We start from the raw sequence: 55,507 nt of genomic DNA, 5'->3' as shown, positions 1-55,507 counted from the left end.
TGGAGATCCCGGCCCGCACCTCGTTGCGCTGGTAGGCCGGGAGGTACTTGAGTTCGACCGGGGAACGCTCCTCGACCTCGCTCAGCTCGATCCAGCCGAGCTTCTGGCTGATGCCGCGGTAGATCGCGACCCGGTCGCCCTCGGCCCCGACGTAGTACTGCGTCTGGACCCAGCGCCAGCCGCCGTACAGGCCGCCGCCGATCAGGCCGAGGACCAGCACGAGGTACAGGGACCGTCTGAACCACTTCCAGCCCCCGCGGGGCTTGCCGAGGTCGCCCTGGGCGTACGCGTCGAAGGACCCGTCGTGCGGCGTGCTCCCGTGGCTCCCGCTGCCGGGCGGGCCGAACCCCCCGGCGGAGCCCTCGGGCGACTGCTGCTGGGGCACCGGGCCGTGGCCGCCGCGGCCGAGCTCGGCCGCGCGGGCGGCCGGGGTCTGGAGGGTGCCGGGGTCGCCGAGCTGGTGCTGGTTCTCGGCGACGGCGCCCACGATGACCGGGGTGTCGTTGAGCTGCCCGGCGAGGGTGTCACCGCCCTCGACGTCGAGGACGTCGGCGACGATGCAGGTGATGTTGTCCGGCCCGCCGCCGCGCAGGGCGAGCTGGATCAGCTCCTGCACCGTCTCCTGCGGCCCCTGGTAGCCGGCGAGGGTCTCCTCCATCGTCTGGTGGCTGACGACACCGGACAGGCCGTCGGAGCACAGCAGGTAGCGGTCCCCGGCCCGCACCTCGCGGATGGACAGGTCGGGCTCGACGCGGTCGCCGCTGCCCAGCGCGCGCATCAGCAGGGAGCGCTGCGGGTGGGTGGTGGCCTCCTCCTCGGTGATCCGGCCCTCGTCCACCAGCCGCTGCACCCAGGTGTGGTCCTGGGTGATCTGGCTGAGCCGGCCGTCGCGCAGCAGGTACGCGCGGGAGTCGCCGACGTGCACCAGGCCGAGCCGCCGGCCGGTCCACAGCAGGGCGGTGAGGGTGGTGCCCATGCCCTCGAGCTGGGAGTCCTCCTCGACCATGACGCGCAGCTGCTCGTTGGCGCGCTGCACGGCGCTGCCCAGCGAGGTGAGCAGGTCGGAGCCGGGGACGTCGTCGTCGAGCTGGACGAGGATGGAGATCACCTCGGAGCTGGCGACCTCGCCGGCGGCCTGGCCGCCCATGCCGTCGGCGACGGCCAGCAGCCGGGGACCGGCGTAACCGGAGTCCTCGTTGCCCTCGCGGATCATGCCTTTGTGCGATCCGGCGGCGAAACGCAGTGCCAGGCTCATGCGCACCTCGCCCGTCGGCTCCGGGTACATCCGCACGGTGCCCACCCTCCGGTCGTCATGGTCGCGTTCACTACTTCCGCAGCTCGATGACCGTCTTGCCGATGCGGATCGGCGCGCCGGGCGGGATCGGCGTCGGTGTGGTCAGCCGGGTCCGGTCGAGGTACGTGCCGTTGGTGGAGCCGAGGTCCTCGACGATCCACTGGCCGTCGCGGTCCGGGTAGATCCGGGCGTGGCGGCTGGAGGCGTAGTCGTCGTCCAGCACGATCGTCGAGTCGTGGGCCCGGCCGAGGGTGATGGTCTGCCCCTGCAGGGCCACGGTGGTGCCGGTGAGGGAGCCCTCGGACACCACGAGTTTGGTCGGGGCGCCCCGGCGCCGGCCGCCCCCGCGGGCCGCCTGCGGCGGTGCCTGGCGGGGCTGCGGCGGGCGCTGGGCCTCGTTGCGCCGGGCCGCGCGCTGGGTCACCCGGGTGCCGAAGAGGTCGCTCCTGATGACCTGCACGGTCACGATGACGAACAGCCACAGTACGGCGAGAAAACCCAGCCGCATGACCGTCAGGGTCAGCTCTGACATTGCCCCCGCTTCACCCTTCGGCTTGCCGGTAAATGATCGTGGTGCTGCCCACGACGATGCGCGAGCCGTCGCGGAGCGTAGCGCGCGTGGTGTGCTGTCCGTCCACCACGATGCCGTTGGTGGAGCCCAGATCCTGGACCGTGGCCGGGTTTCCGGACCGGATCTCGCAGTGCCGCCGGGAGACGCCGGGGTCGTCGATCCGCACGTCGGTCTCGGTGGAGCGGCCCAGCACCATGGTGGGACGGGAGATCTGGTGGCGGGTGCCGTTGATCTCGATCCACTGGCGGGCGCGGCCGGCCGGCGGCGGGGCGGCGCCGGCCGGGGCGCCGGGCGTCCCCGGGGGCGGCGCGGGCGGCACGGGGGGCACACCGCCGGGACGCTGGGGCGGATATCCGTAGCCGCCGGGGGCAGCACCGGGAGAGCCGCCGTACGGGGGCTGCTGGGTCAGCGGCTGGGGCTGGGGCTGGGAGGTGCTGGCGGCCAGGGTGCGGCTGCGGACCCGGTACAGGCCGGTGTCGAGGTCGCCCGCCTGCTCCAGATGGACCTTGACCGACCCCATGAAGGTGTAGCGCTGCTGCTTGGCGTACTCGCGCACCATGCCGGCCAGCTCGTCGCCGAGCTGGCCGGAGTAGGGGCTGAGCCGCTCGAAGTCCGGGGTGCTGAGCTCGACGATGAAGTCGTTCGGCACGACGGTGCGCTCGCGGTTCCAGATGGTCGCGTTGTTGTCGCACTCCCGCTGGAGGGCGCCCGCGATCTCCACGGGCTGCACCTCGGACTTGAACACCTTGGCGAAGGTGCCGTTGACGAGACCCTCGAGACGCTGCTCGAAGCGCTTCATTACTCCCACGGTGCACCTCCTTCCCCGATGCCCTCGGCTCTAGCGTGCTGGGCGCACACGGCGTGTCGCCTCCGATACTGCTTACTGATCGTATCCACGCGCGAGGAAAACGGCTGGTTCCCCACCTGGGTCCGACGCGTGTGGTGTCACCCCTCACACGGATCGTAGAGGTGCCTGGGGACCAGTGTCCCAAACCGAGGGTGGTCGATACGGGTGTGAGACCACCCCGGGCAGCGTGCTAATCTTCAGATGTCGCCAGGCGCTCCCGGCGGCCCGGACGGAAGCGGTCCGGGGAGTGTGGGAGAATCGAAGCGGCAACACCCATGCGCGGGTGGCGGAATAGGCAGACGCGCTGGATTCAGGTTCCAGTGCCCGAAAGGGCGTGGGGGTTCAACTCCCCCCTCGCGCACAGAGAGAACGCCGGGCGGGTCTCTCGCGGTGATGAAGATCACTGCGGGAGACCCGCCCGGTTCTGTGTGGTCCGCCGGTTCAGCCGGCCCGCGCGGGCGCGGGGTTCACGGGTTTCACCTGTGGGGAGCGGCGCGGATGTGACGCGGCCGCCGCGCGGGGCCTGACGTGCGCAGCGGTAGGCGGGTACCTTCCTGTGGTGATCCGTCGGCGCTGCCGGGCGCGGGACAGTACGCAGGGGGGTGGGTGCCGTGGCCGAGCGGCTGCTGAGGGTGCCGGGCTTCGCGGACCGGTGGAGCGAGGTGTCGCCCAAGGCTGCGGGCCGGGCCCTGCGGGACGCGGTGCCCAGGCGGGCGCACGCGGACTTCGCCGAGGCGTCGGGCCGCCCGGACGCGGTGGCCGCCGTCGAGGAGTCCAACCGGGGCCGGATCGGCGAACTGGTCCCGATCCGGGTCGGGCGGATGGCCGCCACCCCCTTCGCCTTCCTGCGCGGCTCGGCCGGGCTGATGGCGCACGACCTGGCGCACGGCACGCCCGCCACCGGGATCGGCGCGCAGCTCTGCGGGGACGCGCACGCCGCGAACTTCGGCCTCTACGGCGACGCCCGCGGCGGGCTGATCATCGACCTCAACGACTTCGACGAGACCGCGCACGGCCCCTGGGAGTGGGACCTCAAGCGGCTGGCGGCCTCCCTGGTGCTGGCCGGCCGCGAGACCGGGGCGGCCGAGGACGTCTGCCGGGCGGCGGCGTACGACGCGGCCGGGGCGTACCGGCGCACCGTGCGGCTGCTGGCGAGGATGTCCGCGGCGGACGCCTGGAACGCCGTGGCCGACGAGGAGCTCGTCTCGCACGCCGACGCCCACGACCTGCTGGGCACCCTGCGGCGGGTCTCCGACAAGGCGCGGCGCAACACCAGCGCCCGCTTCGCGGCCAGGTCCACCCGGGAGACCGGGGACGGCGGCCGGGCCTTCGTGGACGCCCCGCCGGTGCTGCGCCGGGCGACCGACGCGGAGGCGGCGGCCGTGGCCGCCTCGCTGGCGGAGTACCTGGACACCCTGCCCGAGGACCGCCGTCCGCTGCTGGCCCGGTACGCGATCCACGACGTGGCGTTCCGCGTCGTCGGCACCGGCAGCGTGGGCACCCGCTCGTACGTGGTGCTGCTCCTGGACCACCGGGGCAAGCCCCTGGTCCTCCAGGTGAAGGAGGCCCGGCCTTCGGTGCTGCGCCCGCACGCGGCGGCGGCCGGGTTCGCCGAGCCGGAGCCGGTGCACGAGGGGCGCCGGGTGGTGCTGGGGCAGCTGCGGATGCAGGTGGTCTCCGACACCCTGCTGGGCTGGACGACCGTCGAGGGCCGCCCCTACCAGGTGCGGCAGTTCCGCAACCGCAAGGGCAGCGTGGACCCGGCGGCGCTGGCCCCCGACGAGCTCGACGACTACGGGCGGATGACCGGCGCCCTGCTGGCCCGCGCGCACGCGCACAGCGCCGATCCGCGCGTCCTGGCGGGCTACTGCGGCAAGTCGGAGGAGCTGGAGGAGGCGGTGGCCGCCTTCGCCGTGGCGTACGCGGACCGCACCGAGAAGGACCACGCGGAGCTGGTGGCCGCGGTGCGCGCCGGACGGCTGGCGGCCGAGCACGGCGTGTGAGGCACGGGGGCCGGGTGCGGGGCCGGGGGGTGACGGCACCGGGCTCCGGCGCCGTAGGGTGGCCGGGTGAAGCACGCCTCCCGGATGCCTCCCAGCGGGCGTCCGCGGGGTGCTGCCCGCCGTACCGGAGCCCCGGCCGGGGCGCGGTGGACCGGCGCGTACGCGTAACCAGAGGCCGCGAGGAAGCCCGTGAAACCGGAAGCCCAGCAGACCCAGGCCACCCAGGAGGAGGGCGTCGAACGTCTTGAGCGCGCCGTCCGCTCGGCCGAGACCGCGCTGATCGAGTTCGAGATCGCCGTGGAGACCTTCCGGGTGGAGGTGGAGAACTTCTCCCGGCTGCACGAGCAGCGGCTCGGCCCGCTGTACGGCCGGATCGAGGAACTGGACGTCCTGATCGCGGAGGCGACGGCCGCGCGCACCGGCGACCCCGAGCACGCGCGCCGGGCGCGGGAGGCGCGGGCCGCCCTGCTGCCGATGCCCGCCGTGGAGGAGCTTTACCAGGGCTGGATGGACTCCGACGGGCTGCCCCCGGAGGCCACCGCGATGCTCACCGGGCAGCGGGTGCGGCCGCCGGAGCGGGTGCGGCCCAGCGAGCGGGTCCGGCGCCTGTACCGCGATCTGGTCCGCACCGCGCACCCCGACCTGACGCGGGACGAGGCCGAGCGCGAGCGGCGCGAGGAGTTCATGGTCCGGGTCAACCGGGCGTACGCCGACGGGGACGAGGCGCAGCTCGGGGAGCTGGCCGCGGAGTGGGCGGCGGGCCCGCCCGACCCGGCGGAGCGTGCGGTGCTGCGCGGCGAGGAGCTGTACGCGCGGCTGGAGTGGCTGGCGCGCCGCAAGGAGCTGCTGGCCCGCCACGCCGCGGAGCTGGAGGAGAGCGCGATAGGCGCCATGCTCAGACTGGCCCACGACGACCCGGACGGGCTGCTGGCGGAGATCGCCGAGGGGCTGCGTGCGAGGATCGCCGAGAAGGAGGCCCGGCTCGCGGAGCTGACCGGACAGCCGGACGGGACGGGCGGGCCGGACGGGAGCGCCGCCGGGGAGCCGCCGGAGCGGACGGCAAGCGACGGGCGCGGGTGAACGAGTGCGAGTGAACGCGAATGAAGGGGCGTGACCCGATGCCGTACGGCCGGATTCCGGAGGTGGACGCCGCGGCGGTGCCGTCCGACGCGCTGCTGCTCGACGTCCGGGAGGACGACGAGTGGGTGGCCGGGCACGCGGAGGGCGCCGTACACGTTCCGATGAGCGCCTTCGTGGCGCGGTTCGGCGAGGTGGCGGAGCGGGCCGCGGACCGGAAGGTGTACGTGGTCTGCCGGGTCGGCGGCCGGTCCGCGCAGGTCACCCAGTACCTGCTGGGGCAGGGGATCGACGCGGTGAACGTCGACGGCGGCATGCTGGCCTGGGCGGCGGCCGGACGGCCGCTGGTGGCCGACGGGCGGGAGCCGGCCCAGGTGGTGTGACGCCTCCGGCGCGGCGTGCGTGCGGTACGTCCGGCGTGCGCGGTGCGCCTCGGGCTCCCGCCCTGCCGCGGCCGGCCCCGGGCTTCCCCGGGTGGCCCGGTCGCTCGCCGGAACGGGCGGGCCGTTCGCGGGGTCGGCTCACCGGGGTGCCGGGCGTCCGCCGGGGCCGTGGTCCCCACCGGCGCCCAGGGCGGCCCGGCCGCTCCTCAGGAGTCGAAGTCCACCTCGACGGCCCCGGTCACCGGGTGCGACTGGCAGGCCAGCACATAACCGGCCGAGACCTCCTCCGGCTCCAGGGCGAAGTGGCGGTCCATCCGCACCTCGCCGGAGACCAGCCTCGCCCGGCAGGTGCCGCACACCCCGCCCCGGCAGGCGTAGGGGGCGTCGGGGCGGTGGCGCAGCACGGTCTCCAGGAGCGTCTCGCCGGCCCCGGCGGTCCAGCTGCCCCGCCGGCCGCCGAGCACCGCGGTGAGCTCCGTGCCGCCGGGCGCGTCGTGAGCGGGAGCGGCCTGCCGGGCGTCCGTGCCGTCCGTCGGCTCGTCCACATGGAAGATCTCCTGGTGGACCGCGGTGGCGGGTACGCCGAGCGCGGCCAGGGCGCGCTCGGCGGCGCGCACCAGTCCGAGCGGCCCGCACAGGAACCAGCCGGACACGTCCGCCACCGGCAGCAGGGCGGGCAGCAGCGCGGCCAGCCGGCCGGCGTCGGGCCGCCCGGCGGGCGGGCCCGTCCGCCGCTCCTCGCGGGAGAGGAGGTGCACGAGCTGGAAGCGGTCCGGATGGCGGTCCTTCAGCTCGGCGGCCTCGTCCAGGAACATCGCCGACGCCGCCGTGCGGTCGCAGCGCACCAGGTGGAACCGGGCGTCCGGCCGCTCGGCGAGCAGGGTGGCGGCCATGGACAGCACCGGGGTGATCCCGCTGCCGCCGGTGACCGCCGCGAAGCGTCCGGGGCGCGGGCGCAGGGTGAAGCGTCCGGTGGGCGGCGACACCTCCACGGTGTCCCCGGCGGCCAGCTCCTTGACCGCGTAGGCGGAGAACGCGCCGCCCGCCACCAGCCGGACGCCGATCCGCAGCACCGGCGCGGCGGGCGGCGGTACGGCCGGGGCGCAGACCGAGTACGTACGGCGCACCTCCGCGCCGCCCGTACCGCCCGCGCCGTCGGCGGTGCGCCGCAGGGTGACGTGCTGGCCGGGAGTGTGGCGGAAGACCTCGTACAGCCCGGGCGGCACCTCGAAGGTCACGGCCACCGCGTCCTCCGCCACCGGTTCGACCGCGCGGACCCGGAGCGGATGGAACCTCACGTCAGCTCCTTGAAGTGGTCGAACGGCTCCCGGCAGGCGGTGCAGCGGCGCAGCGCCTTGCAGGCGGTGGAGGAGAAGCGGCTGAGCAGGACGGTGTCGGTGGAGCCGCAGTGCGGGCAGCGGACGGCCAGGTCCACCGCGACCGGGCCCCCGGAGCCCCCGGAGCCGTCGGCGCCCCGGCCCGGCCGGGGCGGGGCGATCCCGGCGGCGGCCAGCTTGCGGCGGCCCTCGGCGGTGATCGCGTCCGTCGTCCAGGGCGGCGCCAGGACGGTGCGGACGGTCACCTCGGCCACCCCGTGCGCGCGCAGTGCCCGCTCCACGTCGGCCGCCATGGTCTCCATCGCCGGGCAGCCGGTGTAGGTGGGGGTCAGCTCGACCTCCACCCGGCCCTCCCCCGTCACCCGCAGCCCGCGCAGCACCCCCAGCTCGGCCAGGGACAGCACCGGCAGCTCCGGATCCGGGACGGCGCCCGCGACCTCGTACAGCCCGGCTTCCCGCTCCCGGGCGCCGGCCGGGGTGTGCCCGGTCACCAGGAGGCTCCCAGGTGGCTGCGGTGCAGATGCTGCATCTCGGCGAGCATCCGCCCGAACGGTTCGGTGTGCACGCCCTGCCGTCCGGCGCCGGCGGCCCAGGCCAGGCCCTGCGGCCCTTCGGGCGGGGCGAGCCCGGCGCGCTCCAGCACGGCGGTGACGCGCCGCGTCCACTCCGCGCGCAGCTCCTCCCGGTCGACCGGGCCCGCCAGGTCCGCGGTCAGACCGGGCACCGGCTGGAACAGCTCGCCGGTGTACCGCCACAGGGCGTCCAGCGCGCGGCGCATCCGCGCGCGGCTGAGCTCGGTGCCGTCGCCCAGGCGCAGCGTCCAGTGCTCGGCGTGGTCGCGGTGGTAGGCCGTCTCCTTGACCGCCTTGGCGGCCAGCGCGCCCAGCCCGTCCGGGGCGCCGGAGTCCGCGGCCAGCCGCTCGTACAGCAGCTCCTGCCAGACGGAGAAGTACAGCTGGCGGGCGATGGTGTGCGCGAAGTCGCCGTTGGGCTGCTCCACCAGCTGGACGTTGGTGAACTCCCGCTCCTCGCGCAGGTACGCCAGCTCGTCCTCGGTGCGCTCCCCGCCGCCCGCGATCGTCAGCAGCACGCGGGCCTGGCCGAGCAGGTCCAGCGCGATGTTGGCGAGGGCGACCTCCTCCTCCAGCGCGGGCGCGTGCCCGGTCCACTCGGCGAGCCGGTGGGAGAGGACCAGGGCGTCGTCGCCGAGGGCCAGCGCGGCGGTTCGGGGGTCCGTCCGGGGCGCGCTCACAGGTGCTCCACCCCCTCCGGGACCGTGTAGAAGGTGGGATGGCGGTACGGCTTGTCGGCGGCGGGGGCGAAGAACGGGTCCTTCTCGTCGGGCGAGGAGGCGGTGACCGCCGCCGAGGGCACCACCCAGATCGAGACGCCCTCCGAGCGCCGGGTGTACAGGTCGCGCGCGTTGCGCAGGGCCAGCTCGGCGTCGGGGGCGTGCAGGCTGCCGGCATGGGTGTGGGACAGGCCGCGCCGGTCGCGTACGAAGACCTCCCACAGGGGCCACTCGGCGCCGTCCGTACCGCCGCCCGTACCGCCGGTGCTCATGCCGTCCCGCCTTCCGCCGCACGGTCGCTGTCGCGGTCGCCCGCGTGCCTGCGGGCGTACGCCGCCGCGGCCTCGCGCACCCAGGCGCCCTCCTCGTGGGCCCGGCGCCGCCGCCCCAGCCGCTGCTCGTTGCAGGGACCCTCGCCGCGCAGCACCCGGTGGAACTCGTCCCAGTCGATCGGGCCGAAGTCGTGGTGCCCGCGCTCCTCGTTCCAGCGCAGCTCCGGGTCGGGCAGGGTCAGGCCGAGGGAGGCGGCCTGGGGGACGCAGATGTCCACGAAGCGCTGGCGCAGCTCGTCGTTGGAGTGCCGCTTGACCTTCCAGGCCATCGAGCGGGCGGAGTGCGTGGACTCGCCGTCGGGCGGCCCGAACATCATCAGCGACGGCCACCACCAGCGGTCCACGGCGTCCTGGGCCATCGCGTGCTGGGCCGGTGTGCCGCGGCTGAGCGCGAGCAGCAGCTCGTACCCCTGGCGCTGGTGGAAGGACTCCTCCTTGCAGATCCGGACCATGGCGCGGGCGTACGGCCCGTAGGAGCAGCGGCACAGCGGCACCTGGTTGGTGATCGCGGCGCCGTCCACCAACCAGCCGATGGCACCGACGTCGGCCCAGGTGAGAGTGGGGTAGTTGAAGATCGAGGAGTACTTCTGGCGGCCGGAGTGCAGTTTGTCGAGCAGCTCCTCGCGGCTGACGCCGAGGGTCTCGGCGGCGCCGTAGAGATACAGCCCGTGCCCGGCCTCGTCCTGCACCTTGGCCAGCAGGATCGCCTTGCGGCGCAGGGAGGGCGCCCGGGTGATCCAGCCGGCCTCCGGCTGCATGCCGATGATCTCGGAGTGGGCGTGCTGGGCGATCTGGCGGATCAGCGTGGCGCGGTAGGCGTCGGGCATCCAGTCGCGCGGCTCGATCCGCTCGTCGGCGGCGACGGCCGCCTCGAAGGCCCGCTCGTACGCCGCGGCGTCCCTGCCGTCTCTGCCGTTCCCGCCGCCCCGCTCCGCTTCCGGCAGCAGCGTCGTCATGTCCGGCTCCCTCGTTCCGTGTGCCTGCGGTGCCCTGGACGTGAACCTACCGACCGGTCGTTCGGTTCAATGGTGGTCGAGCGGTCCCCAAGGTGTCAAGGCTGTGGCTAGTCTCGTAGGGCCGCCCACGGGGGCGCGGCCGGCCGGTGCTGGGGCGCGGGGACCGCGAACGGACAGACCACACGCGGGGCGCCGGACACGCGGACATTCGGATCGGGGAGGGCATGGAGCCAGCAGCACAGCCGCGCCGGGGGGACCGGGAGCCCCCGGAGGGCCGGGAGGACGCGTCCCGGCAGGGGGTGATGGCGCTGCCGCCGCCGGCCAGGATCGCCGTCGCGATCGCGCTGGGGGCCGTCGGCGTGTTCGTCGCCGTCCATCTGGTGATGGTCTTCCTGCACGTCGCGCCGTCGAACACGCTCAGCAGACAGCACGGCGAGGTGGTGGAGGAGTACGTCTACCCGGAGTTCGAGCAGAACTGGAAGCTGTTCGCGCCCAACCCCCTCCAGCAGAACGTCGCCGTCCACGCGCGGGCCGAGGTGCGCAAGCCGGACGGCGCCACCGAGACGACCGGCTGGGTGGACCTGACGGCCATGGACGTCGAGGAGATCCGCGGCAACCCCGTCCCCAGCCACACCGCCCAGAACGAACTCCGCCGGGCCTGGGACTTCTTCACCGGCTCGCACGACGACCAGCACCAGCCCAACGGGGTGCGCGGCGAGCTCTCCGAGGAGTACCTGAAGCGGATCGTGATGCTGCGGTTCGGACCGGAGCTCAACGGCGGCGAGGTCACCCGCGTCCAGGTGCGGTCGGCGACGACCCCGGTCGCGCCACCGCCCTGGAGCGACGAGAACACCAGCACCGAGACCACCTACCGGGAACTGCCCTGGTGGCCGGTCGACCGCACGGACGTCCCGGGGGGCGAGTGATGCAGCAGGCCGAAACCGACCGGGACCGGACCGGCCGGTCCTCCCCCGAGCCGTCCACCGAGTCGTCCCCCGATCGGTCCGCGGAGTCGTCCGCCGAGCCGCTCCGGACCGTGCTGCGGCGGTCCGCCGAGGCGGCCGACCGGGCGATGGTCGGCGGCATCGTGAAGATCACCGCCCGGCCGCTGGGCCCGTACCAGACCGCGGTCGTCCGCATCGGGTTCGCCTTCACCTGGCTGGCCTACCTGCTGTTCGAGTGGTCCAACCGGCACGAGCTGTACGGTCCGGACGGCCCGTGGAGCTGGGAGCTGGGCCGCCGGCTGCTCGAGACCAACAACGCCTTCACGGCGCTGATGTGGTCCGACAGCACCGTCTGGTTCGAGATCGTCTACGCCGTCGCGGTGCTCTCCAGCGCCGCCCTGCTGGTCGGCTGGCGCACCCGGACCATGTCGGTCCTGTTCATGCTCGGGGTGCTGTCGCTGCAGAACCGCAGCGTCTTCATGGGCGACGGCGGCGACAACGTCATCCATCTGATGGCGATCTACCTGGTGTTCACCCGCTGCGGCCAGGTCTGGTCCCTCGACGCCCGCCGCCGCGCCCGGCGGCCGGAGGCGGGGCCGGACGGCCCGGGCGGCGACCCGGTCGGTGTGGCGCTGTGGTCGGTGCTGGGCGCCGTCCTGCTGGGGATCACCGTGCGCGGCGAGCTCGACTGGTTCGGCGGGACCGGCCCGGTGCCCTTCCTCGGCTGGGCGACCGTGCTGTGGGCGCTGTGGCTGGCGCACGCGCTGTGGTGGGCCGTGCGGCCCCGGCCCGCCGCGTCCGACGCGGCCGGTGCGGACCCGTCCGAAGCGGCGGACACCGGGTCGGCGGACACCGCCGGCCCGGCACCGGAGGAGGAGGACCGCCCGAGCGGCCGGGACCGCCGTACGGACGCCCGCCGCTTCCTGGACGTCCTCACCAACGTGGTCCACAACGCCGCCCTGCTGGTGATCATGGTCGAGGTCTGCTTCGTCTACGCGACCGCGGGCTGGTACAAGATCCAGGGATCGCGCTGGCAGGACGGCACCGCCCTCCACTACCCCCTGAACCTGGACTACTTCACCCCCTGGCCCGCCCTCTCCGAGGCGCTGGGCTCCAACGGGGTGCTGGTCATGCTGATCACCTACGGCACGGTGATCGTCCAGGTCGCCTTCCCCTTCACCCTCTTCAACCGCCGGGTGAAGAACGTGCTGCTCGCCGTGATGATGCTGGAGCACGCCTCCATCGCCGTCGTCCTGGGGCTGCCGTTCTTCTCGCTCGCCATGATCGCCGCCGACGCCGTCTTCCTGCCGACGGCCTTCCTGGTGTGGCTGGGCGCCCGGACGGCGCGGAACACCCGGCGGCTGCGGCGCCTCCCGCGCCGGGGGGAACGGGACGGGGCGGCCGGGGAGCCCGCCGGGCCGGACGGCGGCACCGGATCCGGCGCGGACACCCCGCGTACCCTCGTGGGGTGAGCGAGGGCGAGACACGGGACCCGGCGCCGGAACCGGAACCGGAAGCGTTGCAGTACGACGAGGGCCACGGTCCGGGGGTGGGGGTCGGCCCCCACCCCCGGCCGTGGCCGGACGACGAGCGGTACGACCCGGAGCTGCTGGCGGGCGGCGACCGGCGCAACGTCGTCGACCGCTACCGCTACTGGCGGCGCGAGGCGATCGTCGCCGACCTCGACACCCGGCGGCACGACTTCCACGTCGCGGTCGAGAACTGGACCCACGACTTCAACATCGGCAGCGTCGTCCGCACCGCCAACGCCTTCCTCGCCGCGAAGGTCCACATCGTCGGCAGGCGCCGCTGGAACCGGCGCGGTGCGATGGTCACCGACCGCTACCAGCACATCGTCCACCACCCGGACGTGGCCGCCCTCGCCGACTGGGCCCGCGCCGAGGGGCTGCCGATCGTCGGCATCGACAACCTCCCCGGTGCCGTCCCGCTGGAGACCACCGGGCTGCCGCGCCGCTGTGTGCTGCTCTTCGGGCAGGAGGGGCCGGGACTGACCGGGGACGCCTGGAAGTACGCCGAGAAGGTCTGCTCCATCGCCCAGTTCGGCTCCACCCGCTCCATCAACGCGGGCGCGGCGGCGGCCATCGCCATGCACACCTGGATACGGACGCACGCCGCGCCCGGCTGACCCGGGACGGCTCAGCGGGCGGGCGGGTTGGCCGGGGAGGACTCCGGGGCGCTCCAGCACGGCCCGTCGCCGTACGGGACCTCGACCACGCCGGTGACGGTGAAGTCCACCATCCGCAGCGCGCCGGGCACGGCCGCCGCGCGGCCGGCGGACCAGTCCACCCGGGCCTCGCCGGTGAGCTGGAGGAAACCGCCGGTGGACCAGTCGGGGAAGAGCAGTCCGGCCGCCGGACGCTGCGCCAGGTTGCCCAGCGTCATGTACATCGAGTTGCCGGCGTACTCCGGCCAGCACAGCCGGTCCGGGCCCGGCACCCGGACGAAGCCCGGCTCGCCGCCCCGGTGCGAGGCGTCGGCCGAGCCGTCCGCCGCCGCCGTGGCGACGAAGAAGGTGTCGGCCTCCGTCACCAGCCGCCGCTGCCGCTCGTCGAGCGCGTCGCCGCGGACGGGGGGCGGGCCGCCGCCCGGCACCGGGGCGCGCTCCCCGGTGACGGTGCGGCGCTGGATGTACTTCGGGCAGTTCGAGTAGACCTGCTCGGTGGTGACCAGCAGGCCCGCGCCGTCCGGGCGCGCGGTGCCGTTGAACCGCATCCGGCGGCGGGTGGCCGGTTCGACGGCGATGGCGCCGACCCGTACCGGCCCGGTGGCCAGCGGCTCCGCCAGCGGATCGCCGGGGCGCGGCCGGGTCCGGAGGGCGACGGCCTGCTCGCCGGCGGCCCGTACGAATCCGGGCGGGCCGGTCAGCGCGGTCGCCCACACCCGGCCCCCGGTGTCCGCCGCGCCCAGGACGACCATGCGGCGCTCGGCCAGGAAGGCCGCCGCGACGGGCGGAACCGTGGCGCGGACGCTCCGGCCCGCGTGGTCGGCCGCCTCGGTGGCGCCCGCCCGCCGCTGTACGGCGCGTTCGCCCGGATGGTAGACGGCCGCCCCCGTGCCGGGTGCCGTGCTGCCGGGTGCCGTGCCGGTCGTCATGGTGTCTCCCTGCTGTCTGCTGTCCGTCGGGCCGGTGTCCGCTGGTCTCAGAAGAAGCCGCAGGTGGGTGCGGTGCCGTGGGGCGCGGGCGCGGTGCCGGCGCCGTCGGGCGAGTAGATCTCCAGCCGGATGCCGTCCGGGTCGGTGAAGAAGATCCCGCCGGACGCGGCGCCCTCGCCGTGCGGCACGACCCCGTCGTGGGCGAAGTCGGCGCCCAGTTCCCGCAGGGCGGTCTCGGCGGCCCGTACCTCCTCGGCCGTCTCCACTTGGAACGACAGGTGGTGCAGGCCCGGCCGGGCCGTCTCGAAGCGGCCCGCGCTCTGCTGCCAGAGGGTGACCACGAGCTGCCCGTCACGGGCGAGGAAGGCCCAGCGGCGGTCGCCGTCGCGGCCCTCGTGGGCCAGCTCGAAGCCGAAGATCCGCTGGTAGAAGGCGCGGGACCGGTCCAGGTCGGTGACGTTCAGACCGATGTGGCCGGTGCGCAGCGAGGCCGGTGCGGTGGTGGTCGACATACGGGTCCCCTCTTCCCGGGTGGGTCCGGCCGATCCGGACTAACCCTTGAATTGGACAGTAAGGGTTAGAGAGAGAAGGAGTCAACCGTTACAAGTGGCCATAAGGGTTAGAAGGCTAGGATGGGGGCATGCCCAGTGCCGACCCCCGTCCCCTGATCGGCGAACCGCTCTCGCTGGACCTGCTGAACACCCGCTGGCGGGAGGGCGCCGCCGAGCGGGACCTGCTCACCGGCACCGGCGGACTGGCCGTCTGGCTGGAGTCGGCGGGACTGGCCGCCCGCTGCACGGCCGACGAGGAGACGCTCGCCGCCGTACGCCAGGCCCGCGAGGCGCTGGCGGCGGCCGTCACCGACCCCGCCGAGCCCTCCGGGGAGGCGCGGGCCGCGCTCAACGACGTCCTGGCACACGGAAGGGTCCGCCGGGTGCTCTCACCCGGCGGACCCCGTGACGAGGTGGAGACCGACCGGCCCGCCCGGCTGGCCGCCTGGCTGGCCGCCGACGACTACCTGCGGCTGCTGCGGACGGACCCGACCCGGATCCGCGCCTGCGCGCACCCGGACTGCGTCCTGCACTTCTTCGACACCTCGCAGAACCGCCGCCGCCGCTGGTGCTCGATGGCGGCCTGCGGCAACCGGGCCAAGGCCACCCGGCACTACGCCCGCACCCGGAAGTGAGCGGGCCGCCGCTCCGGACCCCGGCCCCGGCTCCCGGGCTCCGGCCTCAGACCGCCGGCCGGCGCACCTCCACCGTCCGGAAGCGGCCCGCCACGAAGGCGGCGTCGCACAGCGCCGCGTTGGCCGCCGGATTGCCGCCGGAGCCGTGCAGGTCGGAGAACGCCGCGGTCTGGTTGACGTACACCCCGCCGGTGAGGTTCAGCGAGAGCTGGGCGCACTCCTCCAGACAGGCATCCGTCACCAGGCGCTCCACCTGCGGCGAGGTGGTGTACGCGCCGACCGTCATCGCGCCCCGCTCCCGCACGGTGCGGCGCAGCAGCTCCACCGCCCGCGCGGTGGAGTCCACGGCCACCGCGAAGGACACCGGGCCGAAGCACTCCTCCAGCAGCACCGGTTCCGACTCCGGCCGGTCGCCGTCCAGCTTCACGATCAGCGGGGTGCGGACGGTGGCCTCGGGGAACTCCGGGTGCGTGACCGCGCGGGAGACCAGCGCGAGCTCCCCGGGCCCGTCCGGCCCGGCGGCGCCCGCCAGCCGCTCCAGCACCCCCGGGTTGACGATCGCGCCCAGCAGCGCCACCGCCCGCCGGTCGTCGCCGAGCAGCTTGTCCACCGCGCCCGCCAGGTCGGAGACCACCTCGTCGTAGGAGCGGTGACCGGTGTCGGTGTCGATGCCGCCCCTGGGGACCAGCAGGTTCTGCGGGGTGGTGCACATCTGGCCGCTGTAGAGGGACAGCGAGAAGGCCAGGTTGTCCAGCATGCCGCGGTAGTCGTCGGTGGAGTCGACCAGCACCGTGTTGACCCCGGCCTTCTCGGTGAAGACCACCGCCTGCCGGGCGTTGGCCTCCAGCCAGTCGCCGAAGGCCGTGGAGCCGGTGTAGTCGATGATCCGGACCTCCGGGCGGACGGCCAGCTCCTTCACGACGCCCTCGCCGTCCCGCTCGGCGGCCAGCGCCACCAGGTTCGGGTCGAAGCCCGCCTCGGCGAGGACCTCCCGGGCGGCGCGCACCGTCAGCGCCAGCGGCAGCACGGCGCGCGGATGCGGCTTGACCAGCACCGGGTTGCCGGTGGCCAGCGAGGCGAACAGCCCCGGGTAGCCGTTCCAGGTCGGGAAGGTGTTGCAGCCGACCAGCAGCGCGACGCCGCGCGGCACCGCCGTGAACTCCTTGCGCAGCCGCAGCGGGTCCCGCTTCCCCTGCGGCTTGGTCCATCCGGCCGCCGCCGGCAGCCGGGTCTGCTCGGCGTACGCGTACGCCACCGCCTCCAGACCGCGGTCCTGGGCGTGCGGGCCGCCGGCCTGGAGCGCCATCAGGTACGCCTGCCCGCTGGTGTGCATCACCGCGTGGGCGAACTCGTGGGTGCGCGCGTTGATCCGGGCGAGGATCTCCAGGCAGACCGCCGCCCGCGCCCCGGGACCGGCGTCCCGCCAGGCGGGCAGCGCGGCGCGCATGGCCGGCAGCAGCACGTCCGGGTCGGCGTGCGGGTACTCGGTGCCCAGCTCGATGCCGTACGGCGAGACCTCGCCGGGCACCCAGCCGTCGGTGCCGGGCTGGTCCAGCTCGAAGCGGCGGCCGAGCAGCGCCTCGAAGGCGGCCTTCCCGGCGGCGGCGTCCGGCGTGCCGTGCTCCGGGCCGTACGCCTTCGGGTGCTCGGGGTACGGGGACCAGTACTCCCGGGTGCGGATCGCCTCCAGTGCCCGGTCCAGCACCGGGCGGTGCCTCTCCACGAGCTCTGCTGCGGTCAACGGAACCAACTCCTCGTCGGGCGGACGGACCAGTGCGGCGGTACGGCGGTATGGGGAGATACTGCAACCGAACGATCGGTCGGGGCAAGGGGAGCGGCGCGGCTGCGGCTACCATCGGGGCCATGCCAGCCGAGGCCGTTCCCGCCGAGCCGGCCGCCGCCAAGCGGTCCCCCCGCCCGTCCGGGCGCGACACCTACACGCCCGAGTCGCTCCTCGCGGTCGCCGTGGAGGTCTTCATCGAGCGCGGCTACGACGGCACCTCGATGGAGCACCTCTCCCGGGCCGCGGGCATATCGAAGTCCTCCATCTACCACCACGTGCGCGGCAAGGAGGAACTGCTGCGCCGGGCCACCGCCCGCGCCCTCGACGGCCTCTTCGCCGTCCTGGACGAGCCGGCGGCCCGCCGCGGCCGGGCGGTCGAGCGGCTGGAGCACGTCATCCGCCGCACCGCCGAGGTGCTGCTGGCCGAGCTGCCCTACGTCACGCTGCTGCTGCGGGTGCGGGGCAACACCCGCACCGAGCGCTGGGCGCTGGAGCGCCGCCGCGAGTTCGACCGCCGGGTCGCGGCCCTGCTGCGGGAGGCCGTCGCCGAGGGCGACCTGCGGGCCGACCTCGACGCCCGGCTGGCCACCCGGCTGATCTTCGGGATGATCAACTCCGTCGTGGAGTGGTACCGGCCCCAGCCGGACGCCCCCTCGGACTCCCCGGACGGCGAGCGGATCACCGAGACCGTCGTCCGGCTCGCCTTCGAGGGCCTGCGGAAGTAGGGCCCGGGGTCCGCTCAGGGCTCCGGTTCGAGGTCGGTCTCCTCGAAGACCAGCAGCGTGCGGGTGCCCAGCACCTCCGGGATCGACTGGATGCGGGTGAGCACCAGCTCCCGCAGCGCCCGGTTGTCGGGGGTGTGGACCAGCAGCAGGACGTCGAAGTCGCCGCTGACCAGCGCGATGTGCGCGGCGCCCGGGAGCGCCCGGAGCTTGGCGCGCACCGTGCGCCAGGAGTTCTGCACGATCTTCAGCTCGACGTACGCCGAGGCCCCCTGCCCGGCCCGCTCGTGGTCCACCCGGGCCGCGAAGCCGCGTATCACCCCGTCCTCGACGAGCCGGTTGATCCGGGCGTACGCGTTCGCCCGCGACACGTGCACCCGCTCGGCCACCGACCGCACCGAGGCGCGGCCGTCCAGCTGGAGCATCCGCAGGATGGCGCGGTCGATCGGGTCCAGCGGGCGGGCCGGCGGCCGGTGGTCCCCGTCGGTGTCCGGTACGGCGTCCGGAGCCGGCGGAGCCGCCCCGGGCGGCGGCTCCGCCGGCTCCGGTGCGGGTCTGGAGGCCATCTGTCCTTCCGGCATGCCGCACCGTCTCCCCTCGTTGGACGCCCTGCCGCCATCCCACGCGCCCCGGGGCCGTTTGTCCACAGGGCGGTACCGGCCATAGCCAGAATGCGACAGCGACCGAACAATCGGTAGGGGGAGTCCCTCACCCTCGCGGCTCCCGGCACGCCACGCCCCCTACCGGAGGTGCCCCGTATGACCGTCCTGGAGCAGTCAGGCGCCCGCCGTCCCGCACCGACCCCCGCGACCCGCCGACCGCGCGCCGACCCCGGGCCGCTGCTGCCGGAGAGCGAGCCGTACCGGCTGCTGGGCACCGGCGCCGAGCTGGACCCCGGGCTGCTGCGGCGGCTCTACCGGCACCTCGTGGCGGGCCGCCGCTACAACCGGCAGGCCACCGCGCTCACCCGGCAGGGGCGGCTCGCCGTCTACCCCTCCTCCACCGGGCAGGAGGCCTGCCAGGTGGCCGCGGCGCTGGTGCTGGAGAAGCGCGACTGGCTCTTCCCCAGCTACCGCGACACCCTCGCCGCCGTCGCCCGCGGGGTGGACCCGGTACAGGCGCTGGGGCTGCTGCGCGGCGACCGGCACACCGGCTACGACCCGCGCACCCACCGGGTCGCACCGCTGTGCACCCCGCTGGCCACCCACCTCCCGCACGCCGTCGGGCTGGCCCGGGCCGCCCGCCTCAAGGGCGAGGACGTGGTGGCGCTGGCCCTGACCGGCGACGGCGGCACCAGCGAGGGCGACTTCCACGAGGCGGCGAACTTCGCCGCCGTCTGGCGCGCCCCGGTCGTCTTCCTCGTCCAGAACAACGGCTACGCGATCTCCGTGCCGCTGGCGAAGCAGACCGCCGCGCCCTCGCTGGCCCACAAGGCCGTCGGCTACGGGATGCCCGGCCGGCTGGTGGACGGCAACGACGCCGCCGCCGTCCACCGGGTGCTCGCCGAGGCCGTGGCCCGCGCCCGGCGCGGCGACGGCCCCACCGTGGTGGAGGCCGTCACCTACCGGCTGGACGCCCACACCAACGCCGACGACGCCACCCGCTACCGGGACGAGGCGGAGGTGGCGGCATGGCGCGAGCACGACCCCGTGGGGCTGCTGGAGCGCGAGCTGGACGCCCGCGGCTGGCTCGACGACGAGCTGCGGTCCGGGGCCGAGCGCGAGGCCGAGGCACTGGCCGCCCGGCTGCGCGAGGAGCTCCACCGGGACCCGGCGCTCGATCCGGCGGACCTCTTCGCCCATGTCTACGCCGAGCCGACCGCGCAGCTGCGGGAGCAGGCCGCCCGGCTGCGCGCGGAGCTGGCGGCCGAGCGGGAGGCCGAGGAGGCCGGGAGCGCCGCCGGGAGCTCCGCCGAGCCGGCGGCCGAGGAGGAGAAGGGGGGCGAGGGACGGTGACGACCACCGCGACCGAGACCGGGGGCGGGCCCGGCGGCACCGGGGCGGCGGCCGTCCGCACGACCGCCACCATGGCCCAGGCCCTGAACCGCGCGCTGCGCGACGCCATGGCCGAGGACCCCGCCGTCCACGTACTCGGCGAGGACGTCGGCACGCTCGGTGGCGTCTTCCGGATCACCGACGGGCTGGCGGCCGAGTTCGGCGACGACCGCTGCGCCGACACCCCGCTGGCCGAGGCCGGGATCCTGGGCACGGCCGTCGGGATGGCGATGTACGGGCTGCGGCCGGTGGTGGAGATGCAGTTCGACGCCTTCGCCTACCCGGCGTTCGAGCAACTCATCAGCCATGTCGCCAAGATGCGCAACCGCACCCGGGGCGCGCTGCCGCTGCCGATCACGATCCGGGTGCCCTACGGCGGCGGGATCGGCGGAGTGGAGCACCACAGCGACTCCTCCGAGGCCTACTACCTGGCCACCCCCGGCCTGCACGTGGTGACCCCGGCGACCGTCGCCGACGCCTACGGGCTGCTGCGGGCCGCCGTCGCCTCCGACGACCCGGTGGTCTTCCTGGAGCCCAAGCGGCTGTACTGGTCGAAGGCCGACTGGTCGCCCGCGGCGCCCGAGCCGGTGCCGCCCGTCGGCCGCGCCGTCGTCCGCCGCAGGGGCACGTCCGCGACGCTGGTCACCTACGGGCCCTCGCTGCCGGTCTGCCTGGCGGCGGCCGAGGCCGCCCGCGCGGAGGGCTGGGACCTGGAGGTCGTGGACCTGCGCTCGCTGGTCCCCCTGGACGACGAGACGGTCTGCGCCTCGGTGCGGCGCACCGGGCGGGCCGTCGTCGTCCACGAGTCCGGGGAGTTCGGCGGGCCGGGCGGTGAGCTGGCCGCCCGGATCACCGAGCGCTGCTTCCACCATCTGGAGGCGCCGGTGCTGCGGGTGGCCGGCTTCGACATCCCCTATCCGCCGCCCATGCTGGAGCGCCACCACCTGCCCGGGGTGGACCGGGTGCTGGACGCGGTCGCCCGGCTGCAGTGGGAGTCGGAGTGGACGGACGCCGGGGACACCGGGGCCTTCGAGGGGGGTGGCCGGTGATGCCGGAGGTCCGCGAGTTCGCCCTGCCCGATCTGGGCGAGGGGCTGACGGAGGCCGAGATCGTCCGCTGGCTGGTGGCGGTGGGGGAGGTCGTCGCCGTGGACCAGCCGGTGGTGGAGGTGGAGACGGCCAAGGCGGTGGTCGAGGTGCCCTGCCCGTACGGCGGGGTGGTCACCGCCCGGTTCGGCGCGGAGGGGGACGAGGTCCCCGTCGGGGCGCCGCTGGTCACGGTGGCCGTCGGGGCGTCGGCGGCATCCGCCGTGAACGGGGTGAACGGGTCGGACGGGGCCGGGGAGCCCGAGCGGTCGGGGAACGTGCTGGTGGGTTACGGCACGGCCGCCCCCGCGGCACGCCGCCGCCGGCTCCGGCCGGCCCCGGTCCCCTCCGGCGGCGGGACCGTCCCCGTGCCCGCCACCGGCCCCGCCCCGGTGTCCACCGCGCCCGAACCGGGGACGGTGCCCGTGATCTCGCCGCTGGTGCGGCGGCTCGCCCGGGAGCACGGGATCGACCTGCGCCGCGTCCCCGGCTCCGGGCCGCGGGGCCTGATCCTGCGGGCAGACGTCGAGCGGGCGGTGCGGGCGGTACGGGAGAGCCGGACCGCCGCCCCGGCCCCCGCGCCGGACAGCGCCGCCGGACGGCCCGCGCCGGAGGGCGAGCGGATCCCGCTGCGCGGACTGCGCGGCGCGGTCGCCGACAGGCTGACCGTCTCCCGGCGCGAGATCCCCGACGCGACCTGCTGGGTGGACGCCGACGCCACCGAACTGCTCGCCGCCCGCCGGGCCATGAACGAGCACGGCGGAGGCCCGGAGATCTCCCTGCTCGCGCTCCTCGCCCGGATCTGCACCGCCGCCCTGGCCCGCTTCCCCGAGCTGAACGCCACCGTGGACACCGCCGCCCGGGAGATCGTCCGGCTGCCCGCCGTCCACCTGGGCTTCGCCGCCCAGACCGAACGCGGGCTGGTGGTGCCCGTGGTGCGCGACGCCCACGCCCGGGACACGGCCGCGCTGAGCGCGGAGATCGCCCGCCTCACCGCGGCCGCCCGGGCGGGGACGCTGAAACCGGCCGAGCTGACCGGCGGCACCTTCACCCTCAACAACTACGGCGTGTTCGGGGTGGACGGCTCGACCCCGATCGTCAACCACCCCGAGGCCGCGATGCTCGGCGTCGGCCGTATCGCACCCAAGCCGTGGGTGCACGGCGGCGAGCTGGCCGTACGCCGGGTCGTCCAGCTCTCGTTCACCTTCGACCACCGGGTGTGCGACGGCGGCACGGCGGGCGGCTTCCTGCGGTACGTGGCCGACTGCGTCGAGCACCCGGCCGTGCTGCTGCGCGGGCTGTGAAGGCGATACTCGTGGCATGAGCCACGCCTACGACGCCGTCGTCATCGCGGGCGGCGCGGCCCGCCGGCTCGGCGGGACGGACAAGCCGGCCCTCACCGTGGGGGGCCGGTCCCTGCTCGACCGGGTGCTGCACGCCTGCGCGGACGCGGCGCGGACCGTGGTCGTCGGCCCCCGGCGGCCCACGTACCGCCCGGTGGACTGGGTGCGCGAGCAGCCGCCCGGCGGCGGGCCGCTGGCCGCGCTCGACGCCGGGCTGCGCCGGGTCGAGCGGGACACGGTGCTGCTGCTCTCCGCCGATCTGCCGTTCCTGACGGCCGCCACCGTACGGGCCCTGCTCGACGGCCTCGACGGCGCCCTCACCGGGCCCGGTGACGGAGTGATCGTGTCCGACGGCCGCGACCAGCCCCTGCTGGGCGCCTACCGGACCGAGTCGCTCCGCCGTGAACTGGCCCTGCTCGCCGCCGAGCACGGCCGCCCGGCCAACCTCCCGCTGCGGCTGCTCACCGACGAGCTGGCGCTGCGCCGCGTCGCGCCCGCCGACCCCGAGGCGGCCCGGGACTGCGACACCTGGGGGGACCTCGCGTCGGCCCGCTCCCGGATCAGGGAGCATGGGCGTGTGCTGAACGAATGGATGACCGCGGCCAAGGCCGAACTCGGGATCGATCTCGACGTCGACAACGCCCTCCTGCTCGATCTGGCGCGTGACGCCGCGCACGGCGTGGCCCGGCCGGCCGCCCCGCTGACGACCTTCCTGGTCGGTTACGCGGCGGCCCGCGCGGGCGGCAGCGCCGAGGACGTCGCCGAGACCGCCCGACGGGCCGCCGGACTCGCCCGGCGCTGGGCGGCGGAGGCGGAGACCGGGGCGGAGAAGGGGACCGCGGAGCGGGGGCCGGACGCCGGATGAGCGGCGACGAACTGGCCGACGCCCTCGCCCTGGCCGACGGCCGCCGCCACCCCGCCGCCGTACCCGGTCCCGACCCCGGCCCGGAACCCGGGAGGGCTCCGGAGGACCCGGGTCACCCGGTGAAGGGGACCGGTGCCGGACACCGCCGGGGCCACACCGACTGGCCCCGGGCCCGGGCCGCCGCCGCGGCGGCCGGTGCGGCCCGCCGGCCGCCCGAGCCCGTCACCGTGCCCCTGGCCGACGCGCTCGGCCACCGGCTCGCCGCCCCCCTGACCGCGCTCACCGACCTGCCGGCGTTCGACACCTCCGCCATGGACGGCTGGGCCGTCTCCGGTCCCGGGCCGTGGGAGCTCGCCGCGGACGGCGGCCCCGGGGTGCTGGCCGGCACCGACGACCCGGCCCCGCTGCCGGACGGCCGCGCCGTCCCCATCGCCACCGGCGCCCGGGTGCCGCCGGGCACCACCGCCGTACTGCGCTCCGAGTACGGCGAGGTCGTCGGGCGACGGCTGTGCCTGGACCGGGACTCCTCCCGGTCGCCGTCGCACGGCACCGACATCCGCCCGCGCGGCCAGGAGTGCCGCACGGGCGACGAACTGCTGCCCGCCGGAGTCCCGGTCACCCCGGCCGTGCTGGGGCTGGCCGCCGCCGCGGGCCGGGACGGGCTGCCGGTCGTCCGCCGTCCCCGCGCCGAGGTGCTGGTGCTGGGCGACGAACTGCTGACCTCCGGCCCGCCCCGGGGCGGCCGGGTCCGCGACGCGCTCGGCCCCATGGTCGGCCCCTGGCTGACGGCCCTGGGCGCCGAGGTCACGGCCGTGCGCCGGCTCGGCGACGACGCCGCCGCGCTGGACGCCGCGCTGGCCGCCACCACCGCCGATGTGGTGGTCACCACCGGCGGTACGGCCGCCGGGCCCGTCGACCACGTCCATCCCGCGCTGCGCCGGCTGGGCGCGGAGCTGCTGGTGGACGGGGTGGCGGTACGCCCCGGCCATCCGATGCTGCTGGCCCGGCTGCCCGGCGGGGCGCACCTGGTCGGGCTGCCGGGCAACCCCCTGGCGGCCGTCTCCGGGCTGTTCACCCTCGCCGAGCCGCTGCTGCGCGCCGCCCCCGGCACCGCGCCCCCGGACCCGCCCGCGGACACCGCCCTCCCCACCGCCCCGCTCCTGGCGGAGGTGCACGGCCACCCCCGTGACACCCGGCTGGTGCCGGTCGTGCAGGATGGCCGCGGCGTACGTCCCCTGCGCTTCGCCGGCCCCGCGATGCTCCGCGGCATCGCCACGGCCACGGCGCTGGCGGCCGTACCGCCCGGCGGTGCCGCCACCGGCGCCGGCGTACCCCTTCTGAGACTCCCGTGGGCATGAGTGAGGGCATGAAGGACATCTCCCCGCCCGAGGAGCAGCAGCACCGGGTGCTGCTGCCCGAGCCCGTCGCCGGGCCGCTGCGCCAGGTGCTGCGGCGGTTGGCGGCGGCGATGCTCGTCCTGCTGGCGGTGGTCCTGCTGGTGTACCTCGAACGCGAGTCCTACACGGACAACGCGGACGGCGAGGTGTCCCTGCTGGACGCCTTCTACTACGCCACCGTCACGCTCTCCACCACCGGATACGGCGACATCACCCCGGTCACCGACGGCGCCCGCCTGGTCAACGTCCTGGTCATCACCCCGCTGCGCGTGCTGTTCCTGATCATCCTGATCGGCACCACCCTGGAGGTGCTGGCCGAGCGGACCCGCGAGCAGATCCGCCTGGCCCGTTGGAGGTACTCCTTGCGCGACCACACGGTCATCGTCGGCTTCGGCACCAAGGGGCGTTCCGCCGCCGAGACGCTGATCTCCAGCGGCACCTCCCAGGACCGCATAGTGATCGTCGATCCGAGCCGGAAGGTCATCGACGCGGCCAACGCCGACGGCTACACGGGCGTCATCGGCGACGCCACCCGCAGCGACGTGCTGCTCAAGGCGGAGGCGCAGCGCGCGGCCCAGGTCGTCATCGCCACCCAGCGGGACGACACCGCGGTCCTGGTGACGCTCACCGCCCGCCAGCTCAACCGCAATCTGCGCATCGTCGCGGCGGTGCGGGAGGAGGAGAACGCGCCGCTGCTGCGGCAGTCCGGCGCCGACTCCGTGATCACCAGCGCCAGTGCCGCCGGCCGTCTGCTGGGCATGTCCATGCTCAGCCCGAGCGCGGGCGCGGTGATGGAGGACCTGATCCACCAGGGCACCGGCCTGAACCTGACCGAGCGGCCGGTCACCAAGGCCGAGGCCGGGCGCTCCCCGCGCGAGTGCAAGGACCTGGTGGTCTCCGTGCTCCGCGGTCACCGGGTGCTGGGTTTCGACGACCCGGAGGCGGCCACCCTGGAACTCACCGACCGCCTCGTCGTCATCCGCCGCGCCTCGCCCTCCTCCACCACCGTCATCCCCCAGGAACCGCGGAGGTAGTACCGCACCGTGCACGCGATCACCGTCACCGAACCCGGCGGCCCCGACGTCCTGGCCTGGACCGAGGTCGACGATCCCGAGCCCGGCGCGGGCGAGGTGCTCGTCGAGGTGGTGGCCGCCGGCGTCAACCGGGCCGACCTCCTCCAGCGGCAGGGCCACTACGACCCGCCGCCCGGCGCCCCGCCGTACCCCGGGCTGGAGTGCTCCGGGCGGATCGCCGCCCTCGGCCCCGGCGTCGCCGGGTGGCGGGTCGGCGACGAGGTGTGCGCGCTGCTGGCCGGCGGCGGGTACGCCGAGAAGGTCGCGGTGCCGGCCGGGCAGCTGCTGCCGCCGCCCGACACCCCTGACGGACCGCTCGACCTCGTCACCGCCGCCGCGCTCCCCGAGGTCGCCTGCACGGTCTGGTCGAACGTCTTCATGCTCGCCGGGCTGCGGGCCGGGGAGACCCTGCTGGTGCACGGCGGGGCGAGCGGCATCGGCACCATGGCGATCCAGCTCGCGAAGGCGGCCGGGGCCACGGTGGCGGTCACCGCGGGGAGCCCGCACAAGCTGGCGCGCTGTGCCGAGCTGGGCGCGGACATCCTGGTCGACCACCGCGAACAGGACTTCGCCGCCGAGGTGAAGGAGGCCACCGGCGGGAAGGGCGCCGACGTCGTCCTGGACATCATCGGCGCGAAGTACCTGGAGCGGAACGTGAAGGTGCTGGCCACCGGCGGCCGGCTCGTCGTCATCGGCCTCCAGGGCGGGGTGAAGGGCGAACTGCACCTGGGGGCGCTGCTCGCCAAGCGCGGCACCGTCGCGGCCACCTCCCTGCGCGCCCGCCCGGCGGCGGAGAAGGCGGAGATCGTCGCGGCCGTGCGGGAACACGTCTGGCCGCTGCTCGCGGACGGGCGGGTGCGTCCCGTCGTGGACCGGACGCTGCCGATGAGTAATGCATCCGGGGCTCACCGGGTACTCGGAGGAAGCGGTCACGTGGGGAAGGTCGTTCTCACGGTCTGAGCCCGTCGATCCCGGTCTCCGGGATGCCGGGACCACGTGTCCGTGTGACTCTTGTCACACGATCGGATGCCTGGTACGTGAGGGGGCAAGGCGGTGCGAACAGCCGCGATCAGCCTGCTGGTCTGCGCGACGGTGCTGCTCTCCGCACCCGTCGCCGCGGCCGCCCAGCAACCGGCGGCCGTTCCCCACTTCGGTCAGAGCGCGGTGGACCCCAGATCCGTGCCCCCCTCGAAGTCGTCGGAGGCCTCCCGGTCCACCGAGCCGTCGAAGTCGTCGAAGCCGTCGAGGTCGTCGAAGCCCTCAAAGTCGTCGAAGCCCTCGAAGTCCTCGAAGCCGCCGTCTTCGTCCTCCTCCGCGTCCCGGTCCGCCGAGCCCTCCGGCGACGAGGAGTCCGGCACCCGCCGGCCCTCGTCCCCGGGAGGGACCGGCTCGCCGTCGTGGCCGCCGGAGGAGTCCGGCAGTCCCGCGCCGTCCTCGCCGCCGGCCAGTCTGACCCCCGATCCCACTCCCACCTCCGGCCCGGAGACGGAGACGGAGACGGAGACGGAGACCGGTGAGCCCTCCGGCGAACCGTCCGGCACGGAGTCGGAGCGGAAGACCGGGGGCACCGAGGGCACGTCCGAGGAGAGCCGGACCGCGGAGCGGCAGCCCGCCGACCGGACGTCCGCCGAGCAGGCGCGGCACCCCCGGCAGCCCCTGCCCGAGCAGGTCGGCCACCGGGAGGACGGCACCGGCGCCGAGCGGCTCTACGACGACTACCAGTACGAGGACGAGAACGGGGACGGGCGGAACACCGATCGCACCCGGAACGCCGCCGCGTCCGCGACCGAGCAACTGCTGCCCGTGCTGCCGCTCGGCGCCGGGATGGCCTTCATCGGTCTCGGGCTCGCGTCCCTCGCTCTGCGCCTGCGCCGCTGAGCGGCGCGGTGCCGTCCGGGCCCGGCCGCTCCGTCCGCGCGGCGATCCCCGGGATCGCCGCGCGGACGGGACAGCCGGGCATGCAGAATGGAGGTATGACACAGCCTATGAACGAACGGCCGCAGGAGGGGCAGCACGTCCTGGTCGTCGGCCCGGACGGAATGGCTCTCGGCAGCACCGGCCGCACGGGCGGTGAGGGGGAGGCCGACGAGGAGCCGCGTGAGCTCCCCGTGACGGAGATGGTCGAGCAGCCCGCGAAGGTCATGCGGATCGGCAGCATGATCAAGCAGCTCCTGGAGGAGGTCAAGTCGGCCCCGCTGGACGAGGCCAGCCGGGCCCGCCTCAAGGAGATCCACGCCAGCTCGGTCAAGGAGCTGGAGGACGGCCTGGCCCCCGAGCTGATCGAGGAGCTGGAGCGGATCTCGCTGCCGTTCACCGACGAGGCGCTGCCCTCCGAGGCCGAGCTGCGCATCGCGCAGGCCCAGCTGGTGGGCTGGCTGGAGGGGCTGTTCCACGGCATCCAGACGGCGCTGTTCGCCCAGCAGATGGCGGCCCGTGCCCAGCTGGAGCAGATGCGCAGGGCCCTCCCGGCCGGTGCGCTGCCCGACGACAAGGACAGCGAGGGACACGGCCAGCAGATCCGTTCCGGCCCCTACCTCTGACACCTCTGGTACTTCTGACCGCTTCCGGCCGCCTTCGCCCCTCTCCGGGGCGGACGGACACAGCCGTACACACCCACGGGCCGGGCCCGGTACGCGGACCGATCCGCGTACCGGGCCCGGCCCGTGACCGCTGCTGCCGCGGGGCCGGGGCCCCGGTTCAGGAGGCAGGCTTGCCCGTGGAGACGGTCAGGGTGATCCGGTCCTTCTTCGGGTCGAGCGCGCCGTAAGCCGTCGGGGTCTGCTTGAGGACGGTGTTCTTGCCGTAGAGGTTCTCGTCCTCGTACTCCACGTCGCCCAGGATCCAGCCCGCCTTGCGGATGCAGTCCTTCACCGAGTCCAGGTGCTTGAAGGTCAGGTCGGGCATGCTCTTCTTGCCCTTCTCGATGAAGCTGTCCGAGGCGTCCGTGCACTTGGCCGGGTCGATGGTCTTGGACGGGTCCTCGTCCTTGAAGCCGTCGTCACCGTCGTCATCGGGGTCGTCGCCGGTGCTGCCGGTGTCGGTGTCGTCGTCGGTCTTCTGCTGGCCGCCGGTGTCGCCGCCGGTGCCCGCGGGCTGCTCCGTGGTCCGGTCGGGCCTGGGGTCGCCGCCGGCCTGCTTCCCGCCTCCGTCGTCGCTGTTGCTGAGGGCTATCGCGACGATCACGGCGGAGACGACGATGATCGCCGCGACGGCCGAGCCGACGACCAGACTCGTGTTCTTCCGGCCGCCCCCGCCACCCGGCTGCGGCGAGATGGTGTACGGCGGCGGGGTGGCCGCGCCACCCTGGTGATGGCCGTACGGGCCCGGCGTCGGGGTCTGGTAACCCTGCTGCGGATAGCCGTAGTTCTGGGGGTGGGGCTGGGGCTGCCGGTACGGCTGCACGCTCGGCGGCGGCGGGGTGCGGCCCGCGTCCACCGGCGGGAAGACCGACTGTGCGACCGCCGCGCCGCTCTGCCCGCCCGGCACCCCTCCGACGATCGTCGGGGTGGTGTTCGTGGCCGCCAGCGCGTTCCGGACGCGCTCGCACTCCTCGCGCATCGCCTCGGCCGTCGGGAACCGCTCGTCGGGGTTCTTCCGCAGGGCCCGGGCGAGCAGCGCGTCCACCGCCGGCGGCAGCGAGCGGTTGATGGCGGACGGGACGGGCGGCTCCTCCTGGACGTGCGCGTAGGCGATGGCCAGCGGCGAGTCCGCGTCGAAGGGGAGCCGTCCGGTGAGCAGCTCGAAGAGCATGACGCCCACCGAGTACAGGTCGGAACGGGCGTCCACGCCGCGTCCCAGCGCCTGCTCGGGGGAGAGGTACTGCGGGGTGCCGACGACCATGCCGGTCTGGGTCATCGAGGTGACCCCGGACTGCATCGCGCGGGCGATGCCGAAGTCCATCACCTTGACGACGCCGCGCCGGTTCAGCATCACGTTGCCCGGCTTGATGTCCCGGTGCACCAGGCCCATCTCGTGGCTGACATCCAGGGCGGCCAGCACCTCGGAGACGATCTTCAGCGCCTTGTCGCTCGGCATCGCGCCGAACCGCGCCACGTCCTCGTCGAGTTCGCTGCGCAGCGGCTTGCCCTCGATGTACTCCATGACGATGTACGGCACCGGCGCGCCGTCCAGCACGTCCTCGCCGGAGTCGAAGACCGAGACGATGTTGGTGTGCGTCAGCTTGGCGACCGACTGGGCCTCGCGGCGGAAGCGCTCCCGGAAGGACGCCTCGCGGCCCAGCTCGGTGTGGAGGGTCTTGACCGCGACCGGGCGGTCGAGCACTGAGTCGTGGGCGAGGTGGACCGAGGCCATGCCGCCCTCGCCGAGCAGTGTGCGGAGCTGGTAGCGTCCGCCGCCTACCGTACGGCCCCGGTGCTGACCGGCCTGTGCGCCGTCGTCGCTCATCTGACTGCTTCCCCCTCGGCGCCGCGACTGCCGCTGTGGGCCTGCGCGTGTACGGTTGTTCTGTCGCTGGCCTTCGGTGCCCGTGCCGGTGCGACGGGCCGGGACACGCGAATTCACCCGCAAGTCTGCCCCAGCGGACCGACACGTCAAGCCGCTTGCCCGTTCCGTGACCGGATGCGCGCATACGTGTCACCGGCGCCGGACCGGGGCGTCCGGCATCGTAACTTGCCAGTTCGCGGCCCGAACCGGTTGGATGGCCCGTTACCGGCACACCGCTCTCCGCACCGTCACCCGCACCGCTCTCTTCGCTCCGCCGAGGGGTTCGGTACCCGGACCCTGTTAGCGTGCACGAGGAGCAGAGCGTACGGATCCGCGTTCACGCGGACCTGATCTACGGCGAGGACTGATGGCACAGACACAAGCCGCCGGAGGGCCTTCGGAGCCCGACGAGACAGCTGGTGGGGTGTCCAACACATCTGGTTCGTCGAAATCGCCCGGTTCGTCCGGCTTTTCGGGATCGTCGGACTCCCCGGAGTACTGGCCCAGCGGCGGCGTGGTGGGCGACGGACGCTACCGGCTCACCCACCGGCTCGGCCGCGGCGGCATGGCGGAGGTGTTCGCCGCCGAGGACGTGCGCCTCGGCCGGACGGTCGCCGTCAAGCTGCTCCGCTCCGACCTCGCCGAGGACCCGGTGTCCAAGGCGCGCTTCACCCGCGAGGCGCAGTCCGTCGCCGGGCTCAACCACCATGCCGTGGTGGCCGTCTACGACTCCGGCGAGGACACGGTCGGCGGCAACACCGTGCCGTACATCGTCATGGAGCTGGTCGAGGGCCGCACCATCCGCGACATCCTCCTGAACGCCGAGGCGCCGCCGCCCGACCAGGGGCTGGTCATCGTCTCCGGGGTGCTGGAGGCACTCGCCTACAGCCACCAGCACGGCATCGTCCACCGGGACATCAAGCCCGCCAACGTCATCATCACGGACACCGGTGCCGTGAAGGTGATGGACTTCGGCATCGCCCGCGCCCTGCACGGCGCGTCCACCACCATGACCCAGACCGGCATGGTCATGGGCACCCCGCAGTACCTCTCCCCCGAGCAGGCGCTCGGCAAGACGGTGGACGCCCGCTCCGACCTGTACGCGGTGGGCTGCCTCCTCTACGAACTGCTCGCGCTGCGCCCGCCGTTCACCGGCGAGACCCCGCTCTCGGTGGTCTACCAGCATGTCCAGGACGACCCGGTGCCGCCGTCACAGGTCACCGACGCGGTGCCGCCGGAGCTCGACGGCCTGGTGATGCGCGCGCTCGCCAAGGACCCGGACGACCGTTTCCAGACCGCCGAGGAGATGCGCGGCCTGGTGCAGTACGCGCTGCGCATGCTCCAGGAGCAGGGCGGTCACACCGGCGGGCTGTGGAACACCGGCGCGGTGCTCGCCACCGGCGCCACGCCCGCCATGGGCGCCCCCGCCGCGTACGGGGCGCAGGGCGACGGCGGCTACGGCGGCGGAGCCGGCGGCGACGCCACCCGGATCGGTCCCCCGCTGCTGATGGGCAACCCCGGCGGCGGCTCGTACGACACCCCCGCCTACGGCTCGGGCGGCGGCCACGGTGACGGGGGCCGGGGCGGCAGCGGGCTGAAGTACGGACTGATCGCCTTCTTCTCCGTCCTCGCCATCGCCGCCGGCATCTTCCTCGCCGCCCAGGGCGGCGAGGACGGGGGCGGCAGCCCGCAGAAGCCCAGCGAGAGCCCCACCGCGCCGACCCAGCGGGAGAGCTCCGGGGAGCCCACGCCCGAGGAGAAGACGGAGGAGCCCACCCGGGAGGAGACCAACCCCGGCGGCACGGGCGGCGGCCAGTACGACAACAGCGGCGGCGGCAACTGGACCCCCGAGCAGCCGCCCACCTCCGAGCCCCCGCAGACCGACGCCCCCACCGACGGCGCCGACCAGGGCGGCACCGAGGGCGACGGCGGCCAGAACGAGGGCGGCACGGAGAACGGCGGCACCGACCAGGGTACGGAGCAGGGCACCACGGAGGGCGCGGACCAGGGCGGCGCCGAGGGCACCACGGAGGGCGGCGGCGGCCAGGGCGGCGGCAACGCCGGCGGTGACCAGCAGGGCGCCGGGAACCCGGGGGGCGCCCAGGCGGGCACGGGCGAGGAACCCGCCGGCAGCGGCGGCTGATCCCCACCCCTTTACCACGTCCCGCGCTCCGTCGCACACCGTGACGGCGGATAGCTTTGTGTGACCTACGATGCGCGGCGTGCAGTCGTCTCCTCACCTCCCCGGTACCACCCTCACCACACTGGTGCGCCGCTTCGGTGCCGGGGAGCCGCTCTCCTGCGAACCGGTGGCCCAGGGGCTGCTGAACAGGGGCTACCGGCTGTCCACGACCCGCGGCCGGTTCTTCCTCAAGCACCACCTCGACGGGGACCCCGGGGCCCCCGCCCGCATCGAGCACCAGCACCGGGTCACCGAGCGGCTCGGCGACGTCGGTCTGCCGGTCGTCCCGCCGTTCCGGGACACCGCCGGGCGGACCGTCGCCGTCGTGGCGGGCGGCTGCTACGCCCTGCACCCCTGGGTGGACGGCCGGCACCGGGACGGCGGCGAGTTGTCCCGCGCCCAGTCCCGCCGGCTCGGGGCGCTGCTGGGCCTGGTGCACGTACGGCTGGGCCAGGTCATAACCGGGCCCGGACACGCCGCCGGACCCGGCACCGGGCACGGTGCCGAGCCCAGCGCCGACCCCGAGGCCACCTTCGCGCTCATCGGCGAACTGCTCGCCAGGATCCGCGCCCGTCCGCGGCGCGACTGCTTCGACGAACTGGCCGAGCACCGGCTGCGCGAGCGCCGCGCCCTGCTGCGCCGCCACGCCCACCGCCGCCCGCCCGCCGGGGCCGAGCCGGTGGCGGGCTGGGTGCACGGCGACTTCCACCCGCTCAACCTGCTCTACCGGAACCGGGAGCCCGCGGAGCCGGTCGCGATCGTGGACTGGGACCGGCTCGCCGTCCAGCCCCGTGCCGAGGAGGCCGTACGGGCCGCCGCCATCTTCTTCCTGCGGCCGGACGGCACCCTGGACCTGGCCAAGATCCGCGCCTACGCCGCCGCCTACCGGGCCGCCGCCGGGGCGGGCGCGGACGAGATGGCCGCGGCCGTGCACCGGGTGTGGTGGGAGCGGCTCAACGACTTCTGGATGCTGCGCTGGCGCTACCGGCTCCGGGACCGCCGCACCGATCCGCAGTTCCCGGCGGCGGCCGCGCTGGTGGTGTGGTGGACCGACCGGTACCCGTCGGTCCGTGACGCCTTCTGCCTCTGACGCCCCGGTCCGGGACCGCTCCCGGACCGTTCCGGACCGTCCCCCCGCCCGCCGGCGCACCCTTCTCCGGGTTTCACAGGCCTTCGTCCTTTTCGTGTACCGATCGGCTCACCGTTCGGCCTCACTCGGCCGTGGCTCTTCCCGTGACCTGCGTACCGGGATACCGTGCGCTTGTCCCAGCGGCTCGCGAGGCTGTGACCAGTGGTGTTCCGAAAATCCGGCAGTTACTTGGATTTCCAAGAAAAATTGCAGGTCAGCGCACCTTCGCGGATATGCGGGGGTACTGGGTAACGTGCTTGCAGCGGGCCGTCGAACGGGACACCTGTCACCACTCGGTTCCGTCCGCGCCGCACCCAACCCCGTGGGGCCGTACGGGCCGGGTGAGCCTCTCCCCACCGGACGTGGGGAGTCCCCAGGCTCCCGGCGACCCCGGGGGCCGGACAACGGAGGAGCACACGTGACCGTGGAGAGCACTGCCGCGCGCAGCAAGCCGCGTCGCAGCAGCGGAAAGCGTACGACGGCGGGCGGCACCAGGAAACGCGCGCAGTCGGCGAAGGCGCGCCCCGAGCTCGTACAGCTGCTGACCCCGGAGGGCGAGCGGGTCGAGCACCCGGACTACTCCCTGGACCTGACCCCCGACGAGCTGCGCGGCCTGTACCGCGACATGGTCCTCACCCGCCGCTTCGACGCCGAGGCGACCGCCTTGCAGCGGCAGGGCGAGCTGGGCCTGTGGGCCTCGCTGCTGGGCCAGGAGGCCGCCCAGATCGGCTCCGGCCGGGCCCTGCGGGACGACGACTACGTCTTCCCCACCTACCGCGAGCACGGCGTCGCCTGGTGCCGCGGGGTGGACCCGACCAACCTGCTGGGGATGTTCCGCGGCGTCAACCACGGCGGCTGGGACCCCAACAGCAACAACTTCCACCTCTACACCATCGTGATCGGCTCCCAGGTGCTGCACGCCACGGGCTACGCGATGGGGGTGGCCAAGGACGGCGCGGACAGCGCGGTGATCGCCTACTTCGGCGACGGCGCCTCAAGCCAGGGCGACGTGGCCGAGGCGTTCACCTTCTCCGCCGTCTACAACGCGCCGGTGGTGTTCTTCTGCCAGAACAACCAGTGGGCGATCTCCGAGCCGACCGAGCGCCAGTCGCGGGTGCCGATCTACCAGCGGGCCGCCGGGTTCGGCTTCCCCGGTGTCCGGGTGGACGGCAACGACGTGCTGGCGGTGCTGGCCGTCACCCGGGCCGCGCTGGAGCGCGCCCGGGCCGGCGAGGGTCCCACCCTGGTCGAGGCGTTCACGTACCGCATGGGCGCCCACACCACCTCCGACGACCCCACCCGCTACCGCAAGGACGCCGAGCGCGAGGCGTGGGAGGCCAAGGACCCGCTGCTGCGGCTGCGCACCTACCTGGAGACGGAGGGCCTGGCCGACGCCGGCTGGCTGGCCGGGCTCGACGAGGAGAGCGACGCGCTGGCCGTCCGGGTGCGCGAGGCGATCCGGTCCATGCCGGACCCGGACACCATGGCCATGTTCGACCATGTCTACGCGGACGGGCACGCGCTGGTGGACGAGGAGCGCGCCCGGTTCGCCGAGTACCAGGCGTCCTTCGCCGACGAGGAGGGCCGCTGAGATGGCCGCGACCACCACCACCGCGAAGACCGTGCCCATGGCCAAGGCGCTCAACGAGTCGCTGCGCACGGCCCTGGAGAACGACCCCAAGGTCCTGGTCATGGGCGAGGACGTCGGCAAGCTCGGCGGCGTCTTCCGCATCACCGACGGGCTGCAGAAGGACTTCGGCGAGGACCGGGTCATCGACACCCCGCTGGCCGAGTCCGGCATCGTCGGCACCGCGATCGGCCTGGCCCTGCGCGGCTACCGCCCGGTCGTGGAGATCCAGTTCGACGGCTTCGTCTTCCCCGCCTACGACCAGATCGTCACCCAGCTCGCCAAGATGCACGCCCGCGCGCTGGGCAAGATCAGGCTGCCGGTCGTCGTCCGCATCCCCTACGGCGGCGGCATCGGCGCGGTGGAGCACCACAGCGAGTCCCCCGAGGCGCTGTTCGCGCACGTCGCCGGGCTCAAGTGCGTCTCGCCGTCCAACGCCTCGGACGCCTACTGGATGCTCCAGCAGGCCATCTCCTGCGACGACCCGGTGATCTTCTTCGAGCCCAAGCGGCGCTACTGGGACAAGGGCGAGGTCGATCCCACCGCCATCCCCGGCCCGCTGCACCGGGCGGTCACCGTCCGCTCCGGCGACGACCTGACGCTGGTGGCGTACGGGCCGATGGTCAAGACCTGTCTGCAGGTCGCGGCCGCCGCCGCGGAGGAGGGCCGCTCGCTGGAGGTGATCGACCTGCGGTCGGTCTCCCCGATCGATTTCGACACCGTGCAGGCCTCGGTGGAGCGCACCGGCCGGCTGGTCGTGGTGCACGAGGCGCCGGTGTTCTTCGGCTCGGGCGCCGAGCTGGCCGCCCGGATCACCGAGCGGTGCTTCTACCACCTGGAGGCGCCGGTGCTGCGGGTCGGCGGCTTCCACGCGCCGTATCCGCCGGCCCGGCTGGAGGACGAGTACCTGCCCGGCCTGGACCGGGTGCTCGAGGCCGTCGACCGCGCGCTGGCGTACTGAGAACAGGGCTGAGGAGAGTCGTGACGATGACCGATACAGCTGCTGCCGAGGCGACGCGCATCCGGGAGTTCCGGATGCCGGACGTGGGCGAGGGGCTCACCGAGGCCGAGATCCTCACCTGGCACGTGCGGCCCGGGGACGAGGTGACCGACGGGCAGGTGGTGTGCGAGGTCGAGACGGCCAAGGCCGCCGTCGAGCTGCCGATCCCGTTCACCGGGGTGGTGCACGAGCTGCGCTTCGAGGAGGGCACCACCGTGGATGTGGGCACGCCCATCATCACGGTGGACACCGATCCCGCCGCCGGACCCGCCGACTCCGCCGGTCCCGCCCCGGCCGCCGCCGCCCCCGCCCCGGGCGGGGACGAGGGCGAACCGGAGGACGGGGCCGGGGAGGGCGGCGGCAAGCGCCAGCCGGTACTGGTGGGCTACGGGGTCGCCACCGGCCCGACGAAGCGCCGCCCGCGCCGGCAGCCCGCCGCGCCGGAGTCGGCCGCCGACCGGGCACCGGCCGCCGCGCAGTCCGCCGTGCAGGCGGAACTGAACGGCACCGCCACCCCGCCCGCCGCCGCCCCCGCGGTGCCGGCCGCCGACGAACCGCCGGCCGGGCGCCCGCTGGCCAAGCCGCCGGTGCGCAAGCTCGCCAAGGACCTGGGCGTCGACCTGGCCGCGGTGGTGCCCACCGGCGAGGGCGGGATCATCACCCGCGAGGACGTGCACGCCGCCGCGGCCGAGCGCACCCGGGCCGTCCCGGCACCCGAGCCCGGGCCCGCGGCCGAGCCGGTCCCGTCCCCGGCGGCCGAACCGGTGGAGCCGGGGCAGCGGGAGCGCCGGGTGCCGATCAAGGGAGTGCGCAGGGCGACCGCGCAGGCGATGGTCTCCAGCGCCTTCACCGCCCCGCACGCCACCGAGTTCGTGACCGTGGACGTCACCCGCACCATGAAGCTGGTGCAGGAGCTCAAGCAGGACCCGGACCTGGCCGGGCTGCGGGTCAACCCGCTGCTGCTGGTGGCCAAGGCGTTCCTGGTGGCCATCCGCCGCCACCCGGAGGTCAACGCCTTCTGGGACGAGGAACGGCAGGAGATCGTCTACAAGGACTACGTCAACCTGGGCATCGCCGCGGCCACCCCGCGCGGTCTGATCGTGCCGAACATCAAGGACGCGCACGCGAAGACCCTGCCCGAGCTGGCGAAGGCGCTGGGCGAGCTGGTGGCCACCGCCAAGGAGGGCCGGACACCGCCGGGGGACATGGCCGGCGGCACCGTGACCATCACCAACGTCGGCGTCTTCGGCGTCGACACCGGCACCCCGATCCTCAACCCCGGCGAGTCGGCGATCCTGGCCTTCGGACAGGTCAGGCTCCAGCCCTGGGTCCACAAGGGCAAGGTCAAGCCGCGCCAGGTCACCACTCTGGCGCTCTCCTTCGACCACCGCCTGGTCGACGGCGAGCTGGGCTCCAGGGTGCTGGCCGACACCGCGGCCGTGCTGGAGCACCCCCGGCGTCTGATCACCTGGAGCTGATCCGGCACCGGCGGACGGTGCCGGCGGCACCGTACGGGCCCGGCACGCACCCCGCGTGCCGGGCCCGTCCCGCCCCACCCGTCCCACTCGTCCGGTCCGCCCCGTCCGTCCCGCATCGCGGACGGGGGCTGGGAACGCATCCCTGTTGTATCTATGGTGTGGACATGTCTTCCGTCCCGCCGACCACCGCCCGGACCGACGCCCCGACCGGTAGCCGGACCGGCATCCAGACAGGTGCCGCCAAGCCGCCGCCCGCTGCCGAACGTGTCTACGCCCACGTCAAGCAGGGCGTCCTGGAGCGCCGCTACGAGGGCGGGGTCCTCCTCACCGAGGGCGAGCTGGCCGACGCGGTCGGGGTCTCCCGCACCCCCGTACGGGAGGCGCTGCTGCGGCTGGAGGCGGAGGGCCTGCTCCGGCTCTACCCGAAGAAGGGCGCGCTCGTCCTGCCGGTCTCCGCCCAGGAGATCGGCGACGTGGTCGAGACCCGGCTGCTGGTCGAGGAGCACGCCGTGCGCAAGGTCGTGCCCGTACCGCCCGGACTGCTGGAGCGGCTCACCGAACTGCTGGAGCAACAGCGGCGCCAGGCCGCCACCGGCGACCTGGCGGCCGTGGCCGCCACCGACCGCTGCTTCCACGCCACCATCGTGCGGGCCGCCGGGAACCAGATCCTGGAGCGCCTCTACGACCAGCTCCGCGACCGCCAGCTGCGGATGGGCGTCGCCGTGATGCACTCCCACCCCGACCGCATCGACCGGAACATCACCGAGCACGCCGAGATCCACCGCACCCTGTGCTCCGGGGACGCCGATGCCGCCGCCGAGGCCGTACGCCGCCACGTCGGCTCGGTACGGCACCTGCTGCGCGGTGAGGTCCGGTGAGCGGTACACCCCGGTCCGACGCGTCCGGCTCCCCGGGCCCGTCCGGTTCCCCGGCCGGCGAGTACCGGCTCGGCGGCCCCAGAGCCGCCTTCATGTGGAGCATCGGCGTCGCCGTCTACTTCGCCGCCATCACCTTCCGCACCAGCCTGGGCGTCGCCGGCATCGACGCGGCCGAGCGCTTCGACATCAACTCCTCCGCCCTGTCCTCCTTCTCGATACTCCAGCTGCTGGTCTACGCCGGGATGCAGATACCCGTCGGCCTGCTGGTGGACCGCTGGGGCACCCGGAAGGTCCTGCTCCTGGGCATCGTGCTGTTCACCACCGGCCAGTTCGCCTTCGCGCTGTCCGAGTCGTACGCCATGGCGCTCGCCGCCCGCGGGCTGCTCGGCTGCGGTGACGCGATGACGTTCATCAGCGTGCTGCGGCTGGGCACCAGCTGGTTCCCGGCCCGGCGCGGGCCGCTGGTCGCGCAGATCGCGGCGCTGTGCGGGATGGCGGGCAACCTGCTGACCACCCTGGTGCTGGCCCGGGTGCTGGCCGCCGTCGGCTGGACGCCGACCTTCGCGGGCAGCGCCGTGCTCGGTGTGGTGGTGCTGGTGCTGGTGCTGCTCTTCCTGAAGGAACGGCCCGAGGGCGTCCCGGTCCCCTCCCCCGTCCCGTCCGGTGACGAACCCGGATCCGGGTACGGGCGCGGCTATGTGCGCCGCCAGCTCGCCGCCGCCTGGCGGGAGCCGGGCACCCGGCTGGGCATGTGGGTGCACTTCACCGCCCAGTTCCCGGGCATGGTCTTCCTGCTGCTGTGGGGACTGCCGTACCTGGTCGAGGCCCAGGGCCGCACCCGGGCCGAGGCCAGCACCCTGCTGACCCTGGTGGTGCTCGCCAACATGGCGATCGGGCTGGTCTACGGCCAGGTCATCACCCGCTACCACGGCGCGCGGACCCCGATCGCGCTGGGCACCGTACTGGCCACCGCGGGCGCCTGGGCGATGGTGCTGGTCTGGCCCGGCCGGGCGCCGCTGGCGGTGCTGGTGGTGCTGTGCGTGGTCCTCGGGACCTGCGGCCCGGGCTCGATGATCGGCTTCGACTTCGCCCGCCCCGCCAACCCGCCCGAACGCCAGGGCACGGCCTCGGGCATCGTCAACATCGGCGGCTTCACCGCCTCCATGACCACCCTGCTGGCGGTGGGCGTGCTGCTGGACGTCACCGGCGGCGACTACCGGATCGCGTTCGCCTCCGTCTTCGCCGTCCAGGCGCTGGGCGTCACGCAGATCCTCCGGCTGCGCGGCCGGGCGCACCGCCGGGAGCGCGAGCGGGTGGTGGCCAGCCGCGTCGAGACGGTGCACGTACCGGCCTGACGCCCCGCCCCCGCCCCCGCCCCCGCCCCCGGCCCGGGGGCGGGGGCGGGGGCGGGGCCGGCGCCGGCCCTACGGCCTCACGGCGTGACGGCGAAGTGGGCGAGGATCGCGTCCGCGAGCTCCTGGTCGCCCTCGATCTTGATGCCGTCCCGCACCGCGGCGGGCCGCACCCGGCCGCAGGCCAGCCGGAAGTAGACCTCCCAGTCCATGGCCATGGTGACGGCCGGCCCCAGCGAGACGCTGGCGTCCACGGTGCCCCGGCCCTCGCCGTCGACGCGGACCGTCCGCATGAACTCCACCGGCCCGCTCACGTCGAAGACGACCGCCGAGTTCGGCGGCGCCCCGGCGTCCTTGGCGACCACCTTGGGCAGCCGCTCCAGCAGCACGTCCCGGGCGACGAGCGCGCCCGGGGAGTCCAGGTTCCCCGGCTTCCCCAGGGCCCGCCGCAGGTCCTGCTCGTGCACCCACACGTCGAACGCCCGCAGCCGCAGCGCGTTCTCCAGCGTCATCTCCACCCCGAGCGGAGACATGACCATCTTCGACGGATCGCGCTTCTCGTTCCGCAACTGGCGCGACCGGCGGATGATCGTGTACTCCAGCTCGCTGGTCATCTCCGGCGCCGTGTGGCAGCGCCGCACGTCCACCTGCACCTCGATACGGCGGCTGAGCTCGTCCTTCACGTGGAACAGGTCGCGCGGCAGGCTGTGGATCGGCCGGGGGTCGCCCAGCATCTCGCACTCCATGCCGATGATGTGCGAGACGACATCGCGGACCGACCACCCGGGGCAGGGGGTCGCGCGGTTCCACTCGCCCTCGACGAGCGGCATGACCAGCTCGGATATCGACTCGATGGAGTGGGTCCAGGCGTCGGCATAGGGCTGAAGGCTCGGGTGGTCGGTCAACGGGACCCCTCGGTACGTGCGGCAGGTGTGGGTTCGCGGACTTGGGGACTCTCAAGTTACGCTGCGCGCGGGCGGCGCGGCAGGAGTTTCGAAGGACGATCGTAGGCTGTTTTCACCCGGGTTTTCCGCCCGGGTTTGCCCCCTCGACCCCATGGACGGTGGTACGGTGCGCGCCTCTCTCATCCAGATCGCGGTGAACCAGGACGAAACGGCCGAGGAGCGCCGGGTGCGGGCCGCGGCCCTCGTCCGCGAGCAGTCCGCCGCCGACCTGGTCGTCCTGCCCGAACTGTGGACGGTCGGCGCCTTCGGCTTCGACTCCTTCGCCGCCGGGGCCGAGCCGCTGCGCGGACCCGCCGCGAAGACGGTCGCGGCGATGTCGGAGGCGGCCCGCGAGGCCCGCGTCTGGCTGCACGCCGGCTCCGTGATCGAGCGCGCCGACGAGCCCGCCGCCGATTCCTCCGGTGATCCTTCCGGCACGCCCGCCCTCTACAACACCTCCCTGGTCTTCTCCCCCGAGGGCGCCCTGGTGCGCACCTACCGCAAGATCCACCGCTTCGGCTTCGACCGGGGCGAGGCCACCCTGCTGTCCGCCGGCACCGAACCGGTCACCGCGGTCCTGCCCGACACCACCCTGGGCCTGGCCACCTGCTACGACCTGCGCTTCCCCGAACTGTTCCGGGCCCTGACCGAGGCCGGTGCCCGCACGCTGGTGATCCCGGCGGGCTGGCCCGAGCGCCGCGCCGCCCACTGGAGCCTGCTGGCCCGCGCCCGCGCCGTGGAGAACCAGGCCTACGTCCTGGCCTGCGGCACCGCGGGCACCCACGCGGGCGTGCCCCAGGCCGGCCGCAGCGCGGTCGTCGACCCCTGGGGCGAGACCCTGGCCGAGGCGTCGGACGCCGAGGAGCAGGTCGTCATGGCCGAGTTCGACCCCGCGTACGCGGACAAGGTCCGCGCCGACTTCCCGGTCCTGCGGGACCGCGTCCTGCGCTGAGCCACGCGAGCCGGTCCCGCACCCGCCCTCACCACCGCTGAGTAGCCGTACTCATGTGGTCCCGCCGGGTGCGGGCCACCCTGTGGACATGACAGCACCACAGGTACAGCGGCCCATGACCGCCGCGTTCTTCGTCCAGTCCGTGCTCTCCTTCGGCCTCTCCCTGCTGGCAGTGGGTCTCGGTGTCGCGTATCTGCCGCTGGGGCCGTGGGAGCGGGGCTTCCTGGGGCTCGGCGTCCTGTTCCTGGTCTCCTCCTCCTTCAACCTGGCCAAGGTCGTCCGGGACCGGCAGGAGTTGCAGGAGGTCACCACCCGGGTGGACAAGGCCCGCATCGACAAGCTGATCACCGAGCACGACCCGTTCGACCCGAGGAACGTCTGAGCCGTCGCCGCGCGTCATGCCGGTGGTGGATCCCGGCGCCGCCTGTCCGCCGCCGCCTGTCCGCCGCCGGGACCCACCGGAGCGGCCCGTCAGCCGAGGGCGACCTCGTTGGAGCGGGACTCGACGGCGTCGAGGGTGGCCAGGGTCGCGGCGTCGAGGGCGATCTCGCCGGCCGCCATGTTGTCCTCCAGGTGGGCGACGTCGGCGGTGCCGGGGATGGGCAGCACGTTCGGGGCGTGGTGCAGCAGCCAGGCGAGGGCGATCTGGGCGGGTGTGACGCCCAGGGACTCGGCCACGGCGCGCACCGTCGGCTCGTCGGTGACCTTGGGCACGCCCGGGAAGGCCCCGCCGATCGGGAAGAACGGCACCCAGGCGATGCCCTCGGCCGCGCACAGCTTCAGCATGTCCTCGTCATCGCGGGAGACGAGGCTGTAGGCGTTCTGCACGCAGACGATGCCGGCCGGCAGGGCGCGGCGCAGGACGTCGAGGGTGACGCAGCTCAGGCCGATCGCCCCGATCTTGCCCTCGTCGCGCAGGGCGGTCAGCACCGCGAGCTGGTCGTCGAGGTCGACGACCTGGTCGCCCTCGGGACGCAGTCCGGGACCGGAGTCCAGGCGGCGGAGGTTGACCACCGGGAGCCGGTCGACGCCGAGGCCGCGCAGGTTCTCCTCGACGCCGGCGCGCAGCTGCTCGGGCCGCTGCGCCAGACGCAGCGGCAGGGGCCCGTCCGGGTCGGGGGCGGCGCCGACCTTCGTGACCACCAGCACGTCGTCCTCGGAGCCCTCGGGGCGCAGCACCTCGCGGATCACGTCGTTGGCGAAACCGAAGCCGTAGAACTCGGCGGTGTCCACATGGTCGACGCCCAGTTCGACCGCGCGGCGCAGCAGTGCGACGGCCTCGTCGCGGCGGTCGCGCAGGCGCTCGAGCTGTAGCGCGCCGTAGCCGATCCGGAGGACGGTGCGGTCGGCAAGCGGGGCGGTCGGGGCGGCGGGGGTGGCAGGGGGGTTCAAGACGCTGTCTCCTCGGTGGGGTAACGCAGGGCGGTGTGCAGCAGTTCGGCCAGGTAGAGCGACATCACCCGGTGGGCGATCGGGACGGCGTGCTCCCGGGCTCCGGCCGGCTCGTGGTGCTCGACCTTGACCAGCCATGCCGTGACGCAGTCGTGCAGCATCGCGCGCATCCGGTCCGTCATGTCGACGACGACCTCGCGGATGGCCGGGTCGGTGGTCGCCTCGCCCCAGGTCTGCACGCCGACCCGGGCGGCGGCAGGGTCGATCGCGGCGACGAGGCGGGCCAGCAGTTCGTCGGGGTCGGGCGGGGTGTCGGCGGCCGCGTACTCGCCGAGGACCTCGGCGTGCCTGGCGAGCACCGCCCGGGTGGCGGTCCGGACCAGGTCGGCCTTGTTGCGGTAGTGCGTGTAGATCGACCCGGCCGAGAGCCCGGACTCCGCCGTGATCTCGGCGATCGAGGTCCGCTCCAGCCCGTTGCGGCTGAAGCAGCGCACGGCGGCGTCGGCGATCTGGGCGCGCCTGAGCTCCTTGCGTGCGTCAGTGAGCCGTGGCACCGCGCCTCCCGTAAAAAGAACCGCTGCTCTATTTGTCGGCAGCCTATAACAGAATGATCGTTCTCTTTGTGATGAGTGCATCCCGCACGGAAAGGCTCGGCCGACGGCAACCGCCCGCCCGCCGCCGTACGTCATGCTGGAGGCGAGCGGCGAAAGGGAGCACGTGGCACGGGTACGACGGGTCCGCGCGGCCCTGCGGCGGCGGTGGGGGACGGACGACCGGGGCCGGACGGCCTGGGGGCGCGGCCGGATCGCCGCCGCGGTCGCCGCGGCGGTCGCCGCCGTGACGGCGCTGCACTCCCTCGTCCCGAACGCCCTGCTCGGCCTCGGCAGCCTGCTGGAGACCTTCCTGCCGTGGACGGGCCTGGCCGTTCCCGTCCTGCTGGCCGTGGCGCTGCTGCGCCGCTCGGCGCTCGCACTGGTGGCGCTGCTGCTGCCCACGGCCGTCTGGCTCGGCCTCTTCCACGGCGCCCTGGCGGGCACCGCCCCGGAGCCGGCACCCGGGGCCGCCCGTCTCACCGTCGTCCAGCACAACGTCGGCGACGTGAACCCCGGCCCCCGCGCCGCCGCCCGCACCCTGGCCGGGGCCGGGCCCGACCTCGTCGCCCTCCAGGAGGTCGTCCCCGCCACCCGGTCCGCCTACGAGACGGAGCTGGCCCCGGACCTCCCCCACCACGCGGTCGTCGGCACCGTCGGCCTGTGGTCGCGGTACCCGCTGACGGACGTCCGGCAGCTCGACATCCGCCCCCCGGGCATCGGTCCCGACTGGAACCGGGGGCTGCGCGCCACCGTCCGCACCCCGCACGGCGGGATCACCGTCCACGTCGTCCACCTGCCCTCGGTCCGCGTCCGGGCGGGCGGCTTCGACACCGAGCGGCGCGACGAGAGCGCGAAGCTGCTGGGCGCGGCCCTGCGCGCGGAGGAGTCGCCGCGGGTGCTGGTGCTGGGCGACCTCAACGCCCCCCTGGACGACCGCGGCCTCGACCCCGTCCTGGACCGGCTCGACCCGCTCGACGAGGCCGCCGCGGACGGCTTCGCCTTCAGCTGGCCCGCGTCCTTCCCCGTCGCCCGCATCGACCACGTCCTGGCCCGCGGCGCGACGGTCACCCGCCTGCGCACCCTGCCCGCCACGGGCAGCGACCACCTGCCGGTCGTGGCCCGCGTGGCGGTCCCGTCCTGACGCCCGGGGCGGGGGGCCGGTCAGTGGCCTCCCTGGTTCCTGACGCACGGGCCCGTGCCGGGCTGGGGTTCGATGTAACGGCCGTGCACCCTGACGGTCAGCTCGTCCTCCGACACGTTCCCCGACACGCACGCGTCCCCGGTGTAGACGCTGTAGAACCCGTGGCCGGTGTGGACGCCGTGCTCCTCCCCGCAGCCGAGCCGGTCCAGTGCCGCCGTGATCCGTTCGTCGCCGAGATCGCCCTCCTCCCGGACCTTCTCCAGCTCCTTCCGGACGAGCTCGGCCGACGCCTCGCCCCGGGCGCGGTTCTCGGGGCTCAGCGGCGCCTGCATGCGGTAGGCGTGGTTGTCGAGGTAGTTGGGCGGCATGTCCTCGCGCACCTCCGGCCGCCCGCCGTCCGCGCCCGGCGCGGAGGTGGACGGGGACGGCGGGACCGGAGGCACCTCGGCGGCCTGCGCGCACTTCGGCGGGGGAGAGGAGGAAGCCGAGGGGGACGGCAAGGACGGCGAGGGACTCGCCGGCCCTGCCTGTCCGGCCCGCTCGTCGCCGCACGCGGCCACGGTGAGCGCGAGGAGGACGGCTGCCGCAGTCGTACGTCCGACGGGTGTGAGTACGGATGAACGCACGGGCAGGAGTCTCCCGGCCCGGACCGCGGGCGTCATGAGTGCGGGTACTCACTCCCAGCCGTCCCGCGGGGACGCCGAACGACCGGTCATCCCCCCGTGGGCGGCTGGGGCTTGTAGGGAAGGACCCAGAGGTTCCAGTACGGGGCCTCCCACTTGCAGTAGAAGTTCTGATACCCCTGGGAGAGGTAGTACAGGCCGTCCTGTTCGCACGCCCGGTAGTCCCGCCACCCGCCGACCTCGCGGTAGCCCCAGTGGTCGATCTCGTCGGCGGACGCCGAGCCCGTGGCCAGCGGGATGACGACTGCCGCGATGCCGGCAGCGGCGGCGACACGGGAACGCCACGACTTCATGCGTCTCTCCTTGTACGGACGGAGCCGGGACCTGAGATGCCGGCCGTCGGCCCTCCGGTCGGTGTAGTGGTGTACAGGAGGGAGGACGGAAGAACCATGTCGCCGGTTCATCGCGCGCGAGGAGTCGGCGAACACGCGCCGGGCCGACGTGCACCCGCCGTGAGCAGGCCGCACGGACGAGCGCATGCGGAGAGCCCCCGGCACCGGGCCGTAAGCATCGTGAGGGCGGATGCCCGTCTCTGGCCGCTGGTGGTCCGTCGGCCTCCTCGTCGGCTCGCGGCCGTCTGGGCCGGGGCCGGACCGGGCCCGTGACCGCCGCATCACCGCGGCCCTGCGCCGCGTCGACCGGCGCTTCCGCCGCTGACGCGTCCGGCACCGTTCCGGCCACCGCGCCCGCGGTCTCCACCGGGCGCGGTGGCAGGATGGACGGATGGCGAAACGCGTACGTGTCCGGGCTCCCGAGCTGGTCGGGGCGGGCGGCTGGCTCAACACCGGCGGCAGGGAACTGTCCCTGGCGGACCTCCGGGGCCGCATTGCGATCTTGGATTTCTGGACGTTCTGCTGCATCAACTGCCTGCATGTCATCGACGAGTTGAGGGAGCTGGAGGAGAAGCACCGCGACACCGTCGTGGTGATCGGCGTGCACTCGCCGAAGTTCGTCCACGAGGCCGACCACGCGGCCGTCGTCGACGCCGTCGAGCGCTACGGGGTGCACCACCCCGTGCTGGACGACCCCGAGCTGGCCACCTGGAAGCAGTACGCGGTACGCGCCTGGCCGACCCTCGTCGTCATCGACCCCGAGGGCTACGTCGTCGCCCAGCACGCGGGCGAGGGCCATGTCCACGCCATCGAGAAGCTGGTGGCGGAGCTGGCGGCCGAGCACGCCGCCAAGGGCACGCTGCGGCGCGGCGAGGGGCCGTACGTGCCGCCGGAGCCGGAGCCCACCGACCTGCGCTTCCCCGGCAAGGCGCTCGTCCTGCCGACCGGGAACGTGCTGGTCAGCGACACCACCCGGCACCAGTTGGTGGAGCTGGAGCCGGACGGCGAGACCGTCGTGCGGCGTGTCGGCGACGGGGAGCGCGGACTGGTGGACGGTCCGGCGGGCAAGGCGCGGTTCAGCGAGCCGCAGGGCCTGGCGCTGCTCCCGGACGGCCGGGTCGTCGTCGCCGACACCGTCAACCACGCGCTGCGGGCGTACGACCCGGCCGGCGGCGAGGTGAGCACGCTGGCCGGAACGGGCCGCCAGTGGTGGCAGGGCTCGCCCGTCTCCGGCCCGGCGCGCGAGGTGGACCTGTCCTCGCCGTGGGACGTGGCCTGGTGGGCGGACCGGCTGTGGATCGCGATGGCCGGGGTCCACCAGCTCTGGGCGTACGACCCGGCCGCCGGCACCGTGTCCGTCGCGGCGGGCACCACCAACGAGGGTCTGGTGGACGGCCCGGCCGGCGAGGCGTGGTTCGCGCAGCCGTCCGGGCTGGCGGCGGACGGCGAACGGCTGTGGGTGGCCGATTCCGAGACCTCGGCCCTGCGGTGGGTCGAGCGCGACGGCGGCGGCGACGAGGGAGACGGTGACGGCTTCACCGTCCGTACGGCCGTCGGCACCGGCCTGTTCGACTTCGGCCACCGCGACGGCCCGGCCGCACAGGCGCTGCTCCAGCACCCGCTGGGCGTCACCGTCCTGCCGGACGGCTCGGTGGCGGTGTGCGACACCTACAACCACGCGCTGCGCCGCTACGACCCGGCCACCGGCGAGGTCGCCACGCTCGCCACGGATCTGCGCGAGCCGTCGGGGGCGGTCCTCGCCGGTGACGACATCCTCGTCGTGGAGTCCGCCCGGCACCGGCTGACCCGGCTGCGGCTGCCGGAGGAGGCGGTACGCGTCGAGGCCGTCGCCCACCGCACCCGGCGCGAGGCCACCGAGGTGGCGCCGGGGCGGCTGCGGCTGGACGTGGTCTTCCAGGCCCCGCCCGGCCAGAAGCTCGACGTCCGGTACGGCCCGGCCACCCGGCTGCTGGTCAGCGCCACCCCGCCGGAGCTGCTGGCGGACGGCGCGGGCCAGGGCACCGAGCTGACCCGCGAACTGGTGCTCGCGGACACCCTCGGCGGCGGTGCGGCCGAGGGCGTGCTGCACGTCTCGGCGATGGCGGCCTCCTGCGACGACGACCCGGACGTCGAGTACCCGGCCTGCCATGTCCACCAGCAGGACTGGGGTGTGCCGGTCCGTGTCACCCCGGACGGGGCGGCCCGGCTGCCGCTGGTCCTGGCGGGGCTGGACGGCGAGGAGGCGCGGGAGGCGGAGTAGGCGGGGCAGGGGGCGGCGGGTTTCCCCGTTTCCCGTCGGGCAGGTGGGACGGGAAACCCCTGTTCCCCCTGCCCGGGGATGCCGAAGCTCGGATCGGCGGAGCCGGACACCGCTCCGCGCCGACCACGAGCTTCCCGGAGAGTCACCATGTCGTGGCAGAAGACCACCCGCTGGTTCCTCGCGGCCCTGACCACCGTCGTACTGGCGGCCCCGACCGCCCCGGCGGTGCAGACCGCCGCCGCCGCTCCCGCCGTCCGGTCGGTCCAGGCCGTCCAGGCCGCGCCGGCGGCACCCCCGATCACCCGGGCCCGGGTGCTGGAGCGGGCGAGGACCTGGCTGACCGCCGACAACGGCCGGCCCGTCCCCTACAGCCAGAACAGGTACTGGTCCGACGGCTACCGGCAGGACTGCTCGGGGTACGCATCGATGGCCCTGGGGCTGCCCGCGCCGGGCCCCAACACCGTCAAGCTCAGGAACGACGGCTGGACCCGCCGGATCGCCATGCACGAACTCGCCCCCGGCGACCTCGTCATCAAGGCGGACAGCAACGACCCCGACCAGCGCCATGTGGTGATCTTCGACGGCTGGGTGGACGGCTCCCGCACCGCCTACAACTCCTACGAGCAGGCCGGCGGGGCCGGCACCCGCTGGAAGCGGCACTCCTACGGGGTGAGCGGCCGGGACGGCTACCACGCGTACCGTCCCGTGAACATCACCGGCTGACGCCGGGGCACTCTCCCGTACCGCTTCACCCGGAAGAGTGCCGTACGGCACCCGAAACGGTCACCGTCCCCCGGCTTCCCGCACCGGGTGCCCGGCCGTCCCTAGCCTCCGCCGTCATGAGGGGTACCGAGGAACCCGGTTTCGGCGCCGAGCTGCGGCGGCTGCGCAACGAGGCCGGCATCTCGCTGAAGGCGCTGGCCGACCGGGTGCACTACAGCAAGGGCTACCTGAGCAAGATCGAGAACGGTGAGAAGCCCCCCACCCGGGACGTGGCGCGCAGCTGCGACGCGGTGCTGCGGACGGGCGGGGCACTGGCCGCTCTCGTCCCCGAGCAGCCCGGACAGCCCGGGGGCCGCCGACGGGGGGCGGCCTCCGGGCCCGTGCCGGACGAGGACGTGTGCCCCTATCGGGGGCTGGCCCCGTACGGCCCGGGGGACGCCCGCTGGTTCTTCGGCCGGGACCGGGCCACCGCCGTACTGACGCAGCGGCTGGCCGAACGGCTGGACGGCGGCGGCCCGCTGGCCGTCGTCGCCCCCTCCGGCGCGGGCAAGTCCTCGCTGCTGGGCGCCGGACTCGTGCCCACCCTGCGTTCCGGGGCGCTGCCCGGGTCGCGGCACTGGCCGGTGGTCGTGTGCACGCCCACCGCCCGGCCGCTGCGCACGCTGGCCGCGCACCTCGGCGCGGCACTGGGCCGGGAGGTGCCGCTCCTCCCGGCGGACGGCCCGGACGGGGAAGCCGCCACCGCCGCGGCGGTGCGGCGGGTGCGGGCGGCCCTGCGGGCCCGGGCCCCGGAGCGGGACACCGCGGGCGACCGGCTGGTCGTCGTGGTCGACCAGTTCGAGGAGGTCTTCACCCACTGCGCGGACGAGGCCGAGCGCGCCGCCTTCCTGCGGCTCCTGTGCGCGCTGGCCGGGCAGGAACCGGACGGCGCCGCCGACGTCCCCGCGGACACCGCGGCGGCCGGTGCCGCGCCCGGCGGGACCCCCTGCGCCCCGGGCGCCCCGGGCGCCCCGGGCGCCCCGGGCGCTCTTGTGGTTCTCGGCCTCCGGGCGGACTTCTACGGCCGCTGCCTGGCCCATCCGCGGCTCGTCCCGGCACTGTCGCAGGGCCTGTTCGTGCTGCGGCCCCTTTCCCCCGCCCAGTTGCGCGAGGCCGTCACCGAACCGGCCCGGGTCGCCGGTCTCACCCTGGAACCGGGCCTGCCGGAGCTCGTCCTGCGCGATCTGGGCGTGGCCACCGGCACCGGACAGGACGCCGGAGGCGGCCCGGCCGCCGGTTCCGGCGGCTGCGCCCCCGGCGTGCTGCCGCTGCTCTCGCACGCGTTGCTGGCGACCTGGCAGCAGCGCCGGGACGGGGTGCTGACCGTGGCCGGCTACGAGCTCACCGGCGGTCTGCACGGTGCGGTGCGCACCACGGCGGAACGCGCCTACGCCGGTCTCGGCCCGGCGGGCCGGCAGGCGGCCCGCCGGCTCCTGCTGCGGCTGGTGCGCATCGGTGAGGAGACCGGGGAGACTCGCCGCCGCTGCGACCGGGAGCGGCTCCTGGAGCGCTTCCCCGACCGCGCGGCCGCCTCCGCCGTGGTGGACGTCTTCGTCCGGGCCCGGCTGCTCACCGCCGACGCCGACACCATCGAGATCAGCCACGAGGCACTGCTGCGGGCCTGGCCACGGCTGCGCGGCTGGATCGCCGAGGACCGGGCCGGGCTGCTCGTCCACCAGCGGCTCACCGAGGCCGCCCGGGCGTGGGAGCGCGAGGGGCGCGACCCCGCGGCCCTCTACCGCGGCACCCGGCTGGACGCCCTGCGGGAGTGGGCGGCCGAGGAGGACCACCGGGCCGGACTCGACGCGCTGGAGACGGTGTTCCTGGCCGAGAGCGAGCGGCAGCGGGAGCGGGAGGACCGCGCCCGGCGGCGGCAGGCCCGGCGGCGGCGGCATCTGGTCACGGCCCTGACGGTGCTGCTCGTCTTCTCCCTCGCCGCCGGCGGCCTGGCCTTCCACCAGTGGCGTACGGTCACCGAGCAGCGCCGTGCCGCCCTGGCCCTGTCGCTGGCGGAACGGTCCGCCCGGTTGGCGACCGGGCAGCCCGAGGCCTCGCTGCTGCTGGCCTACGAGGCCCACCGGCTGCGTCCCGGCCCCGAGACCCGGGGCGCACTGCTCAGCACCCAGATCCAGCGCTTCGCCGGGCGCCTCGGCACCGGGTCCGTACCCGTCAACGCGGTGGCGTACGGGCGGGGCGGGCGGATCGTGGCGGCGGGCGGGAACGACGGCGCCGTACGCCTGTGGGACACCCGCACCCGGACCGTCACGGCGACGCTCCGGGGGAGCGGGAGGCCGGTCGTCTCCCTGGCTTTCCACCCCGGTGGCCGCGCCCTGGCGGTGGGCGGCCGGGACGGCGCGGTCCGGCTGTGGGAGGTGGGCGCCGCGGGGCGCGTCCGGTCCGCGGGGCCGTCCGCCGTCCTGACCGTGCCCGGACTGGACCGGGCCGTCGTCGCGTTCTCCCCCGACGGGCGGACCGTGGCGGTGGGCGGCGCCGAGGGCGACCGCGGCACGGTGCGGCTGTGGGAACCGGGCGGGCCCGGCCGCCCGGCGGTGCTGCGGACGGACGGCCCGGTCCGGGCGGTGGCGTTCTCCCCCGGCGGGGGGACCGTGGCGGCGGGCGGCGCCGGCGGTGCCGTACGGCTGTGGGACACCCGCACCCGCCGGGCGGTGCGGGACCTCCGGGTCACCGGCCTGGTCAACGCGCTGGCGTTCGGTGCCGGCGGCCGTGCCCTGGCCGCCGGCGGCGACGCCCGGGCCGTCACGCTGTGGGACACGGCGCGGGGCAGGCCGACGGCCACCCTCCGGGGCCACGGCGACGACGTGAACGGGCTGGCGTTCCACCCCTCGCGCGCGATCCTGGCCTCGGCCGGCGGCGACGGCACGGTCCGGCTGTGGGACACCGCCTCCCGGGCGCCGCTCACCGTCCTCCACGGCCACAGCGACTACGTGCTGTCGGTCGCCTTCGCCCCGGACGGCCGCACCCTGGCCACCGGCAGTTTCGACCACACGGTGGCGCTGTGGAACCTGGCCGGGTCCTCCCGGACGGACCGGAGCGGCATCCGGGTGTCGGCCGTGGCCTTCGCCCCCGGCGGGGACACGCTGGCGCTGGGCGGCGACGACGGCACGGTGGTGCTGTGGCGGTTCGCCGATCCCGGTCCCGCAGCGTCCGACCTGACCCTGACCGGGCACCGCGGCAGGGTGCGCGACGTGGTGTTCAGCCGGGACGGGCGGCTGGTGGCCACGGCGGGCGAGGACGGTACGGCGCGGCTGTGGGACGCCGCGAGCGGCCGGGAGCTGAGGAGACTCACCCGGCATCGCGGCACCGTCTTCGCCGTCGCCTTCGACCGTGACACGCGGCGGGTGGCCACGGCCGGTGACGACCGCACGGCGCGGCTGTGGGACGTCGGCAGCGGCCGGGAGCTGCGGCGGCTCACCGGCCACACGGACTTCGTCAACGGGGTGGCGTTCAGTCCCGACGGGGAGACGGTGGCCACGGCGAGCGACGACCGCACGGTCCGGCTGTGGGACACCGCGAACGGCCGGGAGAGGGGAGAACTCACCGGTCACGCCGGAGCGGTGTGGGCGGTGGCGTTCAGCCCCGACGGCCGCACCCTGGCCACGGCCGGCAACGACCGTACGGCGCGGCTGTGGGACGTGGCGGGCCGGCGGCAGACGGGCGGGCCGCTGACCGCGCACACCGGCGCGGTGCGCTCGCTCGAGTTCGGCCGGGACGGGAAGACCCTCGCCACCGGCGGCTTCGACCACACGGTCCGGCTGTGGCGGGTGCGCGACCGCCGGGAGACGGCCGTCCTCACCGGGCACCCCGACGCGGTGCAGGACGTGGCGTTCAGCCGGGACGGCCGCACCCTGGCCTCCGTGGACGCCGACGGCACGGTCCAGTTGTGGGATCCCGACGTGGGCCGGGCGGCCGCCCGGGCGTGCCGGGTGCTCGGCGACACCGACCTCGCCCGGCTGCGCCGCCTCGTCCCGGACCTCCCGCCGCACCGCGGCTGCGAGGGCGGCTGAGGCAGCGGCCGGGACGGTGCCCCGGATTCCCCGGGGCTTCCGGGGGTTTCCCGGGTTTCCCCTGGTCGGAGGGGTCGGGGAAACGCTTTTCAGGCCCTCTGTCCGGCGCGAATGATCGGAGCAGGCGCGATCGCGCCGATCCGACACACCCACGGAGGACACCATGAGTACAGAGCGCTTCCTCGACCGCCGCACCGTCCGGCGCGCACTGGTCCCGGGCCTGGCGACCCTCGCCCTCGCTACCGCGGGTGCCACGGCGGTCGAGGCGACCCCCCGTCAGGAGGCCGGCACGTTTCAGGCGCGGGTCCAGACGTTCAAGAACGACGCCACCCGGCGGTGTCTGGACGACCACGGCGGGCCGGGGAACCTGCGGACCTTCCCGTGCAACAACTCGCGCTTCCAGCAGTGGGAGGTCTTCGACGCGGGCAATCGCCGGATCCTGAAGAACGTGGCGACCCGGCGGTGTCTGGACGACCACGGTGGGCCGGGGAACCTGCGGACCTTCCCGTGCAACAACTCGCGCTTCCAGCAGTGGGAGGTGGGCCGGTACCGGGGCGGTGCCATCCAGCTCAGGAGCGCCGCGACCCGGCGGTGTCTGGATGACCACGGCGGACTGGGGAACCTGCGGACCTTCCCGTGCAACTGGCAGCACTACCAGGCCTGGCGGTGAGCGGCGGCCGGGCGGACCACCCGGCCGGACAGGCGTCCTGAGCCGTCGTCGGACACGCGGGGGCGCACACGCCGACGCGGCCCGGTCGTCCTCTCGGTGACCGGGCCGCGCCGGGATTCCGAATCCGCTCTCCGCTGTGCCTCGCCTGTGCATGTGCCTGTACCTGCTCCGGGGAGTGCTCCCCGGAGCGTCAGGTGTACCACTGGTGGCGGTGGTTCTCCTCGACGACCGGGGCCGCGGGGCTCGGCGGCTGCACGCGGCGGCGCTTGAAGATGCTCACGTACGAGGCCAGTCCGATGAAGCCGACCGCCATCAGGATCAGGCCGACCACATCGAGGTTGACACCCGAGATGTCCAGGCTCACTGCGAAGGTGAGGATCGCACCCACTGCGATCAGTACGATGGTCAGTGCCATCCCCATGGGTAACCGCCTCCGTCCGGCTGGCTTGTGATGGCTCGTTCAACGAGCCGGATACCCCCGTACGGCCTGGGCATTCGGAGCACGCGCCGGGCCGGGGCGCCGGAGGCCGCCGTCCGGCCGCCGGTCAGCCGGTGAGGAACGCCGTCAGGGCGTTCGCCAGCAGGTGCGGGTCGTCGGCGCCGCACAGCTCCCGGGCGGAGTGCATCGACAGGATCGCCACTCCGATGTCCACGGTGGTGATGCCGTGCCGGGCCGCCGTGATGGGGCCGATCGTGGTGCCGCAGGGCATGGCGTTGTTGGAGACGAAGGACTGCCAGGGCACCCCGGCCCGCTCGCAGGCCGCCGCGAAGACCGCGCGGCCGGTGCCGTCGGTGGCGTAGCGCTGGTTGACGTTGACCTTCAGGATCGGGCCGCGGTTGGGCATCGGGTGGTGCCCCGGGTCGTGGCGCTCGGCGTAGTTGGGGTGCACGGCGTGGCCGGTGTCCGAGGACATGCAGACGGTGCCGGCGTACGCCCGCGCGCGGTCCTCCAGGGTGCCGCCGCGCGCCAGGACCGAGCGCTCCAGCACGGTGCCCAGCAGCGGGCCCTCGGCACCGGTGTCGGACTGGCTGCCGTTCTCCTCGTGGTCGAAGGCGGCCAGCACGGGGACGTACGGCAGGGCGCCACCGGTCTCCCGGTCGTGTGCCGCGGCGGCCGTCAGCGCCGCCGTACCGGCGTGGACGGACAGCAGGTTGTCCATGCGCGGCCCGGCGAGCAGCTCGCGGTCGCGGCCGAGGTAGGCGGGCGGTTCGACGGGGTGGACCATCAGGTCCCAGCCGGTGACGTCCGCGGCGTCCAGTCCGGCCTCGGCGGCGAGGAAGTCGATCAGCTCGCCCTCGCGCGGCTCGCCCAGGCCCCACACGGGGGTCATGTGGCGCTGCCGGTCCAGTTTCAGGCCGTTGTTGGCCTCCCGGTCCAGGTGGATGGCGAGCTGCGGGACGCGCAGCAGCGGGCGGTCCACGTTCACCAGGTGGGCGGTGCCGTCGCGCAGGACCAGCCGGCCGGCCAGGCCCAGGTCGCGGTCGAGCCAGGTGTTGAGCAGGGTGCCGCCGTAGATCTCGACGGCCACCTGGCGCCAGCCGGCCGCGCCGGTGTCCGGGACGGGCTTGACCCGCAGGGTCGGGGAGTCGGTGTGCGCGCCGACGATCCGGAAGGGGGTGGCGGGGGAGGCGCCCTCGGGCACGTACCAGGCGATGACCGCGCCGCCGCGCAGCACGTACCGGCCGCCGCTTCCGCCGTCCCAGGCGTCGCTCTCGGCGAGCTGCCGGAAACCGGCCTTCTCCAGCCGCTCGGCGGCGGTCGCCACCGCGTGGTACGGGGTGGGCGAGGCCGTCAGGAAGGACACCAGGTCGTCGGTGTGTCCGCGGTCGAAGCGGCTGGGAGTGCTCATGGGCCACAGCATACGAACGGGGCCGTGCGGACGCGCAGGGGCTCGGCGCCCGGGCGGGGCGGGCGGGAGCGGATACGAGTGCGGGGCTTCGTTCCCCCCAGACCTGGGAACGAAGCCCCGCACCGCCGGGGGGCCCCCCCCGGGGGGGGGGGGCCCCCACGCCGCTTCCGGCATACTCGACCGGGTGAGCCTGCTTCCCGAGATCCGTACCCTGCCC

The 55,507-nt window shown here is 74.6% G+C and carries 52 protein-coding genes and 1 tRNA gene (1 of these 53 cut by a window edge); 33 read left to right on the top strand and 20 right to left on the bottom strand.

The window, feature by feature from the left end; translation table 11 throughout:
* The 3 genes in view from V1L54_RS08690 to V1L54_RS08680 are tightly spaced (at most 25 nt apart) and all read right to left on the bottom strand, a layout consistent with a single transcriptional unit that may run on beyond the window.
* On the bottom strand, positions 1-1,300 hold the 5' portion of the coding sequence (locus V1L54_RS08690; protein ID WP_330117327.1) for a Stp1/IreP family PP2C-type Ser/Thr phosphatase. Its footprint begins 386 nt before the window's first position; the window shows 1,300 of its 1,686 coding nt (coding positions 1-1,300); its start codon is at positions 1,298-1,300; its stop codon lies beyond the left edge, outside the window.
* Between the two features lie 25 nt (positions 1,301-1,325).
* The gene (locus V1L54_RS08685) at positions 1,326-1,826 is read right to left on the bottom strand and encodes an FHA domain-containing protein FhaB/FipA (RefSeq protein WP_330117326.1); all 501 of its coding nucleotides are present in this window, start codon (positions 1,824-1,826) and stop codon (positions 1,326-1,328) included.
* Between the two features lie 10 nt (positions 1,827-1,836).
* Positions 1,837-2,673 (bottom strand): FHA domain-containing protein, encoded by an 837-nt coding sequence (locus tag V1L54_RS08680; RefSeq protein WP_330117325.1) that lies wholly within the window; start codon positions 2,671-2,673, stop codon positions 1,837-1,839.
* A gap of 316 nt (positions 2,674-2,989) precedes the next feature.
* Here V1L54_RS08680 and V1L54_RS08675 point away from each other — a divergent pair.
* The 4 genes from V1L54_RS08675 to V1L54_RS08660 all read left to right on the top strand — a co-directional run bounded on the left by V1L54_RS08675 (position 2,990) and on the right by V1L54_RS08660 (position 6,175).
* Positions 2,990-3,073 (top strand) — tRNA-Leu (locus V1L54_RS08675).
* A gap of 250 nt (positions 3,074-3,323) precedes the next feature.
* On the top strand, positions 3,324-4,715 hold the full coding sequence (locus V1L54_RS08670) for a DUF2252 domain-containing protein (protein WP_330117324.1): 1,392 nt from the start codon (positions 3,324-3,326) through the stop codon (positions 4,713-4,715).
* A gap of 189 nt (positions 4,716-4,904) precedes the next feature.
* Positions 4,905-5,795: a hypothetical protein gene (locus V1L54_RS08665; protein ID WP_330117323.1), complete on the top strand. Its 891-nt coding sequence runs from the start codon at positions 4,905-4,907 to the stop codon at positions 5,793-5,795.
* Between the two features lie 38 nt (positions 5,796-5,833).
* Positions 5,834-6,175: a rhodanese-like domain-containing protein gene (locus tag V1L54_RS08660; RefSeq protein WP_330117522.1), complete on the top strand. Its 342-nt coding sequence runs from the start codon at positions 5,834-5,836 to the stop codon at positions 6,173-6,175.
* Positions 6,176-6,381: 206 nt separating this feature from the next.
* Here V1L54_RS08660 and V1L54_RS08655 read toward each other — a convergent pair whose 3' ends face one another.
* The 5 genes from V1L54_RS08655 to paaA are packed head-to-tail and all read right to left on the bottom strand — an operon-like array spanning position 6,382 to position 10,091.
* Positions 6,382-7,473: a 2Fe-2S iron-sulfur cluster-binding protein gene (locus tag V1L54_RS08655; RefSeq protein ID WP_330117322.1), complete on the bottom strand. Its 1,092-nt coding sequence runs from the start codon at positions 7,471-7,473 to the stop codon at positions 6,382-6,384.
* Positions 7,470-8,006, bottom strand: a complete 537-nt coding sequence (paaD, locus tag V1L54_RS08650; RefSeq protein ID WP_443076560.1) for a 1,2-phenylacetyl-CoA epoxidase subunit PaaD — start codon at positions 8,004-8,006, stop codon at positions 7,470-7,472. The genes V1L54_RS08655 and paaD overlap by 4 nt, the downstream gene beginning before the upstream one ends.
* Positions 8,000-8,764: a 1,2-phenylacetyl-CoA epoxidase subunit PaaC gene (paaC, locus tag V1L54_RS08645; protein WP_330117320.1), complete on the bottom strand. Its 765-nt coding sequence runs from the start codon at positions 8,762-8,764 to the stop codon at positions 8,000-8,002. Before paaC ends, paaD begins: the two co-directional genes overlap by 7 nt.
* Positions 8,761-9,075 carry a 1,2-phenylacetyl-CoA epoxidase subunit PaaB gene (gene paaB / locus V1L54_RS08640; RefSeq protein WP_330117319.1) on the bottom strand — a complete coding sequence of 105 codons (315 nt, stop codon included), beginning with the start codon at positions 9,073-9,075 and terminating at the stop codon, positions 8,761-8,763. The genes paaC and paaB overlap by 4 nt, the downstream gene beginning before the upstream one ends.
* Complete coding sequence (gene paaA / locus V1L54_RS08635; RefSeq protein WP_330117318.1) at positions 9,072-10,091, bottom strand: 1,2-phenylacetyl-CoA epoxidase subunit PaaA; 1,020 nt, start codon at positions 10,089-10,091, stop codon at positions 9,072-9,074. The genes paaB and paaA overlap by 4 nt, the downstream gene beginning before the upstream one ends.
* Before the next feature lie 224 nt (positions 10,092-10,315).
* Here paaA and V1L54_RS08630 point away from each other — a divergent pair, with 224 nt between their 5' ends.
* Genes V1L54_RS08630 through V1L54_RS08620 form a run of 3 tightly spaced genes read left to right on the top strand, consistent with a single transcriptional unit; the run spans position 10,316 to position 13,181 of the window.
* The gene (locus tag V1L54_RS08630) at positions 10,316-11,017 is read left to right on the top strand and encodes a DUF5819 family protein (protein WP_330117317.1); all 702 of its coding nucleotides are present in this window, start codon (positions 10,316-10,318) and stop codon (positions 11,015-11,017) included.
* Complete coding sequence (locus V1L54_RS08625; RefSeq protein WP_443076545.1) at positions 11,017-12,507, top strand: HTTM domain-containing protein; 1,491 nt, start codon at positions 11,017-11,019, stop codon at positions 12,505-12,507. The genes V1L54_RS08630 and V1L54_RS08625 overlap by 1 nt, the downstream gene beginning before the upstream one ends.
* Positions 12,504-13,181 carry a TrmH family RNA methyltransferase gene (locus tag V1L54_RS08620; protein ID WP_330117316.1) on the top strand — a complete coding sequence of 226 codons (678 nt, stop codon included), beginning with the start codon at positions 12,504-12,506 and terminating at the stop codon, positions 13,179-13,181. Before V1L54_RS08625 ends, V1L54_RS08620 begins: the two co-directional genes overlap by 4 nt.
* Positions 13,182-13,192: 11 nt before the next feature.
* On the opposite strand, the gene V1L54_RS08615 is transcribed toward V1L54_RS08620, so the two are convergent.
* Complete coding sequence (locus tag V1L54_RS08615; protein WP_330117315.1) at positions 13,193-14,149, bottom strand: pyridoxamine 5'-phosphate oxidase family protein; 957 nt, start codon at positions 14,147-14,149, stop codon at positions 13,193-13,195.
* A 47-nt stretch (positions 14,150-14,196) separates the two neighbouring features.
* Complete coding sequence (locus V1L54_RS08610; protein ID WP_330117314.1) at positions 14,197-14,661, bottom strand: VOC family protein; 465 nt, start codon at positions 14,659-14,661, stop codon at positions 14,197-14,199.
* A gap of 128 nt (positions 14,662-14,789) precedes the next feature.
* Between V1L54_RS08610 and V1L54_RS08605 the strand changes: the two genes are divergently transcribed.
* Entirely contained in the window at positions 14,790-15,335 is a 546-nt protein-coding gene (locus V1L54_RS08605; protein WP_330117313.1) for a CGNR zinc finger domain-containing protein, read from the top strand.
* Positions 15,336-15,381: 46 nt separating this feature from the next.
* On the opposite strand, the gene paaN is transcribed toward V1L54_RS08605, so the two are convergent.
* Positions 15,382-17,076: a phenylacetic acid degradation protein PaaN gene (paaN, locus tag V1L54_RS08600; RefSeq protein WP_443076544.1), complete on the bottom strand. Its 1,695-nt coding sequence runs from the start codon at positions 17,074-17,076 to the stop codon at positions 15,382-15,384.
* A 122-nt stretch (positions 17,077-17,198) separates the two neighbouring features.
* Between paaN and V1L54_RS08595 the strand changes: the two genes are divergently transcribed.
* On the top strand, positions 17,199-17,843 hold the full coding sequence (locus tag V1L54_RS08595) for a TetR/AcrR family transcriptional regulator (RefSeq protein ID WP_330117311.1): 645 nt from the start codon (positions 17,199-17,201) through the stop codon (positions 17,841-17,843).
* Positions 17,844-17,857: 14 nt separating this feature from the next.
* On the opposite strand, the gene V1L54_RS08590 is transcribed toward V1L54_RS08595, so the two are convergent.
* Positions 17,858-18,406, bottom strand: coding sequence for an Lrp/AsnC family transcriptional regulator (locus tag V1L54_RS08590; RefSeq protein ID WP_330117310.1), 549 nt, complete (start codon positions 18,404-18,406; stop codon positions 17,858-17,860).
* 192 nt (positions 18,407-18,598) lie between these two features.
* Between V1L54_RS08590 and pdhA (V1L54_RS08585) the strand changes: the two genes are divergently transcribed.
* From pdhA (V1L54_RS08585) to V1L54_RS08545, 9 genes are all read left to right on the top strand, one after another.
* Positions 18,599-19,795: a pyruvate dehydrogenase (acetyl-transferring) E1 component subunit alpha gene (gene pdhA, locus V1L54_RS08585; RefSeq protein WP_330117309.1), complete on the top strand. Its 1,197-nt coding sequence runs from the start codon at positions 18,599-18,601 to the stop codon at positions 19,793-19,795.
* Between the two features lie 71 nt (positions 19,796-19,866).
* Complete coding sequence (locus V1L54_RS08580; protein ID WP_330117520.1) at positions 19,867-20,883, top strand: alpha-ketoacid dehydrogenase subunit beta; 1,017 nt, start codon at positions 19,867-19,869, stop codon at positions 20,881-20,883.
* A complete protein-coding gene (locus V1L54_RS08575; RefSeq protein WP_330117308.1) occupies positions 20,883-22,223 on the top strand; it encodes a dihydrolipoamide acetyltransferase family protein in 1,341 nt (446 codons plus the stop codon). The genes V1L54_RS08580 and V1L54_RS08575 overlap by 1 nt, the downstream gene beginning before the upstream one ends.
* Positions 22,224-22,239: 16 nt before the next feature.
* Entirely contained in the window at positions 22,240-23,127 is an 888-nt protein-coding gene (locus V1L54_RS08570; protein WP_330117307.1) for an NTP transferase domain-containing protein, read from the top strand.
* Positions 23,124-24,485 carry a molybdopterin molybdotransferase MoeA gene (locus V1L54_RS08565; protein ID WP_330117306.1) on the top strand — a complete coding sequence of 454 codons (1,362 nt, stop codon included), beginning with the start codon at positions 23,124-23,126 and terminating at the stop codon, positions 24,483-24,485. The genes V1L54_RS08570 and V1L54_RS08565 overlap by 4 nt, the downstream gene beginning before the upstream one ends.
* The gene (locus V1L54_RS08560) at positions 24,482-25,558 is read left to right on the top strand and encodes a potassium channel family protein (RefSeq protein WP_330117305.1); all 1,077 of its coding nucleotides are present in this window, start codon (positions 24,482-24,484) and stop codon (positions 25,556-25,558) included. The genes V1L54_RS08565 and V1L54_RS08560 overlap by 4 nt, the downstream gene beginning before the upstream one ends.
* 9 nt (positions 25,559-25,567) lie before the next feature.
* Positions 25,568-26,557, top strand: a complete 990-nt coding sequence (locus tag V1L54_RS08555; RefSeq protein ID WP_330117304.1) for an NAD(P)H-quinone oxidoreductase — start codon at positions 25,568-25,570, stop codon at positions 26,555-26,557.
* Positions 26,558-26,650: 93 nt separating this feature from the next.
* On the top strand, positions 26,651-27,475 hold the full coding sequence (locus V1L54_RS08550; protein ID WP_330117303.1) for a hypothetical protein: 825 nt from the start codon (positions 26,651-26,653) through the stop codon (positions 27,473-27,475).
* Positions 27,476-27,570: 95 nt separating this feature from the next.
* Positions 27,571-28,137 carry a bacterial proteasome activator family protein gene (locus V1L54_RS08545; protein ID WP_330117302.1) on the top strand — a complete coding sequence of 189 codons (567 nt, stop codon included), beginning with the start codon at positions 27,571-27,573 and terminating at the stop codon, positions 28,135-28,137.
* Between the two features lie 157 nt (positions 28,138-28,294).
* On the opposite strand, the gene V1L54_RS08540 is transcribed toward V1L54_RS08545, so the two are convergent.
* Positions 28,295-30,001 carry a protein kinase domain-containing protein gene (locus tag V1L54_RS08540; RefSeq protein ID WP_330117301.1) on the bottom strand — a complete coding sequence of 569 codons (1,707 nt, stop codon included), beginning with the start codon at positions 29,999-30,001 and terminating at the stop codon, positions 28,295-28,297.
* Between the two features lie 406 nt (positions 30,002-30,407).
* Here V1L54_RS08540 and V1L54_RS08535 point away from each other — a divergent pair, with 406 nt between their 5' ends.
* The 7 genes from V1L54_RS08535 to V1L54_RS08505 all read left to right on the top strand — a co-directional run bounded on the left by V1L54_RS08535 (position 30,408) and on the right by V1L54_RS08505 (position 39,689).
* Complete coding sequence (locus V1L54_RS08535) at positions 30,408-32,183, top strand: protein kinase domain-containing protein (RefSeq protein WP_330117300.1); 1,776 nt, start codon at positions 30,408-30,410, stop codon at positions 32,181-32,183.
* Between the two features lie 79 nt (positions 32,184-32,262).
* Positions 32,263-33,312 carry a phosphotransferase gene (locus V1L54_RS08530; RefSeq protein WP_330117299.1) on the top strand — a complete coding sequence of 350 codons (1,050 nt, stop codon included), beginning with the start codon at positions 32,263-32,265 and terminating at the stop codon, positions 33,310-33,312.
* Positions 33,313-33,769: 457 nt separating this feature from the next.
* On the top strand, positions 33,770-34,942 hold the full coding sequence (pdhA, locus tag V1L54_RS08525) for a pyruvate dehydrogenase (acetyl-transferring) E1 component subunit alpha (protein WP_330117298.1): 1,173 nt from the start codon (positions 33,770-33,772) through the stop codon (positions 34,940-34,942).
* A gap of 1 nt (position 34,943) precedes the next feature.
* Positions 34,944-35,939, top strand: a complete 996-nt coding sequence (locus tag V1L54_RS08520) for an alpha-ketoacid dehydrogenase subunit beta (RefSeq protein WP_330117297.1) — start codon at positions 34,944-34,946, stop codon at positions 35,937-35,939.
* 26 nt (positions 35,940-35,965) lie between these two features.
* Positions 35,966-37,456 (top strand): dihydrolipoamide acetyltransferase family protein, encoded by a 1,491-nt coding sequence (locus V1L54_RS08515; RefSeq protein ID WP_330117296.1) that lies wholly within the window; start codon positions 35,966-35,968, stop codon positions 37,454-37,456.
* A gap of 164 nt (positions 37,457-37,620) precedes the next feature.
* Positions 37,621-38,334 carry a GntR family transcriptional regulator gene (locus V1L54_RS08510; protein WP_330117295.1) on the top strand — a complete coding sequence of 238 codons (714 nt, stop codon included), beginning with the start codon at positions 37,621-37,623 and terminating at the stop codon, positions 38,332-38,334.
* A 92-nt stretch (positions 38,335-38,426) separates the two neighbouring features.
* Entirely contained in the window at positions 38,427-39,689 is a 1,263-nt protein-coding gene (locus tag V1L54_RS08505) for an MFS transporter (protein WP_330117519.1), read from the top strand.
* Between the two features lie 77 nt (positions 39,690-39,766).
* Here V1L54_RS08505 and V1L54_RS08500 read toward each other — a convergent pair whose 3' ends face one another.
* The gene (locus V1L54_RS08500) at positions 39,767-40,591 is read right to left on the bottom strand and encodes a maleylpyruvate isomerase family mycothiol-dependent enzyme (protein WP_330117294.1); all 825 of its coding nucleotides are present in this window, start codon (positions 40,589-40,591) and stop codon (positions 39,767-39,769) included.
* Between the two features lie 166 nt (positions 40,592-40,757).
* Here V1L54_RS08500 and V1L54_RS08495 point away from each other — a divergent pair, with 166 nt between their 5' ends.
* Positions 40,758-41,582 carry a carbon-nitrogen family hydrolase gene (locus tag V1L54_RS08495; RefSeq protein ID WP_330117293.1) on the top strand — a complete coding sequence of 275 codons (825 nt, stop codon included), beginning with the start codon at positions 40,758-40,760 and terminating at the stop codon, positions 41,580-41,582.
* 88 nt (positions 41,583-41,670) lie between these two features.
* Complete coding sequence (locus tag V1L54_RS08490; protein WP_330117292.1) at positions 41,671-41,964, top strand: YiaA/YiaB family inner membrane protein; 294 nt, start codon at positions 41,671-41,673, stop codon at positions 41,962-41,964.
* An 89-nt stretch (positions 41,965-42,053) separates the two neighbouring features.
* On the opposite strand, the gene V1L54_RS08485 is transcribed toward V1L54_RS08490, so the two are convergent.
* Positions 42,054-42,974: an aldo/keto reductase gene (locus V1L54_RS08485; protein WP_330117291.1), complete on the bottom strand. Its 921-nt coding sequence runs from the start codon at positions 42,972-42,974 to the stop codon at positions 42,054-42,056.
* Entirely contained in the window at positions 42,971-43,528 is a 558-nt protein-coding gene (locus V1L54_RS08480; RefSeq protein ID WP_330117290.1) for a TetR/AcrR family transcriptional regulator, read from the bottom strand. The genes V1L54_RS08485 and V1L54_RS08480 overlap by 4 nt, the downstream gene beginning before the upstream one ends.
* A gap of 133 nt (positions 43,529-43,661) precedes the next feature.
* Here V1L54_RS08480 and V1L54_RS08475 point away from each other — a divergent pair, with 133 nt between their 5' ends.
* Entirely contained in the window at positions 43,662-44,708 is a 1,047-nt protein-coding gene (locus V1L54_RS08475) for an endonuclease/exonuclease/phosphatase family protein (protein WP_443076543.1), read from the top strand.
* Positions 44,709-44,728: 20 nt separating this feature from the next.
* On the opposite strand, the gene V1L54_RS08470 is transcribed toward V1L54_RS08475, so the two are convergent.
* Positions 44,729-45,076, bottom strand: coding sequence for a hypothetical protein (locus V1L54_RS08470; protein WP_330117288.1), 348 nt, complete (start codon positions 45,074-45,076; stop codon positions 44,729-44,731).
* A 344-nt stretch (positions 45,077-45,420) separates the two neighbouring features.
* A complete protein-coding gene (locus V1L54_RS08465) occupies positions 45,421-45,684 on the bottom strand; it encodes a hypothetical protein (protein ID WP_330117287.1) in 264 nt (87 codons plus the stop codon).
* A gap of 229 nt (positions 45,685-45,913) precedes the next feature.
* Between V1L54_RS08465 and V1L54_RS08460 the strand changes: the two genes are divergently transcribed.
* The 5 genes from V1L54_RS08460 to V1L54_RS08440 all read left to right on the top strand — a co-directional run bounded on the left by V1L54_RS08460 (position 45,914) and on the right by V1L54_RS08440 (position 53,440).
* Positions 45,914-46,048: a hypothetical protein gene (locus V1L54_RS08460; RefSeq protein ID WP_330117286.1), complete on the top strand. Its 135-nt coding sequence runs from the start codon at positions 45,914-45,916 to the stop codon at positions 46,046-46,048.
* 66 nt (positions 46,049-46,114) lie between these two features.
* Positions 46,115-47,983, top strand: coding sequence for an NHL domain-containing thioredoxin family protein (locus V1L54_RS08455; protein ID WP_330117285.1), 1,869 nt, complete (start codon positions 46,115-46,117; stop codon positions 47,981-47,983).
* Between the two features lie 147 nt (positions 47,984-48,130).
* The gene (locus tag V1L54_RS08450; protein ID WP_330117284.1) at positions 48,131-48,706 is read left to right on the top strand and encodes a hypothetical protein; all 576 of its coding nucleotides are present in this window, start codon (positions 48,131-48,133) and stop codon (positions 48,704-48,706) included.
* A gap of 116 nt (positions 48,707-48,822) precedes the next feature.
* The gene (locus V1L54_RS08445) at positions 48,823-52,770 is read left to right on the top strand and encodes an nSTAND1 domain-containing NTPase (RefSeq protein WP_330117283.1); all 3,948 of its coding nucleotides are present in this window, start codon (positions 48,823-48,825) and stop codon (positions 52,768-52,770) included.
* Between the two features lie 163 nt (positions 52,771-52,933).
* Positions 52,934-53,440: an RICIN domain-containing protein gene (locus tag V1L54_RS08440; RefSeq protein ID WP_330117282.1), complete on the top strand. Its 507-nt coding sequence runs from the start codon at positions 52,934-52,936 to the stop codon at positions 53,438-53,440.
* Between the two features lie 190 nt (positions 53,441-53,630).
* Here V1L54_RS08440 and V1L54_RS08435 read toward each other — a convergent pair whose 3' ends face one another.
* The gene (locus tag V1L54_RS08435) at positions 53,631-53,861 is read right to left on the bottom strand and encodes a DUF6458 family protein (protein ID WP_330117281.1); all 231 of its coding nucleotides are present in this window, start codon (positions 53,859-53,861) and stop codon (positions 53,631-53,633) included.
* Positions 53,862-53,985: 124 nt separating this feature from the next.
* Positions 53,986-55,290, bottom strand: coding sequence for a M18 family aminopeptidase (locus V1L54_RS08430; protein ID WP_330117280.1), 1,305 nt, complete (start codon positions 55,288-55,290; stop codon positions 53,986-53,988).
* Positions 55,291-55,507 lie beyond the last annotated feature (217 nt).

It is taken from the genome of Streptomyces rubellus, assembly GCF_036323805.1.
Classification (GTDB): Bacteria; Actinomycetota; Actinomycetes; order Streptomycetales; family Streptomycetaceae; genus Streptomyces.
Note: the sequence above shows the minus strand (reverse complement) of the source record. Positions and strands in the feature narration are given on the sequence as shown.

Coding starts and splice junctions, on each gene's coding strand:
- V1L54_RS08685 (WP_330117326.1), bottom strand. CDS start 1,826: ATGTCAGAGCTGACCCTGACGGTCATGCGGCTGGGTTTTCTCGCCGTA.
- V1L54_RS08660 (WP_330117522.1), top strand. CDS start 5,834: ATGCCGTACGGCCGGATTCCGGAGGTGGACGCCGCGGCGGTGCCGTCC.
- paaB (WP_330117319.1), bottom strand. CDS start 9,075: ATGAGCACCGGCGGTACGGGCGGCGGTACGGACGGCGCCGAGTGGCCC.
- paaA (WP_330117318.1), bottom strand. CDS start 10,091: ATGACGACGCTGCTGCCGGAAGCGGAGCGGGGCGGCGGGAACGGCAGA.
- V1L54_RS08630 (WP_330117317.1), top strand. CDS start 10,316: ATGGAGCCAGCAGCACAGCCGCGCCGGGGGGACCGGGAGCCCCCGGAG.
- V1L54_RS08625 (WP_443076545.1), top strand. CDS start 11,017: ATGCAGCAGGCCGAAACCGACCGGGACCGGACCGGCCGGTCCTCCCCC.
- V1L54_RS08615 (WP_330117315.1), bottom strand. CDS start 14,149: ATGACGACCGGCACGGCACCCGGCAGCACGGCACCCGGCACGGGGGCG.
- V1L54_RS08610 (WP_330117314.1), bottom strand. CDS start 14,661: ATGTCGACCACCACCGCACCGGCCTCGCTGCGCACCGGCCACATCGGT.
- V1L54_RS08605 (WP_330117313.1), top strand. CDS start 14,790: ATGCCCAGTGCCGACCCCCGTCCCCTGATCGGCGAACCGCTCTCGCTG.
- V1L54_RS08595 (WP_330117311.1), top strand. CDS start 17,199: ATGCCAGCCGAGGCCGTTCCCGCCGAGCCGGCCGCCGCCAAGCGGTCC.
- V1L54_RS08590 (WP_330117310.1), bottom strand. CDS start 18,406: ATGGCCTCCAGACCCGCACCGGAGCCGGCGGAGCCGCCGCCCGGGGCG.
- pdhA (WP_330117309.1), top strand. CDS start 18,599: ATGACCGTCCTGGAGCAGTCAGGCGCCCGCCGTCCCGCACCGACCCCC.
- V1L54_RS08580 (WP_330117520.1), top strand. CDS start 19,867: ATGGCCCAGGCCCTGAACCGCGCGCTGCGCGACGCCATGGCCGAGGAC.
- V1L54_RS08575 (WP_330117308.1), top strand. CDS start 20,883: ATGCCGGAGGTCCGCGAGTTCGCCCTGCCCGATCTGGGCGAGGGGCTG.
- V1L54_RS08570 (WP_330117307.1), top strand. CDS start 22,240: ATGAGCCACGCCTACGACGCCGTCGTCATCGCGGGCGGCGCGGCCCGC.
- V1L54_RS08565 (WP_330117306.1), top strand. CDS start 23,124: ATGAGCGGCGACGAACTGGCCGACGCCCTCGCCCTGGCCGACGGCCGC.
- V1L54_RS08560 (WP_330117305.1), top strand. CDS start 24,482: ATGAGTGAGGGCATGAAGGACATCTCCCCGCCCGAGGAGCAGCAGCAC.
- V1L54_RS08545 (WP_330117302.1), top strand. CDS start 27,571: ATGACACAGCCTATGAACGAACGGCCGCAGGAGGGGCAGCACGTCCTG.
- V1L54_RS08540 (WP_330117301.1), bottom strand. CDS start 30,001: ATGAGCGACGACGGCGCACAGGCCGGTCAGCACCGGGGCCGTACGGTA.
- V1L54_RS08535 (WP_330117300.1), top strand. CDS start 30,408: ATGGCACAGACACAAGCCGCCGGAGGGCCTTCGGAGCCCGACGAGACA.
- V1L54_RS08520 (WP_330117297.1), top strand. CDS start 34,944: ATGGCCGCGACCACCACCACCGCGAAGACCGTGCCCATGGCCAAGGCG.
- V1L54_RS08515 (WP_330117296.1), top strand. CDS start 35,966: ATGACCGATACAGCTGCTGCCGAGGCGACGCGCATCCGGGAGTTCCGG.
- V1L54_RS08510 (WP_330117295.1), top strand. CDS start 37,621: ATGTCTTCCGTCCCGCCGACCACCGCCCGGACCGACGCCCCGACCGGT.
- V1L54_RS08505 (WP_330117519.1), top strand. CDS start 38,427: ATGTGGAGCATCGGCGTCGCCGTCTACTTCGCCGCCATCACCTTCCGC.
- V1L54_RS08490 (WP_330117292.1), top strand. CDS start 41,671: ATGACAGCACCACAGGTACAGCGGCCCATGACCGCCGCGTTCTTCGTC.
- V1L54_RS08475 (WP_443076543.1), top strand. CDS start 43,662: ATGCTGGAGGCGAGCGGCGAAAGGGAGCACGTGGCACGGGTACGACGG.
- V1L54_RS08470 (WP_330117288.1), bottom strand. CDS start 45,076: ATGCCGCCCAACTACCTCGACAACCACGCCTACCGCATGCAGGCGCCG.
- V1L54_RS08465 (WP_330117287.1), bottom strand. CDS start 45,684: ATGAAGTCGTGGCGTTCCCGTGTCGCCGCCGCTGCCGGCATCGCGGCA.
- V1L54_RS08460 (WP_330117286.1), top strand. CDS start 45,914: ATGCCCGTCTCTGGCCGCTGGTGGTCCGTCGGCCTCCTCGTCGGCTCG.
- V1L54_RS08455 (WP_330117285.1), top strand. CDS start 46,115: ATGGCGAAACGCGTACGTGTCCGGGCTCCCGAGCTGGTCGGGGCGGGC.
- V1L54_RS08450 (WP_330117284.1), top strand. CDS start 48,131: ATGTCGTGGCAGAAGACCACCCGCTGGTTCCTCGCGGCCCTGACCACC.
- V1L54_RS08445 (WP_330117283.1), top strand. CDS start 48,823: ATGAGGGGTACCGAGGAACCCGGTTTCGGCGCCGAGCTGCGGCGGCTG.
- V1L54_RS08440 (WP_330117282.1), top strand. CDS start 52,934: ATGAGTACAGAGCGCTTCCTCGACCGCCGCACCGTCCGGCGCGCACTG.
- V1L54_RS08435 (WP_330117281.1), bottom strand. CDS start 53,861: ATGGGGATGGCACTGACCATCGTACTGATCGCAGTGGGTGCGATCCTC.
- V1L54_RS08430 (WP_330117280.1), bottom strand. CDS start 55,290: ATGAGCACTCCCAGCCGCTTCGACCGCGGACACACCGACGACCTGGTG.